Here is a 57,671-nt window from a genome sequence, read left to right on the forward strand (position 1 = left end):
CACCGGTTTCATTATTGGCTGCTTGTACGGCCACTAACGGCAAGCCTTCGTTGCGATCATGAAGTGCCAACAGTTCCCGCAACCGATCACAATTCAACAAACCACTGCCGTCAACGGGGATAATTTCAATCCGTTCCGCTGCAAACCGACCACCAGCAAGTATGCAAGGATGCTCGCTTGCACTGACATATAATTTGGACAGGCGCATTTCTGCACGTCCCATCAAATATTGCGGTGTTAGAAGGGTTGAAGCTGCCTCGGTTGCCCCCGATGTAAAGAATACATGATCAGGTTTGGCGTTTACGAGTCCTGCCACGTCGCGTCGGGCAGCTTGCAGAGTTGCTTTAGCGGCACGGCCCTCCATATGTACCGATGAAGGGTTACCCGGCAATGCCAGCGCATCGACAATTGCATCGCGCGCGGCTGTTATCAGCGGGGCGCTAGCATTGTAGTCGAAATAGGCGCGGTTGCGGGCCATACGCGGTCAAATCCTGTTCTTTTGCGATCAATGTGGTCTTAAAGCGCAATTTTCTTGAAATTGCACCTCAGACCAGCCTATTAAGCCGCTTCGATATAGTTTCTACACCAGTTTTGAACGGTTCTAAACTGGTTTTATGGGCGCTATTGATTGCCGTCAAGCCCGGCTGGTCAAGAAGCACCCGTTGGCGAAGACTGGAGTATACATGCCTGAAGTAATTTTCAATGGACCTGCGGGACGCCTTGAGGGCCGCTATCAGCCTTCTATGGAAAAAAATGCTCCTATAGCCATCATCCTGCATCCGCATCCGCAGTTTGGCGGCACGATGAATAATAAGATCGTCTATGATCTTTTCTACATGTTTCAGCAGCGCGGTTTTACGACACTGCGGTTTAACTTTCGTGGCATTGGGCGCAGCCAAGGTGAATTCGATCATGGTTCTGGCGAACTGTCTGACGCTGCAGGAGCGCTTGATTGGGTGCAATCCCTACATCCGGACTCAAAAACATGCTGGGTTGCGGGTTATTCTTTCGGCGCCTGGATTGGCATGCAGTTACTTATGCGCCGTCCTGAAATCGAAGGTTTTATCTCCGTTGCGCCGCAACCCAATACCTATGACTTCTCGTTCCTGGCGCCCTGCCCCTCATCCGGTCTGATTCTCCATGGCGATCAGGACAAGGTCGCACCACCCAAGGATGTACAAGGGCTGGTTGACAAGCTGAAGACGCAAAAAGGCATAACCATCACTCAGAAAACGATGGTTGGAGCAAACCACTTCTTTTCCGGCATGACTGATGAAGTTATTGCTGAATGCTCTGACTATCTCGACCGTCGCCTCAATGGGGAATTGGTCGAAGCCAAGCCTAAACGTCTACGTTAAGCCACTAGATGACGCGCCCTGAAAATTCGGGCGCGTCACACATTGCCCAAAAAGCACAGACGCCTCGTAGCGCTTCTTTCGCAGCGCCGATCTAATCAGGAATAAATCTATGTCTGCCTTCAAATCCGAATTCTTGCATACGCTTTCCACGCGTGGGTTCATCCATCAGACCTCCGATGATGCGGGTCTGGATGCACTGTTCACCAAGGAAACTGTATCGGCTTATATCGGCTTTGATCCTACAGCTTCCAGCCTGCATGCGGGCGGTTTGATTCAGATCATGATGCTGCATTGGATGCAGAAGACGGGGCACAGACCTGTCGCGCTGATGGGTGGTGGCACAGGTATGGTTGGCGACCCTTCGTTTAAGGATGAAGCGCGCAAACTGATGACGCCTGAAATTATCCAAAACAATATTAACGGCATCAAACAGGTTTTTACCAATTACCTGAATTTTGGCGACGGCCCGCAGGATGCCCTTATGGTCAATAATGCTGAATGGCTGATGCCTCTCAACTACCTTGAGTTCCTGCGTGATGTGGGTCAGCATTTTTCCGTCAACCGCATGTTGTCGTTCGACTCTGTCAAACAGCGGCTTGATCGTGAACAATCGCTTTCATTCCTCGAATTCAACTACATGATTTTGCAAGCCTATGACTTTGTCGAGCTTAACAAGCGGTACGGACTTCGATTACAGATGGGCGGCTCGGATCAGTGGGGAAATATTGTCAATGGCATTGATCTGGGCCATCGCCTTGGCACGCCGCAGCTATATGCCTTGACCTCACCTTTGTTGACCACTTCTTCGGGTGCCAAAATGGGCAAATCGATGAATGGTGCGATCTGGCTGAACGCGGACCTGCTTAGCCCATACGATTTCTGGCAGTATTGGCGTAACACAGAAGACGCCGACGTAACCCGCTTTCTCAAGCTTTACACGACCTTACCACTTGATGAAATTGAACGGCTCGGGGCGTTGGGTGGTGCGGAAATCAACGAAACCAAGAAAGTTCTTGCAACGGAAATTACGGCTTTGTTGCATGGCAGACAAGCAGCCCAAGATGCGGCTGAGACCGCTCGCAAAACTTTCGAAGAAGGTGCGCTGGCAACCAATCTGCCGACTGTCGAAGTCGCTGCCAGCGACTTGGAAACTGGAGTGGGCATTCTCACCCTTCTGGTTAAAGCTGGCCTCGCAGCATCAAACGGTGAAGCGCGCCGCCATGTTCAAGGCGGTGCCGTACGTGTGAATGATGTGAGCGTCTCAGAGGAAAAACTCCAAGTCGGAGCATCCGAAGTGACGACTGATGGCGTAATCAAATTATCGCTCGGCAAGAAGAAGCATATTCTGGTTCGCCCAGCGTAAGTAAAATGCCGATGTTTGTGCGTGTTCAAAGTCACGCACAAACTTCGAGGAAAACTATTGAAACTCGAATATTGAGCGGAAAATACCCGGTGCAATTACCGAAATCGGGTTGACGATGATCTGAGGTTGCTTCAGAGGCCCCACCAATTTGTAGGTGATGCCTATCAAGCCCCGATCACGACCATTCCCTAGAAACAAACCCAATACGGGCAAGTCGCCAAATATACGATTAAGGCCATAGGCTGGCATGAAGGTACCCGTGAGAGCCATATTTCCGCTGGGATCGCTTAATACACCTTGAAAAGTCGTTCCGATAGTGGAGCCGCGGATAACCCCGTTTGCCAAGTTAATATAGTTTTCTCCCTTTTCGATTTGGGAGAAACCGCGCTCGAATGTAACTGTCGAAACATCGATATTCTTTTTCACTGCCTCATTGAGACTTGTTCCATTAGGAGAAGACGACACAAGGCTTGCCAGTCTTGGCTCGTTGACAAGCGTGAAATTTCGCGCATCAATTTGACCGCGCAACGGCCCATCGCCTTTAGAATCCAGCGTTACATTGATATCGCCACCCTGCATCTTGTCGTAAAAGCCAAAGAAACGGAGCACGGCACCGGCATCCTTCGACTGCAGACTTATGGAGCGGGAACCGCTTTCGGAGCTGTCAGCCGCAAATATCTTTCGACCGGCCTTCGTCGATGCGTTGAACGCGAGGCCGGAAACAGCGGTCCCCACCCCCTCATAAGACAGCGACACGTTGCTGAGATCTTCTGAATAAAATCCGGTAACAGAACCTATGTCTGCATTGACCAGAATACGTTGTTTACCGCCCGCATTGGCGCTTTCGCCACGCTGTTTTCGCTCGGTAATCTGATTGAGCAGAGGTCTTGCGTCGAATGTATCGCCTTTCACATCGACACGATAACCATACTGGGTCCGCGTAACTTTCACTGCAACATCATCGCCGCGATTGAGTTTAGCTGTACTGAATTCCGCAGTTGTCAGATCACCATTGACGACGCTCACATCACCTCGGAGGCGGAATGTGTCTCCAGCCACATCGAGATTGCTGATTTCCACATTGTCGCCGTCCTGTTTGATAGCAAACTTTGCACTCGCTTTGACGCCAGCTCCCTTCGTCCAGCCGAGTTGCGCCAATCTGATCTCGGCCTTGCTCAAATCTGCCACCGCGAGCTTTGAGCCATTAGGCGCTTTTTCAATATCTACAGAAATTGGCCCAGACAGAAGCGGGGTGAGCGCCGGGAAAAGAGTGTTGCGGGTTTTATCGTCGAGCTTAAGCGTAACTTTCTGTTCACGTTGGGCGGTGTTATCGCCCAAAGGCTCGAAAAGCTCGATTTCAGCTGGCACACCGTTGAGCTCCGCCTCTGCATCTATACGCGCTTCCGACTGGGTAACAAACAAGCTGCCATTGGCATTATCTACCTTTTGGCCATCGATTTTCTTTCCGATCGAGATATCGGACAGTTGCATATCCGCGGACCATTTAAGACTACCTGGCGGCGAATGCCTGGTGACTGGAAATGTTACCAATACATGTGACTTCACATTGCCTTTGATGTCGTCCGGACCAAAAGGCAGACTTTTCAAACCATTTATTGGCTTGAAACCAATAATTTCGGCAACAGCAGAGGCATCCCCCTCCAGATTAAGATCAAGCTCTGACAATACTGGCCTTTGCGGACCCCACGGAATGATAAGCTTGCCATTAATGATCCGCGCCTCTCGATTATTCGGCGTGAAGGACGATCCCTTTTCAAGCGTGATGGTTGTATAGGCACCACGCACGCTAATCTTTCCATTGGCGTCGCGCACCGGCGGCAAGTCGCCGACAATATCAAACCGCGAATGCTCGACAGCAAAATCAACCTGAACCTCATCTTTGGTTAAAGGTGGAGGTTTTCCAGGACCGTCAAAATGCCCTGCCTGGAATGCGACATCAATACGACCATCTTTCGCTGTGCCGCCGAAAAGGTTGTCGAGAACCCAACGCCGTGCTCCGGTAGCCGCCCAAATCGGCCATAATTGCTTAACCTGCGAAACGGGCATTTGGGGAATTCGCAAATTTAAATTCATGGCAGGCGACCCCTGCCCGAACGTTGCTCCTGCCTGTCCGTAAAGTTCGCTTTCATCATTACTGCGAACAGCAATTTCGGAAACATCCAGCCGTTTCACTGTGGGATCATATCGGCCAGCGACCCTGGCATTGAAGATCAGTGGTTGTTCGGTCGAATCCTGTGGCGCGGATTTGGCCCGTTCTGTTACAAGCTCGAACCGGTAACCGGGGTTCGAGGCGGCACTGCCGTCTATTTTAGCTGGCTCTGGTCCGATCGCTCCTTCGAGCACGCCGTCAAAAGCACCAAAATGAAGTCTCGAAGGTTTTATCTCGATTTTATCCGAACCGGAGACGTGTTCAAACGCAATGACAGAGGCAACGGTCATGTCATCAACATTGCCTATAGTGACAGGTCCTTCTCCAATATTGACAGTTCCCCAGAGTCTTGCTGACCCGGTGGCATTTGCTGCGATACCATCAAGCTTCAGATCGGAAACATTGTCGTAAGAAAGGTAAGCTCCGTCCGGCTTGATCCCATCAATATCCGGGACGGGCGCGGTTCCGAGCTTTGCGGCCAGCGGGATCTTGTTGATTGCCAGTGAGAAAGCCTCGATTTTTCCACCGGTGGCTGACCTCTTCGCCTGCGCAGATACTTCAATCTCTTTGCCTTCCCACTCGACAATTCCCTCGATGGACACAGGGCCACCGGTCTCTGACAGATCAAGCTTTACTATGCGCAAGCGCTTTGATTCACCGGCTAAAGTGAAGTCAAACGCAGTGTCCAAGATGGAAATATCCCGCGTCTCACGTTGATCAAGTAATGATACTGCGCTTTCCAGACCGGTAAAAATCGCCGCCGCTGCTCCGTCCAGATCAATAAGTCCGCGTTCATCCTTGGGAACAAGGCTCATGAAATCGAACGGCGCGTGTGACGTTACCTTTATTTGAGCGCCTTCGAGCTCCAAACGTTGCACGCGCACCTTGCCCTGAAGCAAGGGCAAGGTCGCCAGACCAATACGCACCGCGCGCACATTACTGATCGCGATCCCGCGCTTGTTATCGGTAATATTGACATTGCGAGCTTCCAAAGCCACATGCCGGCGCTGATCAAGTGAGATTTGCGCTGACTGGATTGTCGCATACGCATCGGGACCTGCGACCGATTTCAGAGCTTGTTCGGCACGCTGTGTCAGCGCTTCTCCGCCTATACCGGCAAGCAGCACTGCAAATGCTATCCCAGCAAGCACAGCGAAAAGAATAATAAAGGAAATACAAGCACTTGTGAGCTTGTGCAGAAGCGATCGCCGGCGCAAAGTGGCAACAGGCGCCTGAGCTTGAGTGCTGGCAGACGGGTGCTTGTGCAGCTTAGTGAAATCACGCTTTGTAAAGCGGACTTTTTCCGGTTTCTCTGTCAAATTCCCAAGCCAATTGAGGAATCAATTGGGAAACCGTAGATGATTCCCGTACCTCGCTATAGTTGCGTAATTGAAGACTGCACACAAGAATCAAAGAAAGGCATTCCTATGACAATTCTCGAAATTGGTAACACCCCTCCGGATTTTACGTTGCCGAAAGATGGTGGTGGCGCGATCACATTGTCAGCGCTACGCGGCGGCCCTGTAGTTCTGTACTTTTATCCCAAGGATGATACCAGCGGCTGTACACAAGAAGCCATTGAATTTTCTGGACTGAAAACCGAATTTGAAAAGTTGGGAGCAAAGGTCATCGGCATGTCGCCTGACCCCGTTAAAAAACACGACAAGTTTATCGCCAAGCACGATCTGAAAATCGCTCTGGTCGCGGATGAAGACAAAAAGATTGTTGATGCATATGGCCTCTGGGTTGAGAAAAGCATGTATGGCCGCAAATATATGGGAGTCGAACGTACAACAATTCTCATTGGTGCCGACGGCAAAATCGCAAAAATTTGGAACAAGGTCAAAGTTCCTGGTCACGCAGCCGAAGTATTGCAAGAAACCAAGGCTCTCATTGCCTGACAGCCATCGAAAGCATTGATATCTTGCACTTTATTAGAGTTTATTAACCTTACTGAAGTCTAATAGTTGAAAGATTGAAGCTGCTAACAATGGTGTAGCCAGTGAAGAAACTTCAAAATCAACGTATCTTCAACGGCGCAAATGAGCCCCACACGATTATTGTCGCGCGGGGCGATACCATTCGCCATTTCACTTTGAAACCTTGGATGGCGATTGCGGTGGGGACCCTCGCGATCGGACTGGCTGCTTGCTATCTGTTGGCCACATCCTATCTGGTCTTTCGTGACGACCTGATCCACGGCAGTGTTGCACGCCAAGCACGTCTGCAACAGGCTTATGAGGATCGCATCGCTGCGCTTCGAACGCAGCTGGATCGGGTAACAAGCCGCCAAATGCTCGATCAGAAGCTTATGGAAGGCAAAATAAGCGAACTCATTGATCGCCAGAAAATATTGAGCGAACAGAATAATCGTTTGGCACCTGTGCTCCAACGCGCGAGCGAAAGCCTCCCCTTACAGCTTCGGGCCGACAACACTGTTCCCGGCATTGATTCAGAAGAATCCGATGGATATTATGGAATTGATCCCATTATTACAGGTCCAACGACAACGAGCCGGAAGATCGTCCCGACCCAAGGTAAGCCGTCAAAGCTTGGCGTTGATAAGGCTGAGCTGTTATTCGACCGTGTTGATTATTCACTTGGTAAACTTGAAACACTTCAAGCCAAGCGATTGCAGGCATTATCAATTAAGGCTTATGAACGCGCGAATTCAATTAAAGGCGCACTTGCAAATGCAGGTATAACCTCTCCTGCGCTCGGCGAGCGGGCTGGCACCGGAGGGCCGTTGATCCTGGCAAATGCGAGCCAGGCTACCGATTTTGAGTCAAATATTTCTGATCTTGATGCTGCGCTTGTAGAGCTCGAGCAAGCTAAAACACTGGCGAACTCAACTCCCATCGCTCATCCTGTACCAGGCATGCCGGTTTCCAGCTCATTCGGTATCCGCAGAGACCCCCTGCTCGGGCTATTGGCATTCCATTCCGGCATGGATTTTCGAGCGGCAAGTGGAAGTTCTGTCTATGCCACGGCCAAGGGAACAGTCACTGCTGCCGATTATAATGGCAGTTATGGTAACATGATTGATCTCGACCACGATAATGGTCTTTCGACGCGCTATGGCCACTTGAGCCAGATTCTTGTAGCACCTGGGCAACAAGTCAATATCGGCGATGTCATTGGCAAAGCTGGCAGCACCGGGCGATCGACTGGCCCTCACCTTCACTACGAAGTCCGCAAAAGCGGTAATGCTGTAAACCCAGCCAGCTTTCTCAGCATCGGCCGCCAGATTGCAGCCGAGCTATAGTAATCCTTAGGCGATATCTTCCACTTCGACATCGGTACCATGCACCCGGTGCGCAAGTGCGGCTTCCATGAACATATCGACTTCGCCGTCGAGCACATCCTGAGGACTGGTGCTTTCAACGCCTGTGCGCAGATCCTTCACCAATTGATAAGGCTGAAGAACGTATGAGCGAATTTGATGCCCCCAACCAATATCGGTTTTCGAAGCGGAAATGGCGTCAGCCGCTTGTTCGCGCTTCTCCAATTCAGCTTCATAAAGCCGCGCGCGCAACATTGACCATGCGGTTGCGCGGTTCTTATGCTGCGAACGTTCAGCCTGACACTGCACAACGATTCCAGTGGCAATGTGCGTGATACGCACTGCAGAATCGGTAGTGTTTACGTGCTGGCCTCCGGCACCAGACGCACGATATGTGTCGATACGCACATCTGCTTCCGTAACCGCGATGTCGATATTATCGTCAACAACGGGGTAGACCCAAATGCTGGAGAACGAAGTATGCCGACGTGCATTCGAATCGTAAGGCGAAATACGGACCAGCCGGTGCACACCCGACTCTGTCTTCATGAGACCATAGGCATTGTGTCCCTTAACGAGAATTGTCGCAGATTTAATACCTGCTTCTTCCCCGTAATGAACTTCCAGCAATTCCACCTTATAGCCCTTACGTTCCGCCCAGCGCGTATACATGCGCAAAAGCATATTAGCCCAGTCCTGGCTTTCGGTACCACCGGCACCGGAATGCACTTCGACATAGGTATCGTTGGCATCGGCCTCGCCTGACAGGAGTGTATCAATCTGACGCCTGTCGACTTCGGTTTTAATGTCGCGGATAGCGGCCTCAGCTTCGTCGACAATGGACTTGTCGCCTTCCTCTTCGCCCATGGCGATCAACTCGATGTTGTCTTCGAGTGTTTGCGACAATGTACGAATGGAATTGATGCTGTCTTCGAGCTGTTGACGCTCACGCATCAATTTTTGTGCTTCCTGCGCATCGTTCCATAGCGCAGGATCTTCTGCAAGCTGGTTCAGATAGCCCAAACGTTTGATTGAAGTATCCCAGTCAAAGATGCCTCCTCAGCAGGCTTATGGCCTGCTTGATCTCATCGACCAGCGTCTCGATTTCGGCGCGCATGGGGTATTATTCCTTAAAGTTCATTCAAATTTCGGCGGACCATATTGACTGGTCCGCGCGATGTAAAGTCTTGAAAACTTCGACCAAGACACAAGGATTTGAGGATCAGAAGAGTCCGCCGCCGCCGCCCTGTATTGCGCGGTTGACGTTAGGTGACTGAACTTCAACAGGTGAACCTTCGGAGAAAGTATCCATGCCGATAACTGAATAGCTGCCTGCTGGGCCAGTACCCGGCTTGAAAGCCTCCATTATGACATTGGCACCACCTTCGGACGCCTGCATACCAGTTTTACGATCAATAGGCAGAACCGTCATCCCGTCGGGTACCCGGAAGTCAACTGACCTTTGATCTTTCAAGGCAGCTTCAGCAAAGGCCTTAAATACGGGAGCAGCAAGACCGCTACCTGTAAAACCGTGCCCCATGGGCTGAGGATTGTCGTACCCGAGATAAACGCCGAAAACGAGATCAGGCGTAAAGCCTATGAACCAGGCGTCTTTTTCATCATTCGTCGTTCCGGTCTTTCCAGCAATCGGACGGTTCAGACTCTTAAGAATAGTGGCAGTGCCGCGCTGGACCACGCCCTCCATCATGGAAGTAATCTGATAAGCAGTCATCGGATCGAGCACCTGATCCCGATCATCGATCAGTTCCGGTTCGTCCTGACCATTCCATTGTTCAGCGGAGCACTTTTCGCATTTGCGTTCGTCGTGCTTGAACACAGTCTTGCCGTAGCGGTCCTGAATGCGGTCAACCATGGAAGGCGTGATCTTGCGACCACCATTGGCGATGATTGAATAGCCAGTTACCATACGCAAGACCGTCGTTTCGCCCGATCCAAGTGACATTGCCAGAACTGGCAGCATTTTGTCATAAATGCCAAAGCGTTCGGCGTATTCCGCAACGAGCTTCATGCCCATGTCCTGGGCAAGGCGAACAGTCATCAAATTGCGAGACTGTTCAATGCCGTAGCGCAGAGTCGATGGTCCAGCAAATTTGCCGCTGTAGTTCTTCGGTGCCCAAACGCCGAGGCTTCCACCTTGGTCAACCGAGATTGGTCCGTCGAGAACCACGGACGCCGGTGTATATCCATTATCGAGCGCTGCTGAGTAAACAAACGGCTTGAAGGAAGAACCTGGCTGGCGCATGGCCTGCGTTGCGCGATTGAACTCAGATTGAGCGAAGGAGAAACCGCCAACCATTGCGAGAACACGTCCTGTATGTGGATCCATCGCAACAGCACCACCTTCAATCTTGGGAATTTGGTGCAGATCGAATTCAGCCTCGCTGCCTTCTTTTTTCTGGACAAATACGACATCGCCGACTTTGAACACACCCTCCAGCGATTTGGCAGTGGTGCGCTTGTCACCGTCTATGATGCGGAACGCCCATTTGACATCATCAGCAGCTATTGTGCCCTGTGTGCGTTCCTGCACAACTTTGCCAGATGCATCCAGTTCCGGTCGCAATCCGATTACCGCCTGCTGCGGTGTAACTTCCAGAATAACGGCTAGCTTCCAATCCGGGACGTCCGAAAACTCTTTGATTTCGGAAAGTGGAATACCCCAATCACCTGCTGTCGAAATGGTTTTATATGCGCCACGATAGCCTTTGCCTTCGTCAAACTTGAAGAGGCCATGCTGCAACGCGGCGCGTGCCTGAACCTGCATTTTGGGATCAAGGGTGGTACGGACAGACAGTCCGCCCTCATACAATGCATTCTCGCCATAACGTTGAATGATCTGGCGGCGCACTTCTTCAGTGAAATACTCCGACGCAAAGAGGTAATTGCCCGTGTGACGCGGTGTTACACCCAAAGGCTCAGTCTTTGCTTCCTTAGCTTCTTCCATCGTCACATAGCCATTTTCAGCCATGCGATCGATAACCCAGTTTCGGCGCTCAATTGCGCGATCTGGCTGGCGGAAGGGATGATAATTCGAAGGGCCCTTTGGCAGCGCGGCAAGATAGGCTGCCTGCGCGATAGTCAGTTCATTGACTGACTTGTTGTAGTAGGTGAGCGCCGCTCCGGCGATACCGTATGAGTTCAAGCCGAAGAAAATCTCATTGAGATAAAGCTCAAGAATACGGTCCTTTGAATAGGCTTGCTCAATACGGAACGAAAGAATGGCTTCCTTGACCTTCCGGCCAATGGTCTGATCGTTACTGAGAAGAAAATTCTTGGCGACCTGTTGCGTGATGGTCGAAGCGCCGACAGGACGCCGTGCACCCCAGTTCTGGATATTTACGACAATGGCGCGCGCCAAACCGCTGATGTCGACACCTGGATGCTGATAAAAATTCTTGTCTTCGGCTGAGATAAAGGCGGCCTTCACCCGGTCCGGAACTGCCTGAATTGGCAGATATAGCCGGCGTTCCCGGGCAAACTCCGCCATCAGTTGCCCGTCCGATGAGTGAACCCGCGTCATAACTGGCGGTTCGTATTTCGCCAAAACCTCGTAGTCCGGCAAATCCTTGGAAATACTGACAACGTAAAGTGCCACGCCTGCGGCACCCAGCAGTGCCATCACCGTGCCGATTCCGAAAAAATATCCGATCAAGCGTATCATCTGTATCCGGAATCCATTTTACCCAGTTGGCATTTAACATTGCTGCACTTGAATTTATGCAGGTCGTGTTGCGGAAAACACCAACCCCCGAAGGGTTTTCCATATCCGGTATCACATTGGCGAACGCCGGATGTTGCTGACGCAATTGGGCGACAAATGTGACAAAGGCAAGGACAACCCATCTGCGTTCACAATTTAAATACTAATTGTGGAGTTTCGGCAACGCACGCATGGATGAACTCACACGGCCTAATTCTGCGCGCCAGCAGTCTTTAATCCGGAAAATGCAGCGACTGCCGTTGCAAGTCTAGTTGCTACATGGGCGCGCCATGCCGGATCAAGCATAAGTTTTTCATCTTCAGCGTTCGACAAGTAGCCGATTTCAACCAGCACGGAAGGCACATCGGGGGCGCGCAAGACCTGAAATCCTGCAAATCTGTGCGGATTATTGATCATGTTCACTTCTTTTCTGAGCGAATCCACCACGTTTTTGGCAAACCTCAGTGAAAAATTATGGGTTTCACGCCGCGTCAGATCCATAAGGATATCGGCAATCTCCGGCGCCTCACCGTCAAATGTAATACCTGCCACTGCATCGGCTCGATTTTCTCGATCCGCCATAGCGCGCGATTCGGCGTCAGAAGCCTTGTCGGAAACAGTATAAACCGTGGCACCGCGAATATTGCTCCGATTGATCGTATCCGCATGCAGCGAAATAAACAGATCCGCCTCATATTGGCGCGCAACACGAACCCTCTCGGTAAGCCGCAGGAATGTATCGTCCGTTCTGGTCATTTCGATGCGCATACCGGGTATTTTTGCAAGCTCGTCGCGCAATTGCTGGGCAAACATCAGCGTAACATTCTTTTCCATGATGCCGCCCGCGCTTTCCGCGCCACTATCGATGCCGCCATGCCCCGGATCAATGACCACGGTAAAAGGCTTGGCAGTTTTGTTCGTTTCGTCCGGCGTAGCAGCGACGACCCTATCCCGCGTTGGGGTGCTTTCAGTAGACGCGGTGGTAGCGTTCTGTGTTCTCAGATCTTCAGCAAATTTTCTATCTGAAGACGCGACGAGATCGGCAACCAGCCGGTAGCCAGGACTATTGTCGTTCTTGATGACATCAATACGCTCTACGGCGAAGGGACCCTTGAGGGAAAAAATGAGCCTGGAACGCTCCGAATCGAGCATTCCATAACGCACATCATCTACAAGCCCCCGTGATTCAACGGATTTTTTATCGAAGGCAAAAACGGTCTTTGGCATGTCCACGACAAGCCTGTGCGGATGGTCAAGCAACATGGTTGAGATATCGGGTTCACGGTCAAAATTGATAACAACGCGTGTGCGCAACTCATCACCAGCCGCCTGGTAGGTCAGAGCAGCCAATCCATCGGACGCATAAGAACTTCCAGTCACCGATATAAAAATGAGTAAGCCTGCAAATGCGGCTACAACTATCCGACAGATCACATTCATCTCTTTACCGATCGAGACCAACTGGGGCGAATATCCCCGCGGGCGCCTCTTCTGTATCAGATCAGGCAGGTGCCTGCACCCCGCAGGGGCCATATCCTACAATATTAGGTAGAGAGCTATGGTTAATATTGTCTTATGGGCCGCATCCCGCACATTGAATCCTTCTTTGTTCAAATAGAATTTAAACAGGATCAGTTCCAACTCGCGGATGGCAAGACAGACGACCGTCCATGGTGCGAAGCTAAACCGAACATTCGGTCCAAATTCTCTTCCAAAGAACGATCCTGTTTAAACAAGAAAGACACTAGAATGACACGATTATGAAGAAGCCCTTGTCATAATGCAGCACACCTCCTAAAAGCAAAGGTGGGTTAGTTTCATGCCCCTTGGAATCAGGAACTTTAATGTCACGGCTAAGACCGGATGACAAAAGTACATGATCTGGAGTGGCGAGAGCGATTTCGCTGTGGCTAACCGAAAAAGAATTTGGCGCGAGCGGACAGGGAATGTCTGTAGCGCTTTTTGTGAACGGCAGATCGCCCGGACAAGGCGCATCACGCCAGCCCTATCAAGGGTGTTACCGCATGATTCAGAAATCTACGATTTTTGAATCATGCAGAATCTTAAGTTTGTTACTGCGTCCTTAGTGCGTTTAAGGACGCACGACGCAGTAACGGGTCGGCACAGCGTGAAAAGCGTGCCATTCATGAGGTCGTTTCGTCAGGAACAGGAATGTTTGTAACAGACAGTATCATAACCGGCTTGCAAGCCGCGGTTGCCTCAGGGCAGCTTCGCGCGACGCCAGTTTTGTCTGTTCCTGCGAACTTTAATAAATCCGGCAAATGTGAACTCCCCGCGCCAGGAGCCCCACGGGCATCCTGGCTGTTGAGGGTTGCCAGCGTTTTAGCCGGGGAGAACAGATATAATGTCGGACAAAATGCTAATCGACGCCTCCCACCAGGAGGAAACACGCGTTGTCGTGGTTCGCGGCAATCGAATTGAAGAATTTGATTTCGAATCAGAACACAAGAAACAAATCAAAGGTAATATTTATCTTGCGCGAGTAACGCGCGTAGAGCCGTCTCTTCAGGCAGCTTTTGTGGAATATGGCGGCAACCGCCATGGTTTCCTGGCCTTTAGCGAAATTCACCCGGATTACTATCAGATCCCGGTTGCAGATCGTCAGGCTTTAATCGAAGCGGAAGCGGAAGCAGCCAGCCAAGATGAAGATCATGACGAAAACGCCAGCGAACAACGCACACGTGATCGTAATGATCGTGGCTCGCGTAATCGGCGGCGCGGACGCCGCGGTTCGCGTCAGGGCGACGATGCTGCAAAACTAGAGTCCGGCGATTCGGATGATAACACTGTGGCCGGTGAAGTCAGCGATGTTTCTGAAACATCTGAACAGCCCCACGTCGATCTGGAAGATAGTGATTCATCTGATGACGGCAACGGTCAGACCATGGCTGCAGCCATTGAGACGGACGTTATTTCAGAGGCAATCCAGTCTGATTTGGATGACGTGTCCCACGATGACGACAAGATCGTGGAATCGGAAGGTGGTCAAACACGCTCCAGGCGTTCACGCCACCGTTCGAACGACGATAAAGAGGAAGCACATGATGAGCTCGACGAAGTCGAGTCCGTTGGAGCCGAAGATGCCATGGAAGAGGTTCCAACGCATCAGCGCTTTCAGCGCCGTCAGTATAATATTCAGGACGTTATCAAGCGTCGTCAGATATTGCTGGTTCAGGTCGTTAAGGAGGAGCGCGGCAACAAGGGTGCTGCCCTTACAACCTATCTATCTCTAGCCGGGCGCTATTCTGTGCTTATGCCAAATACTGCCCGCGGCGGTGGTATTTCACGCAAGATTACCAGCATTCAGGACCGCAAGCGCCTCAAGGATATAGTCAAGGATCTTGAAGTACCGAAAGGTATGGGTGTTATCCTACGCACTGCGGGCGCCATGCGCACGAAGCCTGAAGTCAAACGCGATTATGAATATTTGATGCGCCTTTGGGAAAATGTGCGCAGTCTTACTTTAGCATCCAGTGCACCTACCCTCGTTTACGAGGAAGGCAGCTTGATTAAGCGCTCAATCCGGGATCTTTACAATAAAGACATCACCGAGATTCAGGTGGCTGGCGAGAATGGCTATCGCGAAGCCAAGGATTTCATGCGCATGCTTATGCCGAGCCATGCAAAGGTTGTGCAGCCTTATCGTGACATGACGCCAATCTTTGCCCGCAATGGGATTGAGGCGCAACTCGACCGCATGCTGCAGCCGCAAGTTACGCTGAAATCGGGTGGCTATATTATCATCAATCAGACGGAAGCTCTGGTCGCGATTGATGTCAATTCCGGTCGCTCGACCCGAGAACATTCAATTGAAGACACAGCGCTCCAGACAAATCTTGAAGCAGCAGATGAAATAGCGCGCCAATTGCGTCTGCGCGATCTCGCCGGCCTCATCGTTATCGACTTCATCGATATGGAAGAAAACCGCAATAATCGTGCGGTTGAAAAGCGGATGAAGGATTGTCTTAAAGATGATCGCGCCCGCATCCAGGTTGGACGGATCTCGCATTTCGGATTGCTCGAAATGTCTCGCCAGCGCATCCGCGCCAGTGTTCTGGAAAGCACGACACAGGTTTGCGCCATGTGTGGTGGCACGGGCCATGTTCGTTCCGCTTCATCAATAGCGTTACATGTTATGCGTTCAATTGAGGAATACTTGCTGCGTCATTCGCAGAACAACATCATTGTCCGCACAACAGTTGCAACGGCACTTTATGTATTGAATCAGAAGCGTCAAAATCTTGCAGATCTTGAAGCTCGCTTTGGTTTGACTATCAGTATTGAGGCCGATGATAGCGTCGGTGCCCAGCATTTCGCCATCGACAAGGGTTCCTTGGCGGTCGGTCCAATTGTACCCCTCTCGGAAACGCAGGCACTTAATATCGCTGAAGATTTTGATGAGAGTGACCCGGTCATCGAAGAAGTTGACGACGAAACCGAAACCGTTTCGACTGAAACTTCGCGTTCAGACGATGATGCATCGCGTAAGCGTAAGCGTAAGCGGCGGCGGCGCGGCGGTCGTGATCGCCACGAAAACGGCGGTTCTGAACAAAGTGATCAGCCAATCGGCGAAGACGACTCCGATGATGCCGAGCAGCCACCTGTAGAGGGTGAAAACGCTGCTCAGGCAGCAGCCCGTGAAGAAGAAAATGAGCGTCGCAAGAAACGTCGTCGTGGACGTCGCGGCGGGCGCAAGAACAAGCGCTTTGATGAGGGTGACAATGTAAATCGTCCCCTTGTAAATGCGGTGCCGGACGCCGAACCTGTTTTTGTCTCGATCCCTCTTCCAGATTTCTCCAAAGCCAAGCTTGCGGATGTTTCTGTTGTGATCGCAGAAGCGCCGGTAGTTGCCCCCGAAAACTCGGAAACGGTGGCCGCTGAAGCAATTGCTGCTGAAGAAACGCCGGTAAAAGCACCCACCAAGCGTCGTTCGCGTGCCAAAGCGAGCCCTGAAAAGGTTGAGACTGTTACTTCTGAAGTGCCTGCAAACGAAGCGGATGCAGAGACTCCGGCGAAGCCGAAGCGTGCGCCACGCAAACCTAGAAAAAAGGCTGAGACCACTGTTGTCGACGATGCTGTTGTTACGGAACCTATTGCCGCAGCGCCGGAGCCGAAGATCGAGCCGACACCCGAACCCGCAGTTGAGGCTGCACCTGCACCCAAAAAAGTTGAGGACAGCACGCCTGTCGTCACTTCTACTGGAAAAGATAAGAATGCTGATAACGAACCAGCTCCCAAAAAAGGCTGGTGGCAAAAGAAAGGCTTCTTTTAGAAACCCAAAAAATTCTTAGAATGAAGAGAAACCGGCAAATAGCCGGTTTTTCTTTTTGGCAAATATTTCATAAAAAAAATCAAACTTTACCTAAATAAACCTAGTTTTCACATTTCAAGGAGCTTTTGAGAGTGCTCTTTCTTTCAAAGATTGATTTGGGTACGAATAGATATGATCGTATTACAAAAGACAGTTTTGTTTGGGTCCATCGCGAGTTTTATGCGCGGAGCCGTTGCCGTCGTCACAGCCAGTGTGGTTGGTATAATTCAGACTGGCAATGCATTCGCCCAGTCATCCTCTGTACCCATTGTTCGCGACGCTGAAATCGAGGCACTGGTCACAGACTATGCCGCACCGATTATCAAGACGGCTGGCCTCGGCAAACAGTCGATTAAAATCGTTCTGGTCAATAGTCCCAGCTTTAACGCGTTTGTCGATGGCCGACGCATATTTATCAATACCGGTGCGCTTCTTGAAGCCGAAACACCCAATGAAATCATCGGTGTATTGGCCCACGAGACAGGTCATCTGGCCGGAGGTCATCAGTTCAAACTGCGCGAACAGCTTGCAGCAGCAAAGACAATGGCCGTTGTTGCCGGGTTATTAGGCATTGGGGCTGCAATTGCCGGTGCTGCCAGCAAGCAAAGTGGTTTGGCTCAGGCTGGCGGTGGTATTGCCATGGGTGCTCCCGAAGCTGCAATGCGCAATCTTCTAAACTATCAGCGTACTGAAGAAATGGCCGCTGATCGTTCCGCGATTACCTATCTGGCAAATACTGGTCAGTCTGCCAAAGGCATGTTGACGACATTCGAACGTTTCTCGAATGCGTTGTCCCTTACGGGAACGCGGGTTGATCCATACCGTATCAGCCATCCCATGCCGCGTGAACGCATTGCCAATCTAGAGACATTGGCGCGGGGAAGTCCGAATTTCGATAAGAAGGACAGCCCGGCGCTGCAACAGCGGCATGATCTTATGCGGGGCAAAATTGCCGCCTATACCGCCGGAGGAGCCAGAGTCCTTCAAACATTCCGCAAAGACCCAACCAATATTGGCGCGCGTTACGGAGACGCAATTGCGACTTTTCTAAATGGCTCTACAGAGTCGGCGCTCAGCAAGATCAATGCGTTGATTAAACAGCAACCCAAAAACCCCTATTTCGAAGAAATTCGCGGCGAAATATTATTGAAACAGAGCAAGCTTGATCAAGCTGCGAAAGCTTTCCAGAGGGCGAGCGACCTGGATCCGAGAAAGTCGAGTCTGATCAGGATGAATTACGGGCGAACATTGATGCTTACCGGGAAGCCCGATAATTTGAAAATCGCGGTGAGCGAGTTGAAGGCAAGTATTGGCCGCGACCGCGAATCACCCACAGGCTATGCTTATCTGGCGCAAGCTTATGGACAGCTTGGGGATGCGGCACGTTCCGATTTAGCGAGCGCTGAGGAAAAATACTATTCCGGGAAAATTCAAGACGCTCAAATCTTTGCGATCCGCGCCCAACGCGCCTTGCAAAAGGGCTCGCCCGAGTGGATACAAGCGCAAGACATAATCAATGCCAAGCGCGGTAAGAGCAAGTGATCTGCCAAGGGCAGGCAATCTGCCTACGGAATGAAAAGGACGAATAACATGACAAAAGCCCCACTCATCGGCATTGCCGCCGGGCTTATTGGTATCGGCGCTTTGGTATTGGGTTATCAAGCGGGCCGCTCGGAAATCGCGCTTGCTGCGCCTGAACCAGTAGCTATCGCAGCGCCCGCAATCGACCGCGCCGAGGTTGAGGGTATTGTCAGGAACTATCTGATCAACAACCCGGAGGTTATGATCGAAGTTCAAACAGCACTTAATGAAAAACAGGAAGCGGCTCAGCAGGCAGCTTCTACAGAAATAATAAGTGAAAATAACAACAAGATTTTTCAATCGCCGATGGATGCTGTTTTCGGAAATCCGAAGGGCGACGTTACGATAGTGGAGTTTTTCGATTATAATTGCGGCTACTGCAAAAAGGCCCTGCCAGATATGGACGCGCTCCTTAAAAGCGATCCCAATCTCCGATTTGTCATGAAAGAGTTTCCAATTCTTGGTCCGGATTCCACACGCGCTCATCTTGTTGCGAAGTCTTTTAAAACTCTGATGCCTGAAAAATATCTTGAATTTCACCGAGACCTTCTTGGCGCGGAGGGGCGCGCGACAGAAGAATCTGCGATGGCAATCGCCGTTAAACTGGGAGCCGATGAGGCCAAGATGCGCGAAACAATGAAGCAGCCCGAGATTGCCAATGCTTTCCGCACCAATTTCGAATTGGCGCAAAGCCTGAGCATTACCGGCACGCCCTCTTATATTATAGGCAATGAAGTTGTCCCCGGGGCACTGGGAGCAGACGCATTGGCGGAGAAAATCAGCCACATTCGCAACAAATAATTGTTGCTTCTTGCCAAAACGAATTGTGGACAAGCAATAAGGCGTATTTGCAGGCTTTCCGCGTGGCCGTAAGCCGTCTATATGGGACCAGAACCTTTAACCTGCCCGGTAAACATGAAACAGCAAGTCTTCATCCTCAACGGCCCAAATCTCAACATGCTGGGAAAGCGTGAACCCGGGATTTATGGTGCAACGACATTGAGCGATATCGAAGCGATGTGCCGAGCTGAGGGCGAGGTTCTCGGTGTGGACATCGAGTTTCGCCAATCCAATCATGAAGGTGATCTGGTAAACTGGATTCAGGAAGCGGGAGAGCGCCGTGCTCTGGTGCTGATAAATCCCGCGGCCTACACGCATACTTCCATTGCGCTGCATGATGCTATTCGTGCTGCTGGTGTTACCCTAGTGGAAGTTCATATTTCAAACATTCACGCGCGCGAGTCATTCCGCCATCACTCTTACGTTTCCTCTTTGGCCAAAGGGGTGCTATGTGGCTTTGGAGTTGATGGCTATGTCATGGGTTTACGCGCACTCATCAAGCTGGCGCCGCAGTAATCGGCATTCGCCAAACAGTAATAAGGGGCTTGAACAAGCATGGCTACCAAAACCAACGGGATCGATAAGGTCATGATCCGCGATCTTGCGGAAATCCTGAACGAGACAGACCTTACAGATATCGAAATTGAACAGGGCGATCTTCGCATTCGCGTATCGCGGCAAATAACGATGCAGGCGAGTGCTCCTGTTTACGCACAGGCTCAGGCACCGGCGGCGGTTGCGCCCCCGGCTTCCGTGGCTGCGCCTGCTACTCCAGCCAGTGACCCATCGAAGAATGCGGTTCCTTCGCCCATGGTTGGCACAGTGTATTTGTCTCCTGCCCCTGGCGCTCGCGCATTTATCGAGGTTGGCACTCAGGTCAAGGAAGGTCAGACACTCCTGATCATCGAAGCCATGAAGACGATGAACCAGATCGCCTCACCTCGCGCTGGCACGGTTACCTCGATCCTCGTTTCAGACAGCCAACCGGTTGAGTATGGCGAGTTTCTGGTCGTTATCGAATAGACGGAACCGTTATTAGATCGAGAGCGCAATGTTTCAGAAAATACTCATAGCCAATCGCGGTGAAATTGCCCTGCGCGTGCTTCGCGCATGTAAAGAGCTTGGCATTCAAACGGTTGCCGTCCATTCCACCGCCGACGCAGATGCCATGCATGTACGGCTCGCCGACGAAAGCGTCTGTATTGGACCGCCGCCTTCACGTGATAGCTACCTGAATATCCATCAGATCGTTGCTGCATGCGAAATCACCGGGGCAGATGCAATCCATCCCGGTTATGGCTTTCTTTCGGAGAATGCAAAGTTCGCAGAAATTCTTGAAGCGCATAACATTACCTTCATTGGACCGACCGCAGCTCATATCCGTATCATGGGCGATAAAATCGAAGCCAAGCGGACTGCAAAACGTCTTGGTATTCCCGTCGTCCCTGGCTCTGATGGCGGCGTGACGGATGACGCTGAAGCAGCGCGTATTTGCGCCGAGATCGGTTATCCGGTCATCATCAAAGCTTCGGCTGGTGGCGGTGGTCGCGGCATGAAGGTCGCGCTCAACGAGGACGAGCTTTCAGTTGCTCTGTCGACTGCACGTTCTGAAGCTGGCGCAGCTTTTGGCGATGATGCGGTCTATATTGAAAAATACCTACAGAAGCCACGCCACATCGAAGTTCAGATCATGGGCGACGGCTTCGGTAATGCCGTGCATCTCGGTGAACGTGACTGTTCGCTACAGCGCCGCCACCAGAAGGTATGGGAAGAAGCAAACTCTCCTGCCCTGAATTCCGATGCACGCGAAAAGATCGGTATGATCTGCGCCAATGCCATGGCCGATATGGGCTATCGCGGTGCGGGTACGATCGAGTTTCTTTATGAGAATGGCGAGTTCTATTTCATCGAAATGAACACACGCCTTCAGGTTGAGCATCCAGTGACCGAAGCCATAACCGGCATTGATCTTGTTCACGAGCAGATACGTGTTGCCTCTGGCGGCGGCCTTTCAGTCAAGCAGGAAGATATCCGTTTTTCTGGCCATGCGATTGAATGCCGGATCAACGCAGAAGATCCTCGGACGTTCACGCCGTCTCCAGGCAAGATCACGCATTGGCACACGCCGGGCGGGCTTGGTATCCGCGTCGATTCGGGTGTCTATACGGGTTATAAAATCCCGCCATATTATGACAGCCTCATTGGCAAGCTAATCGTGCACGGCCGCAATCGCGTCGAATGTATGATGCGTCTACGCCGTGCGCTCGATGAATTTGTCGTCGATGGGGTTAAGACAACCCTGCCCCTTTTTCAGGATTTGATTAACAACCCTGACATTGCCAATGGCGACTATGATATTCATTGGCTTGAAAAATATTTGGCTGGTGATGCTCCAGTTACGGCCGAAGAATAATTCAAGGCGTAAGCATGGCGGGTAACAACCCGGAAAAATCATTGATACTGGACCCCGAATTGCTGCTTCGTGCATATGCAACCGGGGTCTTTCCTATGGCAGAAGAGGCGGACAATCCGGAAATCTTCTGGGTTCGCCCTGAAAAGCGCGGTATTATCCCGTTTGAAAACTTCCACGTCTCACGTAGTCTGCGCAAAACGGTGCGTAAGGCACTTTTTGATATTCGCTATGATACGGATTTCGCCGGCGTAATCGATGGTTGCGCAAGTGGTAGCGGCGAGCGTGCTCGCACGTGGATAAACCAGCCAATTCGCGAAGCCTATGGCAAGCTGTTCAAGCTTGGCTATTGTCATACGGTCGAAGCCTGGCGCGATGGCCGGCTCGTGGGTGGACTTTACGGAATATCTCTTGGTTCTGCCTTCTTTGGCGAAAGCATGTTTTCACGAGAGCGTGATGCTTCAAAGGTCTGTCTCGTTCATCTGGTTAGCCATTTGATCGAAAAGAACTTCACGCTGCTGGATACACAGTTTACCACCGATCATCTTGAGACGTTTGGCGCTGTTGAGGTACCCCGCCGCCAGTACCAGAAGATGCTGGAGAATGCGCTCACCCAGCCTGCTGAGTTTTGACCTAAAATTATTTTCGTCACGGAGTAAGATTTATAGTTTCTCATTCGTCCTTTGACCGGGAATGAACCCAACAGGAGAACTCTGATGAAAATCAATGCTTATCTCAATTTCGATGGAAAATGCGAAGAGGCTTTCAAGTTTTATGAAAGCGTTCTGGGCGGTAAGATAGAAGCGATTATCCGCTATGATGAAATGCCGGAGGGCGGAGACTTTCCACCTGAATCGGCAAAGAACGTCATGCACGCCTTATTGACGATAGGCGACAATGTATTGATGGGATCGGACGCACCGCCGCCCTATTTCCAAAAAGCACAAGGCATGACGGTCGCGATCAATGTTGACACGCCTGACGAAGCAAAACGTTTGTTTGCAGATCTTTCAAAGGATGCAGAGGGCGTGATGATGCCTCTTGGTGAGACATCATGGGCTCAGCAGTTTGCAATGTTTACAGATCGCTTTGGTACACCGTGGATCGTTAATTGTGCGAAACCAATGCACACAGCATGAAATGAATCTAGCTTTTGTCGGGCGCGGGTATGTCCGACTTTAGCTTACAAGATTTTAGCCAGACGTCATAGACCGGGTGCTCGACAGCGTTCAGCCCCGGGCTATCCGCGAACATCCAACCAGAAAAAATCTTGCGAATTTTCCGGTCTAGCGTGATCTCATCCACTTCCACGAAGGTGTCAGTTTTTGGTGCTTCCGTGTCGGGACGCGTGTAACAAACGCGGGGCGTCAATTGTAATGCGCCAAACTGCACTGTCTCGTTGATGTAGACATCAAAGGTTGTGATCCGCCCGGTGATCTTGTCGAGGCCGGAAAATACGGCAATTGGGTTAGCAATCTTTTCCTGAGCCAACCCCACAGTAGGATAGCTCGCAACCATGGCGATACCCGCAAACAGTACGCTGACAATTTGAGAGAAGGGAAAGAACTGGGTCAGACGGATCATTTCACTTCCGGTTTAGCGGGACGACAAAGGGGGCATTTCCCCCTCGTCGATAAAGATTAATTGTGGCGACAAAAAATCAGCCTAGCTGCCTGGTGTCCAAGCATCGTAATCGCCAGTAACAGTCGGTCGATTATCGCCATGGGCGATCGAACCCTTTGGCCGGTATGCCGCAGAAGAGCCCGTCAAATTCTGCTGATGATTCTTTTCCCACGGATGTGGCTGGTAATCTTCCTGAGAAGGCGCTGTCGCAACGCGGTGATGCATCCATCCATGCCATCCGGCAGGAATAGCAGAGGCTTCCGCATATCCGTTATAAATTACCCAACGGCGCTTACGTCCTTCTGAGTCAAATGTACCTTCGTAATAGACGTTGCCAAACTGGTCCTCACCGACCTTCGTACCCTTGCGCCATGTAAAGAAACGCGTGCCGATAGTCTGACCGTTCCACCATGTGAAGATCTGTGTGATGAGGTTTTTCATGGCAATCCTGCTTGCAACGAAGTCATTTTGTTACCGGGTTTATGGCCGTATCATTGGCTGATAGCAAGGGTCAAGTTGACGCTGGACCTGCTTGTAGATTCAACTTGAAGCCCGCATGAGATTTCTTGAAACCCAGCCGCTCATAAAAACGGTGGGCATCCTGTCTCTGATTGTTCGATGTCAATTGTGCTGAAGCAGCACCCCGTTGACACCCGATCTGAAGACAATGTGTAATTAATAGCGCTCCAATGCCCTTGCCGCGCATATCGGCGCGGGTTTGAACCGCTTCGATGATCATGCGCTTGCTTCCACGCCCAACAAGTGACGTTACGAATGTCACTTGTGCCGTTGCAACAATTTCACCGCTCATGATTCCAACAAAAATCAGATCATTCGGGCTATTTTGAATTGCAGCAAAGGCACTCTCATAGATGGGAAGAGCGGAAATATCCGTGGTGTCATTATGGCCGCCAACAACATCATCTGCAAACAATGCAACAAGCGCAGGCAAATCCTCAATCGTTGCTTCCCGAAAGCTCAAATCACTTTCGATGTTCATGGCGCCAGTTCATACCCAGTCAAAGACTTTTCGAGAACGATTACCGAAATGCCCGAATTGGGTTGGCCCCAATCATCGATCTTAGTGCTGGTTTTCTCAAACCCTCTGCTCTCATAAAACTCAACAGCATTCCGATTCTTGTCGATTACTTCCAGCTGTAAAGCGAATACACCGGGAAATGCACTTTCAACCTCGGCGAGCAACAGAGAGCCGACACCTTTTTTCTGATGCTCGGGATGAACATAAAGCTGATTCAGGATCGAAAGCTTGTGATCTTTTTGCGAAGCATAGGCCATACCGAGAATGTCGGCGCCATCATCCGCAATAATGAATTCCGAGTAAGGCTTGGCCAATTGTTTTTTGAGTGCCTCCAACGAGTGATAGCGAGATGTGATCTCGTTGACCCTTTCAACGCCGTAGACATCGTCATAGGTCGCATGCCAAGTTTCGACCAGCAAGTCGTGAACAGCGTTCAGATCTTCCTTGGTTGCGCTGCGAACCCACATTTATTCTGTTATCCCAAGCTTGGCTTTGACTAGATCGCTGAGAACCTGCGGGTTGGCTTTGCCGCCCGTCGATTTCATCACCTGCCCGACGAACCAGCCTGCAAGGCTGGGCTTAGCCTTTGCCTGTTCGACCTTATCAGGATTTGCAGCGATGATTTCATCAACGGCCCGTTCTATGGCTCCGGTATCCGTGACCTGTTTCATGCCTCGGCTTTCGACCACTTCTCTTGGATCGCCGCCTTCGTTCCAGATAATCTCGAACAGATCCTTGGCAATCTTACCGGAAATCACGCCTTCCTTGATGAGGTCAATTATCGCCCCGAGCTGATCCGGTGAAACTGGCGATTCTTCAATGCCTTTTCCTGCCTTGTTCAAGGCTCCGAGAAGATCATTAATTACCCAGTTGGCTGATAACTTGCCATCACGACCTTTGGCAACCGCTTCATAATAATCGGCAATCGCCTTTTCAGTAACAAGAATAGAAGCGTCGTAAACGGATAGCCCAAGACTGGATACCAGCCGCGCTTTCTTGTCATCAGGTAATTCCGGCAGATCAGCCTTCAACTCGTCAACATAGGCCTGCGTGAATTCGAGCGGCAGCAAATCTGGATCGGGGAAGTAGCGATAATCATGCGCCTCTTCTTTCGAACGCATCGAACGTGTTTCGCCCTTGGACGGATCAAACAGTCGAGTTTCCTGATCGATGGAACCGCCATCTTCGAGAATAGCTATCTGGCGGCGGGCCTCATATTCGATCGCTTGACCGACGAAGCGGATGGAATTCACATTCTTGATCTCGCAGCGCGTGCCAAATTCCCCGCCTGGCTTACGGACAGAAACGTTAACGTCGGCCCGCATGGAACCTTCATCCATGTTTCCATCGCAAGTGCCCAGATATCGCACGATAGTACGCAACTTGGTCAGATAGGCTTTGGCCTCGTCCGACGAGCGCATATCGGGTTTGGATACGATTTCCATCAACGCAACGCCAGAGCGGTTTAGATCCACATAAGACATTGTGGGGTTCTGATCATGGAGCGACTTGCCAGCATCCTGTTCCAAATGCAGGCGCTCAATACCGATTTCTATATCTTCAAACTCGCCTTTCTTATCGGGACCGACTGAAATGATCATCGTGCCTTCGCCGACGATTGGCTGCTTGAACTGTGAAATCTGATAGCCTTGCGGCAAATCAGGATAAAAGTAATTCTTACGGTCGAATACGGATTTCAAGTTGATTTGCGCTTTCAGGCCAAGACCGGTGCGAATAGCCTGGCGCACACACCATTCATTGATGACCGGAAGCATGCCGGGCATAGCAGCATCTACCAGCGATACGTTCTCATTGGGGCCAGCACCGAATGTCGTGGATGCACCGGAAAACAGCTTTGAATTAGACGTTACCTGGGCATGGACTTCCATACCGATGACGATTTCCCAATCGCCTGTGGCACCTGAGACAAAACGCTTGGGTTCGGGCGTGCGGGTATCAACAAGAGTCATGCTGGTCTGTCGTTCCTGGCTGAAAATATCTGAATACTGGCTAGTGCAATCCGGCTTATGAGGCAAGTGATTCTGACGTTTTCGGTCGGGATGTTCGTATCTTCCATCACCCCGCATATAGTTATACGCTCGAAACGTTCAACGACCAGTACCACCACAATCATAGCGACGGGAATTTGGGAGAAGAGATAATGATCATGCTTTTGCCCGTTCTAACGATGCTTGCTGCCTTGGGAAGCGGCATCATGGCTGGCCTTTTCTTCGCATTCTCCAGCTTCATCATGACGGCATTTTCAAAACTTCCGCCCGAACAGGGCATTGCGGCAATGAATTCAATCAACGTGACAATCCTAAATGCTACATTTGGCATGGCCTTCTTCGGTACAGCCCTGCTTTGTATTGTGCTGGGCATTGCCAGCATCGTGTTTTGGTCGCAGCCAGGTTCTGGGTGGTTGCTCATAGGTAGTTTGCTTTACCTGATCGGCGTCATCGCTATTACCGTAGTGTTTAATGTTCCACTCAATGATGCGCTTCAAGCCATCTCACCGGCGAGTCCGGAAGGCACGGCACTGTGGACACGTTATTTTGCAGAGTGGGTGCCATGGAATCATGTACGCACCTTTGCCAGCACAGGATCGTTAATTGCGTTTATTCTGGCCTATGGGAAGCTGAACGCTGTCTAACAAGGTTGCACTCTTTGACAGCCACTCTGCACACCATTATATAAACGCCATCCACGATGGAGTTTTTATGTTCAATCAGTCTGAGTCCCGCTAAAGCCCCGACTTCTTTGAAGTCAGGGGCATGAAAACAGGAGCCCCGAGCCAATTCAAACCGGCTGCGGATGTGTTCTCATGGGCATTTGCCCGTTTTCCAGGACTCAACAAATGGACATTTCGCGCGATGAACAGCGCATTCTTCACTTGCTCGCTCAAGGCGGTAAAATTCTGCTTGAAAAGGACGAGGACAAAACCATTCGGGATATCATCTGCCTTACACGCGATGGTGCCCGCTATACTGCCTGCAATTTAAGGCTGTTTCGCAAACTGAAGCAAAAAAAGGCCATAGCCTCTTCGGGCGGTGGACCTTATCGGGTAACGCGACGGGGCCTGCAACTGGTCCGGTCGGAACTCGACAATCGCTGAAACTGAGGGCTGGTGGCGGAAAACCGCCGCCAGCCCCTCACAGCGTCACGTACCAGGCTTGATCGGGTATTTTTCAGTGGTTCCCTGTTCTTTTTTCTCTCAAACATGGTGTATTCCCATTGCAAATTGCTCTAAGAGAACCGCTTAACACACAACGGAACTGATATTGCTCATGGGTCTTTCCAACACTGTTCAGATCACACCGGAACTAATCGCCTCGCACGGGCTGAAGCCGGATGAATATCAACGCATTCTCGATCTGATCGGACGCGAGCCCAGCTTCACCGAGCTTGGTATTTTCTCCGCCATGTGGAACGAGCATTGTTCCTACAAGTCGTCCAAGAAATGGCTTCGTACATTGCCGACGACCGGTCCCCAGGTTATCCAAGGTCCCGGCGAAAATGCTGGCGTCGTAGACATTGGTGACGGCGATTGCGTGGTTTTCAAAATGGAAAGCCATAACCACCCCTCCTATATTGAACCCTATCAAGGCGCTGCAACAGGCGTTGGCGGTATCTTGCGTGATGTATTCACCATGGGTGCCCGCCCGATTGCTGCCATGAATGCATTGCGCTTCGGCGAACCTGCACATCCCAAGACCCGTCATCTTGTATCGGGCGTGGTTGAAGGCGTTGGCGGATACGGCAATTCCTTCGGAGTGCCGACCGTAGGTGGCGAAGTCAATTTCGACGCGCGCTATAATGGCAATATTCTTGTAAACGCTTTTGCTGCCGGTTTGGCCAAAACCGATGCGATTTTCCTGTCGGAAGCCAAGGGTGTTGGCCTTCCTGTCGTTTATCTCGGAGCAAAAACCGGACGCGACGGCGTTGGCGGCGCAACGATGGCTTCTGCCGAATTTGACGAGTCAATCGAAGAGAAGCGCCCTACCGTTCAGGTTGGTGACCCCTTTACTGAAAAGTGTCTGCTGGAAGCGTCACTTGAATTGATGGCTTCGGGCGCTGTTATCGCTATTCAGGACATGGGCGCTGCGGGCTTGACCTGCTCTGCTGTTGAAATGGGCGCCAAGGGCAACCTCGGTATTGAACTCAATCTGGACAAAGTTCCCGTACGTGAAGAGCGTATGACCGCTTATGAGATGATGCTGTCCGAAAGCCAGGAGCGCATGCTTATGGTTTTGCGCCCGGAAAAAGAAGAAGAAGCCCAGGCCATTTTCAAGAAATGGGGACTGGATTTCGCCATCGTAGGGCATACAACCGACGACCTTCGCTTTCGCGTCATTCATCAGGGCGAGGAAGTTGCCAACCTCCCCATCAAGGATCTCGGCGATCAGGCTCCGGAATATGACCGCCCATGGATGGAACCGGGCAAGCACGCTCCGCTGCCAGCTTCAAACGTTCCACAGGTTGAAGATTATAACGCAGCATTATTGCAGATGCTTAATTCGCCAGATTTGTCATCGCGCCGCTGGGTGTACGAGCAATATGACACGCTCATTCAAGGCAACTCACTACAATTGCCGGGTGGCGATGCAGGCGTGGTTCGCGTCGAAGGTCATCTTACCAAAGCACTCGCATTTTCATCAGACGTCACGCCGCGTTATTGCGAGGCTGATCCATATGAAGGCGGCAAGCAGGCTGTCGCTGAATGCTGGCGCAATCTTACAGCTGTCGGCGCCGAACCTCTCGCCGCCACCGATAATCTCAATTTTGGTAATCCGGAACGACCGGAGATCATGGGCCAGTTGGTTAAAGCTATTGGCGGCATAGGCGACGCTTGCCGTGCGCTCGCCTTCCCGATCGTTTCGGGCAATGTCTCACTCTATAATGAAACAAATGGACAAGCCATTTTGCCAACCCCGACCATTGCTGGCGTCGGACTGATCCCTGATTGGTCCAAGATTGCCAAGATAGGCGGCATGGCAAACGGAAATATCTTGATCCTCATCGGCACAGACGGCAGCCATCTTGGGCAGTCGATTTATTTGCGCGATCTTCATGGTCGCTCAGATGGACCGGCTCCCAATGTCGATCTCGCAGTCGAGAAGAGGAATGGCGATTTCGTCCGCTCCGCAATACGCAATGGCCAGGTTACTGCCTGCCATGACTTATCGGATGGCGGACTTGGCATCGCTCTGGCCGAAATGTGCATGGCGTCTGGCAAAGGTGCATCCGTTTCGGTTGGTGAAGATGCCCCGCATGCCCTGCTCTTTGGTGAGGATCAGGCTCGGTATATTATCGCCGTGCCCGCCGATATGGCAAACTTCGTAACGCTCAATGCTGAGGGCTCGGGCATTCCGTTCCGCAAGCTTGGCGTCGTAGAGGGCAATGCATTGACGATCGGAGAGTTGGTCTCCATATCAGTAGCAGACCTGACAAATGCCCACGAATCGTGGTTCCCTGACTATATGAACGGTCCGGCGAACCAAAAAGATCAGGCCGCCTGAGGAGAACGACACATGGCAATGGACGCGCGTGATATCGAAAAAATGATTCAAGACGCCATTCCCGATGCGAAGATTACCATCCGCGATCTGGCGGGTGACGGAGACCACTATGCTGCTGAGGTTGTCGCTGAGAGCTTTCGGGGCAAGTCACGAGTTCAGCAGCACCAGATGGTCTATGATGCATTGAAGGGCAATATGGGCGGTGTGCTGCATGCCCTCGCCCTGCAGACCAGCGCACCGGAATAAACCAATTCGGGAACACCGAGCCTTGTTTTGCCAGAATTGAAGCGCTATTTGTTAGGAAAGTTCAATTTTGACCAGCGATGACGATTCGTCGTGTTTGGTAGGAAGGTTTGCCGAAATGAGCGGTATTAGCGAATTTATCGATAACGAAGTGAAGAGCAACGATGTTGTTCTGTTCATGAAGGGCACCCCAGGGTTTCCCCAGTGCGGCTTTTCCGGTCAGGTTGTGCAGATACTTGATTATGTTGGCGTGGATTATAAAGGCGTGAATATACTGACCTCCGACGAATTGCGTCAGGGCATCAAGGAATATTCTAATTGGCCGACCATCCCGCAACTTTATGTTAAGGGCGAGTTTGTTGGCGGCTGTGATATTATCCGCGAAATGTTTCAGGCTGGCGAACTACAATCCCTCTTTAGCGAAAAAGGTGTTGCCACCAAGGCAGCCTGATTACGCAAATAAATCAGTCAGTTCCGCGGTTTAGCGGAATTATGTTCTAAAGGCGTCGGATATACCGACGCCTTTGTCGTTGTTTAAGGTTCCGTAGGAACTCAAGAGATGACAGCACGATGGTGTGTTTTGAGCGGTTAATGAAACGAGCGTCAGGCCCGTTAACCGATTGCAAGGGCGACCCGGCGGTCATCGCTCGGGCATTTTATAGATGATGTTTGCAGGTTCGAAAATGAAAACCCCCTCGACAGGATTAACTCCCAAACTTGGCGCAATGACCAAGATTGAGTTTATCGCAATGATGGCAGCGCTCATGGCGCTTAATGCCCTTGCAATTGATATTATGCTGCCAGGATTGCAGGAAATCGGTGCCAGCCTTGGCGTTGCCAGCGAAAATCATCGTCAATATGTAATTTCAGCCTATCTCATGGGCTTCGCGGTTTCGCAATTATTCTATGGTCCAATTTCTGATCGTTTTGGTCGCCGCAAACCTATGTTCGTTGGTTTGGTGATTTACATTCTGTCCGCGCTAGCATGCGTATTTGTGCCGAGTTTCGCCTCCTTGCTATTTTTTCGCTTGCTTCAAGGCATCGGATCGGCAGCCACACGCGTCATCACGATTTCGATCGTTCGTGACGTATATGGCGGCCGGATGATGGCAGAGGTCATGTCTCTCATCATGATGGTATTTATGGTCGTTCCAGTCATCGCCCCGGGCACGGGGCAAGCAGTCATGCTGTTTGGAAACTGGCATCTCATCTTCATTTTCATGGCAATTATCGCAGCTGCCGTGATGTGCTGGTTCTATATCCGTCTCCCAGAAACACTTGATCCAGCCGACGTGCGGCCGTTTACATTGCGATCGGTCAGCCGGGGCTTCATCATCGTTCTAACGAACCGTGTGGCTCTTTGCTATACACTAGCGAGCGCATTCATTTTCGGCGCTCTTTTCGGCTTCATCAATTCTGCCCAGCAAATTTACGTCGGCATTTATGAGCTCGGCGTATGGTTTCCGGTAGCGTTTGCGGGTGTCGCTGTAACTATGGCATTCTCGTCATTCGTCAATTCGCGTTTCGTCGGTCGTTTTGGCATGCGCCGCCTCTCTCACGGGGCGCTCCTGGCCTTTCTGACGGTCAACGGCTTCTGGCTGCTGGTTACATTATTTGGACCACACCCAACGCCGTTTGTGATCTATTTCCTGTTTTTCGCTGTGGCCATGTTCCAGTTCGGCTGGATCGGTTCCAACTTCAATTCGCTTGCCATGGAACCGCTGGGGCATGTAGCGGGCACAGCCTCATCGGTCCTTGGCTTTATGGGAACAGCCGGTGGCGGCGCAATTGGCGCATTGATTGGACAGGCTTTTGATGGCACGACAACGCCGCTGGTAGCAGGCTTCTTCGTGCTTTCATTAATCGGGCTGGTGTTTGTTCTCATTGCCGAGCGGGGCAAATTATTCAAGCCACACAATCAACCCGTTTAAGGTCTTAGCAAACCCGGGCATGTTCATTCGCCGGGGTTTGCCTTCGGTGACAGTCCTGTAAAATCGAAAATCTTGCGGTCCAGCAGATGGCTTGGACGTGTGTTGGCAAGGGCGCGAATCATAATCTCCTTGCGCCCTGGCATGCGTTTTTCAATGTCGGAAAGCATTGCCTTCATCATGTTTCGCTGAAGTCCGTCCTGACTTCCGCACAGGTCGCAAGGTATGATGGGAAATTGCATCGCCTGTGCAAATTTTTCCAGATCGTCCTCAGCACAATAGCTTAAAGGCCGAAGCAGCATCAGATCACCATCATCATTCAATAATTTCGGAGGCATTGCCGCGAGCCTGCCACCGTGGAAGAGATTCATTAAAAACGTTTCGAGAATGTCTTCCCGATGATGCCCGAGAACCAATGCCGAACAACCTTCCTCCCGCGCTACCCGATAAAGATGGCCACGCCGCAACCGTGAACACAGCGAGCAATAGGTCTGGTTTTCGGCAACCTTTTCTGTGACGATTGAATAGGTGTCTTTATATTCAATACGATGTTGAATTCCGTTTCGTGTCAGAAAATCCGGCAAAATATGTTTCGGAAAATTGGGCTGGCCCTGATCCAGATTGCAAGCAACAAGCTCGACCGGCAGCAGTCCGCGCCACTTCAAATCAAGCAACAGTGCTAGAAGCCCATAGGAATCCTTACCGCCCGAAAGCCCAACAAGCCAACGTTCGCCCGGATTGATCATGGCAAAATCTTCAAGTGCCTGTCGTGTAATGCGCAGCAGACGCTTGCGCAATTTGTTGAACTCAACTCCGGGCGGCGCATTCAGAAACATAGGATGGCAGCCGGAATCTTGGGCAATATCCAGATCATGAACAGTCATGGGAACACCTCATTTCACCTTCATTGCCCATAAATGCAGGCGATGCAGACCTTGTTATTGTCCGAATACCGACCAGCCGGTCCGTTGTGCCAAAAGTTCTAGCGCTGCCGAACCCAACTGCGAATTGCCGTTTTCGTTCAACCCCGGAGACCATACTGCTATCGAAGCCTTACCGGGTGCAATGGCCAGAATTCCTCCACCAACGCCGCTCTTGCCGGGAAGACCTACGCGATAAGCAAAATCGCCAGAACCATCATAATGACCACACATGAGCATCAGAGCATTGATCCGGCGTGCGCGGCTGGGGGAAACCACACTTCCACCACTCAAAGGATTGCGACCAGCCGACGCAAGATAGAGTCCGGCATGGGCAAGTTGGTGGCAAGACATCGCCACCGCGCAGTGATGGAAATAAACGCCGAGCACGTGCTCGGCGGGGTGATTGAGATTGCCGAACGATCTCATAAAATTTGCGAGCGCAACATTGCGATACCCGGTATTTGTCTCCGAACGCGCGACATTGTGATCAATCGCTATTGTATCATCGTCGGCCAACTGACGAATAAATTGCACGATCTCGCCGATGGCTTCTTTAGGCACATGCCCCGCCAAAACTACATCTGCCACCGCAATTGCGCCAGCATTGATGAAGGGATTACGCGGCTTTCCCTTTTCTTGCTCAAGCTGCACAATGGAATTAAACGAATTGCCTGATGGCTCACGGCCAACTCTTTTCCACAGCCCATCGCCAATCTTGCCGAGCGCCAAAGTGAGCGTGAAAACCTTTGAGATACTCTGGATCGAAAAGGCTGTAGCCGCATCGCCGGCAGAGTAGAGTTTTCCATCGGTCGTGACCAAAGCTATGCCAAACTGCCTTGGGTCCACTGTCGCCAACTCGGGAATATAATCAGCAAGCTTGCCTTCCCCGATCCTGTCTGAAAGATCGTGATAAACACTATCAACAATGGATTTTAGGTCAGTCATTCCCGCATCCTCTATGATTCTGGCACAAAAAAGCCGCCAGGATTGCTCCAGGCGGCTTCTTCAAAAACTTCAAAACCCGATTAACGCGAATAGAATTCGACGACCAGATTTGGTTCCATCTGTACAGCATATGGCACATCGGAGAAGGCCGGAACGCGATTGTACTTGGCAACCATCTTGGTGTGATCAACTTCGATGTATTCTGGAACATCACGCTCAGCGAGCTGAACGGCTTCCAAAACAATCACAAGCTGCTTTGACTTTTCACGAACTTCAATCACATCACCAGCCTTGCAGATGTAGGACTGGATGTTGGTGCGACGGCCATTAACATTTACGTGGCCGTGGTTGACGAACTGACGCGCTGCGAAGATCGTTGGAACGAACTTTGCGCGGTACACAATCGCATCCAGACGCGACTCAAGCAGACCAATGAGCTGCTCACCAGTATCGCCCTTGCGACGTGATGCTTCTTCATAGGTCTTGCGGAACTGCTTTTCCGAAATGTCGCCGTAGAAGCCTTTGAGCTTCTGCTTTGCGCGCAGCTGAACACCGAAGTCGGACAGCTTGCTCTTGCGGCGCTGACCGTGCTGGCCTGGGCCATATTCACGGCGATTTACAGGGGACTTCGGGCGGCCCCAGATGTTTTCGCCAAGACGGCGGTCAATTTTATACTTGGACGATTCGCGCTTGCTCATCGCATTTCCTTTCAACAAAACCAAACCAAGGCTAATATCCCGGTTCAAGGAAACGCGCCCTCCTCTGCCTTCCGTTTTCGAAGACTGACAGAGCGACCCACGCACGCTTTGCGAGATCACCCACGGGACACGTCAAATGAAACGCAGAGCTGTTAGGCCCTGCGCTGTTGTGGCTTCTAGTGCCAAGGTCTTAACATGTCAAGCGCAGACGATGTTTCAGCGGCTCATATAAATTGAAACCGATATTGGTTTTCGCACGTTAGGGTAGACGCTCAAACAGGAGTAGAGCCGATAATGACCCTATTCTCGCGTCCAACGCGTTTTCATCTATTCATCCTTTTATCTCTTGCAGCATCTGTTTCAAGCCTGACATTGGTGAGTTTCACCAGCGATGCGGATGCGCGATCCCGGCGCAACCACCAAACCAGAATCGCGAAGCCTGCCTTGCCTATTATTCCCCCACTTCCGCTGGATAATCCGCGAGCAACCGTCGCGCCGGAGCAAAAGGCTGAAACGCCCGTACCTGGCCAAAAACCTGCGATGGAAGCTGAACCTGCAGCAAAACCTGATGAAAAGCCAATTATTGCGCCCAAGGCGGAGCAACAAGGTCCTAAACCGGATCAGACAGAAGACAACAAGAAGCCTGACGAAGCCACTGAAACAAATGACGCCGCAACTTCACCGGATCGGATTTACCAAAATGCGTGCCCCGCAATTATGAATGGCGATATCCAAGGCGAATTGATACCTCCCCTTTCGGAGGGGGCTTGCGGCGAGCGTTCGCCATTGAAGGTGACGGCGATTGGCAAAGACAATCCCGTGAAATTTGCCGCGCCAATCATAACGAATTGCGCAATGGCTGGATCGTTGGCCAATTGGGTTGTCGAAATTCAAAAAGAGGCACAGAAAAACTTCGGTGCCGAGATAGAAAGCATTGCGACCGGTTCCGACTATCAGTGCCGAAAGGTCAATAATGGTCATAAGGGACGCGTTTCAGAGCATGCCTTTGCCAATGCGTTGGACATTATCTCGTTCAAGTTCAAGAACGGAAAAACGACAGAACTCGGATCAGGCTGGAAAGGCAAACCGGAAGAGCAGGCGTTCTGGTCATCCCTGCACAAGCTTAGCTGCCAGCGATTCATGACGGTTATAGGCCCGGACGGGGACGCCGCACATCAGGGTAACCTGCATCTTGATCAAGGGTGCCACGGAAAGAGCTGCGAGGCGCGCATCTGCCAGTAATGCGCGCTCGCAGGGATCAATGCTTGGTTTTCTTCTTGGGCAGATCCTTGCGATCAGTTTCAGCGAACTCCTCGAGCTGTTTCTCGCTCATGGACTCATACATGCCCTTTGATGCGCCTTTGAGCTCGCTCTTCTTGGTGTCGCCTCGTTTTGCTGAAAGCGCTGCACCTGCTGCTTTCTGTTGAGCCTGGGATTTTGCCGGCATTTTCGTTCTCCCTTTAAACATTCCTTGAGGTGGAGAAACGCAATGCACTTGGGAGGGTTCCGTTATTCTGACTTTGCCGCATCAAACTCAGCGCGCGCCTTTCGCAGGTGATCGCGATTGGTCACCGCCCATTCACCCAAGGCTCCCACTGGCACCGCTATTGAATGTCCAATATCCGTGAGTGCGTAAGTGACTTCCGGAGGAGATGTCGGCTTTACGGTGCGCAACACAAGTCCGTCGCGTTCCAGCGAACGCAGGGTCACGGTCAGCATACGTTGCGAAATGCCTTGGATCATACGTCGCAATACATTGAAGCGCCGTGGTCCGGACTGCAGATTGATGATCGTCAAAAGACTCCAGGAATCACCGACAAGATCAAGCACCTCACGCATGGGGCACAAACCACCCTCTTCCGCCTTCATAGCGGGCATTGATTCGAGCAAGGGGACGTTTCGACTGGTATTTGCGTGTATCGTCATAGCTTCATCACCAAATTTGGATATCACCCGGGCGGTTACCTAGGTGTGCCTTAAAACGGAAAAAGTGCGTTCTTTTCAGACCCACGCATCTAGCATAGATAGTTATTGTTAGTAACCAGAAAACGATGCGTACCTGCATCAAGGAGCATATGATGAAAATTGCATTGATCGGTGCCACCGGTTTTGTCGGCCAGGAAATTTTGAAAGAGGCTATTTCTCGCGGAGACAGCGTTACTGCTTTGGTGCGTAATCCCGCAAAGGTTGAAAAATTGGATGGCGTGACCGCCATCCAGGCGGATGCCTTGGATACAGCAGCTTTATCGGAGAAGCTCAAAGGGCATGACATCGTGGTTTCTGCTTATAATCCAGGCTGGACAGATCCAAACATTCAGGCTGTCCACATCAAAGCAAGCAAATCAATTACCGAAGCGACCAAATCGGCAGGCATAAAACGTCTGATCGTTATTGGCGGCGCAGGAAGCCTGTATGCTGAGGACGGCACACAATTCGTAGACGGTGAACATTTTCCCGCGGAGTACAAGGAAGGTGCACTGGGCGCACGTCAGGCACTGAATGATCTTCGCACTGAAACCGAACTTGACTGGAGCTTCGTTTCACCCCCGTTCCATCTCGCACCTGGTCCTCGCACCGGACAATACCGCCTGGGTAAGGAAAACCCGGTTTTTGACGCTGAAGGTAAAAGTGCAATCAGCGCAAGCGATCTTGCAGTTGCGATTGTCGATGAAGTTCATAGTCCAAAGCACAAGCAGCAACGTTTTACCGCAGCTTACTAATTTTTTAGCTGCCCCACTTCACCTTGGGGCAGCTAAAAATCTTCGGGTTCAGGAATACGCCCGAATGCAATTTTAGAACCTATATAATCACCGGGGCCCTGAGTGGATCCCAGGCTGAGTGCTTTCGACCCGTGGCGGACACGAATCTTGTCTATCAAATCAGAAACGCTTTCCCACTGAGCCCGTTGTTTCACGCTCTCGCCCGTATCGAACAAATCGTGAGTGCCTTCTTGTTCGGCCGAAAGGTCGTGAAGAACGACAGTGACCGAGCTTATATTTCGCATTTCCCCTGCCTCAACCATTTTTTGGTGCAGATTGTTAAGGCAATCCAAAAAACTGCGATCATCACGCGCGGGTCGAAATTGTCCCTCCAGCGTCACGCGGTTATCGCGTCTGACGCCAACCGTATAGCTCATTGCTGCCGCTCGATAATGGGAACGACGCAAACGCCGCGCAGCGCTCAACGTCAGCAGCCGTGCGCATTGCAGTACCTTTTCAGGCGCCCTCCAATCGGCAGGCAAGTTGCGACCATGTCCGAACATGCGTTTTACGGTCTCCGGCTTTTCAATCGCATAACCGTGCAGCGCTGAAACAAACCGCTCACCTTCAACGCTGTTCCAGATAGCCCGAGCGTGCTTGGGGGCAAGGCTCCACAAACCTTTGATGTCAATGATCCCGGCTTGGTCCAACCTCGCCTCCATACCCTTGGAAATACCAGGCAGGTCGCGCAACTCCAGATCAAACAGCCTGCCTGGCAGGTCTTCGTGATCAAGCAAGACAAATCCATCCGGCTTGTCCATCTCCGCTGCAATCTTTGCCAAAAGCTCGTTGAGAGAGATGCCTATCGAGCAGGTAAGAACTGGCCCAATTTCATCGCGCAGCACGCGTTTTATTCTCACTGCAAGAGCTTGCGCTTGGCGTGCCTCGGACTCCAGCAAATGGCAGGCGACCTCATCAATTGAACGCACCGCAGCAATTGGAACACATCTTTCGATTGTTTCCAGAATGCGGTTATGCAGCTTTACATAGACATCCGGTCTCGCTGACACAAACACGATATCTGGGCATTTCTCGCGTGCTTCCCGCACCGATGTACCCGTCTTGATGCCATAGGGTTTGGCTTGGCGACTAGCAGCAATAACACTTGTGTGCGGGGAGTCTAGCGGCACTACGGCGACGGGCCTGTCCCGCAGCGCAGAATTCAACTGTTGTTCAGCGCTGGCAAAAAAGCTGTCAAAATCCAGATAAAGCTTCTCAGCATGTGTCGGCTTGCGCATTTTCAATGTTCCCACATGAGAACAAAAACAGAACATAGCTACCCTGCAAATGCAAGCACAATATTGACTCAGACAGCCTTTGCCGCATCAAGAATGCGAAATTGTGTCGTCGTTGAGCCGTTCCAATGATTAAGAGCCAGATTGCCTGCGACATGCACAGATTGACCTAATTGCCTGAAAAGGAAGTCGCCGAGGTCACTTCCCACCGCACGAAAGGCAATTGCATTGATACGCTTACCGTCTGCACCAGCAAGCGTCACCTTGATGTGGTTGATGCCGACTGACCGAGCGTCAATCAGCCTGTGGTGGGGAAGGACAAGAACCGGTTGAGGATGACCCGACCCAAACGGACCAGCTTTTTCCATCGTTTCGTAAAGGGGAACGGTCGCACCTGCAGCGCTCAAAGCTCCGTCAATTGCCAGTGAGGCATTTCCACGCAATTGTCCCACCATCTCTGCGGATTGCTCTTCGAAAAATGCGCGCAAAGCACCCATTTTCCCACGTTCAACGGTAATTCCGGCAGCCATTGCATGGCCGCCACCCTTAACCAACAGGCCCTGCTCTACCGCGCCTCTGACAAGCTTCCCCAAATCAAAGCCGTTAATAGACCTCCCGGAGCCGCTGCCGGTTCCGTTTGCATTGAACGCGATGGCAAAAGCAGGCCGACGTGCTCGCTCCTTTAATCGCGCGGCGATCAACCCGACGATACCGGGATGCCAGTCGTCATTGGCTGTAATGAGAATAGCCGGACCAGATGAGGAGGAAAGCTCGGCCATAGCCTCGGCTTCCGCCTGTTCAAGCATGATCGTTTCCATCGCCTGACGCTCTTGATTAAGCCGATCAAGCTCCTGCGCAATGCGCATGGCTTCATCCGGGTCGTCGAGCGTTAAAAGCCGCGCGCCGAGACCCGCATCGCCGATCCGCCCACCGGCATTGATTCGCGGACCGATCAGATAAGCGAAGTGAAACGCATTAAGCGGCTCTCCAATCCGCGAGACGCGCGCCAATGCCGCAAGTCCGACATTCTGCTGGGTGCGCGCGACAAGAAGCCCCTTCACCACAAAAGCACGGTTCAATTCTTTTAATGGGACAACGTCGCAGATCGTGGCCAAAGCAACGAGATCGAGTAAAGACAGCAGATCTGGTGGATTGGTGTTAAGTTTCACCCCCTGCTCCCGCAGGATTCGCGAGGTTTGCACCAACGTCAGAAAAACTACGCCTGCAGCGCAGAGATGTCCCTGGCCGGACAAATCGTCCTCACGGTTGGGATTAACGATAGCGAGTGCGGCCTCGGGCAGATTACCACCCACTTGATGGTGATCCAGAACGACAACGTCGGTACCAGCGACTTTGGCCGCATCAATTGCGGCGGCACTATTTGTTCCGCAATCAACTGTGACTATCAGCGAGGCTTGTTTTGCCAATTCCTGCATAGCAGCGGGGTTTGGGCCATAGCCCTCAAATATCCTGTCTGGAATGTAGATTTGATTTGCGATGCCATAATGGGCGAGAAAGCGCGATAGAATGGCTGAAGAACAAGCGCCATCAACGTCATAATCGCCGAAAATAGCAACTGTCTCACGAGCAATAATAGCTTTGGCGATGCGCGCTGCTGCCGGTGCCATATCCGTCAACGACGTCGGGTCTGGCATCAAACTTTTCAGAGTCGGCTCCATAAAAGCCGCCGCGTCATCCAAACCAACGCCCCTCCCAGCTAGGACGCGAGTGACGATATCGGGGAAGCCATGATTTTGCGCCATGGCCAGCGCAATATTTGCCTCGCGCTGGCCGAGTCGATCGACCCACTTCAGACCGGTTGCCGATTGTCCAACGCCGAGAAAAAGCCGTTCAGATGTCATCTGAGCGTTCAATCACTCGGCGGCCCGGAATGCAATGCCCCGAAAGTTCATTCTATTATTGGAACTTGCTCATATCCTGATGCTTCGCTTTGATTTCGCGAACTGTCTGAGAATGTGAGCGCATCACCACCGTGTGGGTCTGAATATAGTCGCGGGCGAACTTGACGCCGGAAAGCATATTGCCATCGGTCACGCCGGTTGCGGCAAAAAGCACGTCACCTTTGGCCATTTCTTCCATCGTATAGATTTTCTTGGGGTCGCTGATGCCCATTTTGGCTGCCCGGGCGATTTTGTCATCGCTGTTGAGTTGGAGCCGCCCTTGCATCTGCCCGCCAATGCAGCGAAGCGCCGCAGCGGCCAGAACGCCTTCAGGCGCGCCACCAATGCCAATATAAATATCAATGCCAGTTTCGTCGGGGTCAGTTGTATGGATAACGCCGGCGACATCACCATCGCCGATCAAACGGATGGAAGCGCCCGTGGCGCGGACTTCCTCAATCAAACGTGCATGGCGTGGACGGTCCATAATGCAGGCTGTTATCTCACTGACGGGCACGCCCTTCGCTTTGGCAACTGCCATAATATTCTCAATGGCAGGCGCATCGAGATTGATGATTCCGGCTGGATAACCCGGTCCAACGGCAATCTTCTCCATGTACACATCCGGTGCATAGAGCAGGTTGCCTTTTTCGGCGATCGCGATAACTGCCAGGGAATTTGGCAAGTTCTTGGCGCAGATAGTCGTGCCTTCCAGTGGATCGAGCGCAATATCAACCTCAGGCCCACTGCGTGTTCCAACTTCCTCACCAATGTACAGCATTGGTGCTTCATCGCGCTCGCCTTCGCCGATAACAACAGTTCCCGCGATGGGCAGGCGATTCAATTCCTGACGCATTGCATCTACAGCAGCCTGATCGGCTGCCATTTCATCACCGCGCCCGCGCAGGCGAGCGGCGGCAACGGCTGCACGCTCGGTTACACGAACCAGCTCAAGGGTCAAAATACGATCGAGGCCTACATCAGTCTGGTCGGAAGTTTTCGGCATAGTTTTTCCTGCTTTTGTGGATATGGCCGCATTTCAAGATCAGCAATGCGGCTTTAGTAGCATCGCTATGCAAATCTTTTGTCAAAGTCGCAACCACGCGGCAAGGGCTTGAGCCGAAGAAAAGCCACTTGCCGAAAAAGCTAATCGATTAAACGCACTATGCCGGTTTTTAACCCGCTCTTTCAATACGAATCATCTGGGGTTTATCGGTTGCGTGACCATCCTTGACGATTCCTTCGAGAGCTTTTTTAACCGCGGCTTCCGTCGTTTCGTGCGTTACCAGAATGACTGTCTTGGTCGCCTCTGCCTGGCTATTGGCACTTTGCCGCTGCACAATCGATTCAAGCGAAATATCATTATCTGCCATGCGTTTTGCGATCGCAGCGAACACACCTGCCCGGTCATGGACAGTCAGGCGGATAAAATACCCCCCCTCATGGGCACGCATTTTAGCACGCTTATAGGGTGCTAGCGCTTTCGCAGGTGTGCCAAAAACAGGGCCATGCTGAAAACCAGGTCGGCTTTTCGCGATATCAGCTAAATCGCCGATAACCGCAGATGCCGTTGCCGCTCCACCAGCCCCAGGGCCGGATAGCAACAGTTCACCCAGGAGATCTGTTTCGATAGCGACGGCGTTGGTAACGCCGTGGACCTGTGCGATAACCGATTCAACCGGCACCATCGTGGGATGCACACGCTGTTCAATGCCGCTTTCAGTCTTCAACGCAACGCCAAGCAACTTGATGCGATAACCAAGTTCGTCGGCAGCCTTGATATCTGCCAATGATATATTGCTGATACCTTCCAGATAAATGTCATCTGCTGCAATCTGCGTTCCAAACGCGAGGCTCGTCAGGATTGCGAGCTTGTGTGCTGTGTCATTTCCTTCGATGTCGAATGTCGGATCAGCTTCCGCATAGCCAAGGCGTTGTGCATCGGCGAGACAGTCCTCAAAAGAGATACCCTCGTCCCACATCCTTGTAAGGATATAGTTGCAGGTGCCGTTCATGATGCCGTAAACGCGCGAAACCGTATTGCCCGTCAATGATTCGCGAAGCGCTTTAATGACTGGGATACCGCCTGCTACGGCAGCTTCAAAGTTTAACAGCACGCCTTTTTCTTCAGCGATCTTGGCGAGATAGACACCATGCTTTGCTAATAGCGCTTTGTTTGCAGTGACGACGTGCCGTCCCGATTTAAGGGCTGCTTCAACAGCTGCCCGAGCCGGCCCCTCGTCGCCGCCGATCAACTCGATAAAAACATCAATCTCATTCGATTTGGCCAGCTCAACCGGATCATCGAACCAGGTCGCCGCTGAGAAATCCACACCACGATCACGCTTGGCATCACGCGCTGACACTGCCGTGACGATAATCTGCTTCCCGCACTGACGGGTGAGCATTTCACCCTTGTCCTGCAAAATTTTCAGAACCGAGGCACCAACGGTACCCAATCCGGCGATTCCTACGCGCAGTGCTTCACTCATCGTTCACTTCCTTGGATTTTCATTAAAGCGGCGCCAGACAGCGCCGCTGATTCCGCTTCGGTCTACGCCAACTTAACGGCGCGCATTCAGCGGAATAACATTATGTAGTTTTTCGTCAGCGGTGCTGAGGAAACGCTTCAGATTACGGGCAGCCTGACGAATACGATGCTCGTTCTCCACCAGCGCGATGCGGATGTAATCATCCCCGTGTTCGCCAAAGCCGATACCAGGCGCGACGGCGACATCCGCATGCTCAATCAGAAGTTTGGAAAACTCCAACGAACCAAGACTGCGGAACTTCTCCGGTATTGGTGCCCAAGCAAACATTGTCGCTGCAGGAGCTGGTATGGGCCAACCAGCGCGGCCGAAACTTTCCACCAGAACATCGCGGCGATGTTTGTAGATGGCGCGAACCTCAGCAATATCTGAGCCATCACCGTTCAGCGCAGCGGCGGCTGCGACCTGAATAGGGGTGAAAGCACCATAATCGAGATATGATTTGACCCGCGTCAGCGCTGAAATCAGCCGCTCATTACCAACCGCGAATCCCATACGCCAACCGGGCATGGAAAATGTCTTCGACATCGAAGTAAATTCAACGGCGACATCAATAGCGCCTGGAATCTGCAGTACGGATGGCGGTGGCGCATCGTCAAAGTAAATTTCCGAATATGCCAAATCCGAAAGAATGATGATTTCGTTCTTCCGGGCAAAAGCTACCACGTCCTTGTAGAAATCAAGCGAAGCAACGTGAGCCGTAGGATTGGACGGATAGTTCAGGATCAATGCCAGCGGCTTTGGAATGGAATGGCGGATACCGCGTTCCAAAGCCGGGATGAAATGATCGTCCGGCATTGCAGGAATCGAGCGAATAACACCGCCGGACATGATGAAACCGAATGCATGGATTGGATAAGTGGGATCTGGGCAAAGAACGACATCACCGGGCGCAGTAATGGCTTGCGCCATATTTGCGAAACCTTCCTTCGAGCCGAGGGTCGCTACGATCTGCGTGTCCGGATTAAGCTTTACTCCGAAACGGCGCTCATAATAGGCGGCCTGTGCGCGGCGCAAACCTGGAATACCCTTTGATGACGAATATCGATGCGTGCGCGGATCCTGAACAGCCTCGCACAATTTATCTACAACACTCTGAGGAGTTGGAAGATCGGGATTGCCCATACCAAGATCAACAATGTCCGCACCCGCCGCTCGCGCACTGGCCTTCAGGCGATTAACCTGCTCGAAAACATAAGGCGGGAGGCGGCGAACTTTATGAAATTCTTCCATATTTTTGGGTCCGGTTAAAAATAGCTGCAATGGGCGTGCGCTATACACCTAAACGGAACCACGGTCGAGAGATCATTGTGATGAGACGCTCGTTCATCTCATCACGAAACGGGGGATGGCGGTCTATCAAAAAACTTAAAAGCCAGACCACCCGGAGGTGGTCTGGCTCTAACTTAGAACATTTTGGTAAAAGGCGAACTTCAGGCCTTCAGATTATTATGGGGCTTTTACCGGTGCCTTACCCAATTCGTCGCTAACAAAACCAAAGGTTTTTGAAATATTGCCACCCAATGTTGTTGCTGCGCCGATGATGGCGACGGAGATTAGAGCTGCAATAAGACCGTATTCAATTGCAGTCGCGCCGGATTCGTCCTTGAGGAAACGTGTGATGAGAGTTGTCATGTGCCTGTCCTGTTTTAAAATATAATTGGTTTCGTTGAACCGTCGTGAACATAGGGTGACAGGAATTGAGCACGCATTAATGGAGATGGTTACCAAAAACTATCTGATTTTATTGCTTAATCGGCCTTTACTGCGCATGATTAAATATAATTAAAATTCGCTGCTGAAATGGTTGCGCTTGGCAAATCCTCCGGCATCCATCGGATTCCGGAGGAATAATCAGGTCGGCCTGCATACGCCGAAACCAAGCGGGCTTTATTTCGTCGTATAGCCGCCATTTACGAGAATAGTCTGTCCGGTCATCCACCAGCCCTCCGACACCATGAAGCGGATATAGGGCACGATATCTTCAATGTCGGTGAGTCCTGTCTTGGAGAACTTTGAGAGCGCAGCAGCCGTTTTGTGATAAGCGACAGCATCTTCACCTTCAGCGGGATAGAAAAACGGCGTGTCCATTGGGCCTGGACCAATCGCCGTCACCGAAATGCCTCGCTCACCAAATTCCTTCGAGGCTGCCCGCGTGAATTGCTCCACGGGCGCCTTAGTCCCCGCATAGGCTGCGTAAAATGGCGTAAACGCTCCCAGCAGCGAAGTGACAAGCGTACAAATCTTTCCGTTATCGTTGAGATTTTTGCCTGCTTCCTTGAGGAAGAAAAAAGCGGTCTTGGCATTAACTGCGCTCATCTCGTCATATTCAGATTCTGAAATCTCTGCGATAGGCTTCTTCAACACCTTGCCCACGGTGTTAATAGCAATATCTGGACGCCCTATCGCATTGACCACATCATCGAAAAGCTTTTCCATGGCGCCTGCAGTCGTCAAGTCGGCTTGAAACGCCACCCCTGTCGAACCCGCAGCCTTGATTGCAGCCAAGGTTGCCTCCGCATCTGTCTTCGTCGCCAAGCTGTTATAGTGCACAGCGATTGATTTGGCTCCATGTGCAGCCAGATCGCGAGCGATCAACCCACCGAGGTTCTTTGCGCCACCTGCGATGATGATAGTTTTTCCTTTGATCCCGTGATCAGGCATGTGTCGGCTCCTTTTGGTGCGCTCACATCATGCGGGCGCTTTCAGGTAACCAGAATATAGGCTAGGTTTTCTGGATAAAGCTGGAGAATTGGACATCACCTGTCAGAATTTCCGCACAATGGGGCGACAGCAATTTGGATCGTATTGACCTCTTCCGCATCTTCTCTCGGGTCGTAGAGTGCTCAAGCTTCACACGCGCGGCTGACACGCTCGGCGTTCCGCGATCTTCGGTTTCAGCGGCGATCGCAGAACTTGAGGGACGAGTCGGCGCCCGCCTCCTCCATAGGACCACGCGCAAGGTATCCCCTACTCAGGACGGCACTGTTTTCTATGATCGCTGTCAAAGGCTCATTTCCGACGTAGAAGACGCCGAAAACCTTTTCAAGCAAACAGCAGCTCAGCCGTCGGGAAAGCTCAGAATCGATGTGCCAGGTCGGATCGGGCGATTGATTATCGCGCCTGCACTTCCGGACTTTCTTGATCGATATCCACAAATCCACATTGATCTCGGTGTTACGGATCGCGCGGTCAATCTTGTAGAAGATAATATCGATTGTGTGCTCCGCGTTGGACCCCTTTCAGACTCAAGCTTGATAGGCCGGACCATCGGCGCATTGCCGCTGATAAATGTTGCAACCCCGGAATACCTGAAGCGGTTTGGCATTCCTGATTCTCCAGCCGAACTACATTCTCACTGGGCCGTAAATTACGCATCTCCGTCCTCCGGGCGTACGACGGAGTGGGAATGGACTGAAAATGGCGAGCAATTTGCTTTGCAAATGCCCAGCCGCGTCACCGTAAACAGCGCTGAGGCCTACATAGCCTGTTGTTTAGCAAGCCTCGGACTCATTCAGATTCCAGCCTATGATGTCCGTGCCCATATTAATGCTGGTGATCTTGTCGAAGTTTTACCCGAATATCGAGCAGCTCCCATGCCCATGACCTTGCTCTATCCCCATCGCCAACACCTCTCGCGGCGATTAAAGGTTTTTGCGGATTGGCTTGAGGAGCTTCTAAAGCAAGACTGCTTGCGACCCAGCTAAAATATATTGAGCACGAGCGGGAATCGACGCCGGCCACGCGATCAGCCATTTTTCAAATTGGTGTTTTAGAAGTCCGGGAAGTATCGAATGCGGCGGGGCCCGCCACTTTTCCAGTAGTCAAACAATATTTGATTTGTCTAAGGGAAAAGTGGCGCGAGTGACGGGGCTCGAACCCGCGACCTCCGGCGTGACAGGCCGGCACTCTAACCAACTGAGCTACACCCGCGCACTTTCGTACCGAACAATTTGTCCGGCGTGAGCGGTCGTTTAAGGGGTTCGCGGGAGAGTGTCAAGCGCAAGTAGCCATGAAAAATGCGATTGTGAAAAACTCTTCAAACAATTCATAAAAGTGCTACATCCCCTCTTGCCAATGTCGTTCGAAACGCCTAAACGCTCCGGAACACACCCTGTGAGGGGCGATTAGCTCAGTTGGTAGAGCGCTTCGTTTACACCGAAGATGTCGGGAGTTCGAGTCTCTCATCGCCCACCATTCCTTTCCAAGATAAGAAATGTTGCACACGGCCTAGCGGCCTGATCGCATGTGTGTTCTGGCAGTATTCTGCCTTCTTGAAGCAATCATCTACCGGACAGTGCTCTTTAACCGGCGATGCGCACCCCTGTAGCGCTGGTCGGGTATTTTGTGTTGCGATCACCAGAATCATATCACCCTATGACCATCTTTAACGGAATGCGAAGCAAGACCGTCAGCAAGCGTCAAGCTTAGAGAGGGGCTATGGAATCAAAATGGCCGGGTAATCGCTTACCCGGCCATCTTTGAACGTGTCAGATGCTAATGGGCGATCTGCGCAGCGGCGTCATCTTCGACAGCCGGAGTTGGAACATGAGCGGGTTCAGTCCACTCGATAGGTTCCGGCTGGCGAATCAAGGCGTGTTTGAGAACTTCATTGGCATGTGAGACAGGTATGATCTCAAGGCCATTCTTCACATTATCCGGAATCTCTGCCAGATCCTTGGCATTCTCCTCCGGAATCAGAACCGTCTTGATACCACCACGCAGAGCAGCCAACAGTTTCTCTTTCAGCCCACCGATAGGCAGCACCCTGCCCCGCAAGGTAATCTCACCAGTCATAGCGATATCTTTGCGAACCGGAATACCGGTCAATATCGACACAATGGCAGTCACCATCGCAATACCGGCCGATGGTCCATCCTTAGGCGTAGCACCTTCCGGCACATGCACGTGGATATCGCGGCGATCGAATAATGGTGGCTCAACTCCGAAATCAATGGCGCGCGAACGGACATAGGATGCCGCCGCCGAAATTGATTCCTTCATCACATCACGAAGATTACCTGTAACGGTCATGCGGCCCTTGCCGGGCATCATGACACCTTCAATGGTCAGCAATTCGCCGCCCACCTCAGTCCAGGCAAGCCCGGTAACGACACCAACCTGATCTTCACCGTCGATCTGGCCGAAGCGGAACTTCTCGACACCAAGATAATCATCAATGTTGGCTGCCGTCACCTTCACCGATTTCTTCTTGGACTTCAGAATTTCCGTAACCGCCTTACGAGCAAGCTTCATCAACTCGCGCTCAAGACTACGCACGCCCGCTTCCCGCGTATAGCTGCGGATAATGGCGCGGATAGCATCCTCAGAGACCGAGAACTCCTTAGGCTGCAACGCATGATCCCGAATTGCCTTGGGCAACAGGTGCCGTTTGGCGATTTCCAGCTTCTCATCTTCGGTGTAGCCGGCAATACGAATGATTTCCATACGATCCATCAAAGGACCCGGAATGTTCAACGTATTGGCGGTCGTCACAAACATCACGTTCGAGAGATCATATTCGACCTCAAGATAGTGATCCATGAAGGTTGAGTTCTGTTCCGGATCGAGCACCTCGAGCAATGCGGAAGACGGATCGCCGCGGAAATCCTGCCCCATCTTGTCGATTTCGTCGAGCAAGAACAGCGGGTTTGACTTCTTCGCCTTCTTCATCGACTGAATGACCTTGCCGGGCATAGAGCCGATATAAGTGCGGCGATGGCCGCGGATTTCGGCCTCGTCACGCACGCCGCCCAGTGACATACGGACATATTCGCGTCCAGTTGCCTTGGCGATCGAACGAGCCAGTGACGTCTTGCCGACGCCGGGAGGACCAACGAGGCAGAGGATAGGGCCCTTGATCTTGGTCGAACGTGCCTGCACCGCCAAATACTCGACAATTCGGTCCTTGACCTTATCCAAACCATAATGTTCGGCATCCAGCACTTCATCGGCAAGGTTGAGATCGTTCTTGACCTTCGACTTTTTGCCCCACGGAATGGACAGCAACCAGTCGAGATAGTTGCGAACAACCGTCGCCTCAGCGGACATCGGGCTCATCTGACGCAGCTTCTTGAGCTCGGCATTGGCCTTTTCACGGGCCTCCTTCGAAAGCTTCGTCTTTTTGATGCGATCTTCCAGTTCAGCGGCCTCGTCACGGCCATCTTCGCCGTCACCGAGTTCCTTCTGAATGGCCTTCATCTGCTCGTTCAGATAGTATTCGCGCTGGGTCTTTTCCATTTGGCGCTTAACGCGCGAGCGGATACGCTTTTCCACCTGAAGAACCGAAATTTCGGATTCCATGAACGACATCGCCTTTTCCAGCCGTGCACGCACGGACAGAATGGACAACATATCCTGCTTCTCAGGAATCTTGATTGCCAGATGCGATGCAACGGTATCCGCCAGCTTCGAATAGTCCTCGATCTGACCCGCAGCACCAACAACTTCAGGCGAAATCTTCTTATTGAGCTTTACGTAATTCTCAAAATCCGACACCACCGAACGGGCAAGCGCCTCGACCTCAACCGGATCTTCCTCCGGTTCAGCCAGCGTTGTTGCATTGGCTTCGTGATAGTCGGTACGATCGTTGAAACTCGTAATTTCAGCGCGCGCAATGCCTTCGACAAGTACTTTCACCGTTCCGTCTGGCAATTTCAGCAATTGCAAGACGTTAGCGATTGTGCCCACCGTGTAGATTGCGTCGGCTTGGGGATCGTCATCCGCCGCGTTTTTTTGTGTGGCAAGCAGTATCTGCTTGTCGACGCCCATCACTTCTTCAAGGGCGCGAATTGACTTTTCGCGTCCAACGAAGAGCGGGACGATCATGTGAGGGAAGACAACGATATCGCGCAACGGCAAAACGGCATAAAGCCCGTTCTCGCCACCCGCCGGAGTCTTCTTGCTTGCAACCGTCATTTCAATGTCCTTTCTCAGACCATTCGGTCAGATCACCGCGTCCGGGCACCCTTTTGGTTGCATGAATTCCCGAAAATGGATGGGAGAAAACTCCAATCCCGGAGCCATGCTAGAGCGGCGTACTACCAGTTATGCGGCTTACCTATTACTTGGAGTGGCAACCCTCCTGTTTCAAGTCACCGGGCTCCAAGCGTCTTCACAGAATCGTAATCTATCCTGCGCTCCGGATGGGTGGAGCGCAATCTTTTGCGACGCCGTACACAGCTTTGAAAACAGAAAAGCTCCGCACAACGCGGAGCTCCTCGTTATTTTGCGCTATTTCCGAAGGATTACGCGGAAACATTGCCTTTTTCTTCCTTGCGTTCAGCATAGATATAGAGCGGACGTGAATTGCCCTCTACCACATCGCCCGAGATGACGACTTCCTGAACGCCATCCAACGTCGGCAGTTCGTACATCGTATCAAGCAGGATTTTCTCCATGATCGAGCGCAAGCCGCGAGCACCGGTCTTGCGGGCGATCGCGCGCTTTGCAATTGCCTTCAATGCATCCTCATGGAAGGTCAGCTCGACATTCTCCATGTCGAACAGACGCTGATATTGCTTTACCAAGGCGTTCTTTGGTTCGGACAAAATCTGCACCAGAGCGACCTCGTCGAGATCCTCCAACGTTGCGATAACAGGCAGACGACCAACAAATTCGGGGATAAGACCAAATTTCAGCAGATCTTCCGGCTCAAGTTCGCGGAAGATTGCGCCAACACGGCGATCATCCGGTGCCTTGACTGCCGCGCTGAAGCCAATCGACGTCTTTTCACCACGAGCGGAAATGATCTTGTCGAGCCCGGCAAATGCACCACCACAGATGAAGAGGATGTTCGTCGTATCCACCTGCAGGAACTCCTGCTGGGGATGTTTGCGACCACCCTGCGGCGGCACGGAAGCGACAGTGCCTTCCATGATCTTCAACAAAGCTTGTTGAACACCCTCACCCGATACGTCGCGCGTGATCGAAGGATTGTCCGACTTGCGGCTGATCTTGTCGACTTCATCGATGTAAACAATACCGCGCTGCGCCCGTTCGACATTGTAGTCGGCGGACTGAAGCAGCTTCAGGATAATGTTCTCAACATCTTCACCGACATAGCCGGCTTCTGTCAGCGTCGTCGCGTCTGCCATCGTAAACGGCACATCAATGATGCGGGCGAGCGATTGCGCCAGATAGGTTTTGCCGCAACCAGTTGGACCAACCAAAAGAATGTTGGACTTCGCCAATTCGACTTCATTGTTTTTCGATGCGTGGGCCAACCGCTTGTAGTGGTTATGGACCGCGACAGATAGAACACGCTTGGCATGGTTCTGGCCAATGACATAATCATCCAGAACAGCCATGATTTCCTGCGGCGTCGGGACGCCTTCACGAGATTTCACCATCGAGGATTTGTTTTCCTCGCGGATGATGTCCATGCACAATTCGACGCATTCATCACAGATGAAAACAGTCGGGCCCGCAATCAACTTGCGAACTTCGTGCTGGCTCTTCCCGCAAAACGAGCAATAAAGCGTATTCTTTGAATCGCCGCCGCCGTTGCTGACTTTGCTCATTGCAGTTTCCTTTCAGTATCGGCCCCTCCTCTTGCGGGGGCCGCCACTTCCGTTAGTTGGAAGTGATTCGATCAATTATTGGTAGAATAAGCTCTGCAAACTCACCAATAACTTAACGTAGCGTCTGCTCGTCTCTATGCAAGCCGCTTATGTGGCAGAAAGTCCCCACATGGGTCAAAAAAAGTTCATTTTCGACCCATGCGGGCAATTTAGCCGGTTACTTTGCGTCGCCTTCGACCGCAGCACGCGATTCAAACATCTTGTCGACCAATCCGAAATCAAGTGATTCCTGTGCCGTCATAAAGTGATCACGGTCCAGAGTACGCTCGATTGTCTCGTAATCCTGGCCTGTATGTTTAACATAAATCTCGTTGAGGCGGCGCTTCATCTTGATGATATCCTGCGCGTGACGCTCAATATCGGAAGCCTGCCCCTGGAAGCCGCCCGATGGCTGATGAAGCATGATGCGGGCATTTGGGAGGACGAAACGCATATCCTTTTCGCCAGCAGTCAGCAGCAGCGAACCCATCGATGCGGCCTGACCGAAACAAAGGGTTGATACGGCAGGACGAATGAACTGCATCGTATCGTAAATCGCCATGCCCGATGTTACCACACCGCCAGGCGAGTTGATGTACAGGTTAATTTCTTTTTTCGGATTTTCCGACTCAAGGAACAGCAACTGCGCGCAGATCAGCGTCGCCATTCCATCTTCGATTGGTCCGGTAATGAAAATAATGCGTTCTTTCAGCAGGCGCGAAAATATATCATAGGCCCGCTCGCCCCGATTGGTCTGCTCGACGACCATTGGAACAAGATTCATAGCTGTTTCGATTGGATCTCTCATCGGTGGGCCTCAGCTTTTAAGAGAATATGAGGCTGGAAGCGCCTCAGATTCGTGGAACAAGGATTCGTTACATAGGGTGTTGGCACCCGTTTCCGCAAGATGTTCGCGTCAGGATGCCGGTTCAATATGAAGGTGAATGGCCCGAGATTAATAAGTCTCTGCCCTCAGCCAACGCTTTAATAGCGGAACATCACCGTTTTCGACGGTTTGTGCGACACGGCGGCCAACGGCAGCGCCAAATTTATACCCATGGCCCGAACAGGCCGAAACGATGATGCATTTACCCATTTCTGTCGCAAAAAAACGTTCATCGGAGGTGAAAGTATAAGCGCAAGTCACAACATTCGTGACGCGATATTCGTTGATGCGCTTTAAAGGTGGAGCGAAAAGATCGCGGATGGTTTCACCTTCCCCCTCGACCGGGACGCGATCAAGATCGGCACTGGGTGTTTTGCGCTTGTGGAGGCCGGAACCAAACTTCAAACCACCGCCACCGCTAGGCGGGAGAATATAGCCGTCTGTACGCCCACCCACATCAAGAACCACAGGTGACGCATCCCATGCGGCCTTCAAATCTGCCGGTGGATCGAGATAAACAACGGCAGTGCGATAGGTTGTCAAATCTTTAGTGATGTCCGGAAAAAGCTTTGTAACCCAAGCGCCGGCAGTCACGACGACCTTGTCCGCCGTCAACTTTGTGCCATCAGCAATGGTAACCGAACCATTTTCAGTATCGACGGCAATAACTTGGGTATTTTCAAGGACTTCTGCACCATTTTCGCGCAGCCAGCGCAGCATATCGGTCGCAATTTTCTTACAATGCAAAGCACCACCTTCCGGCGAGAAGAACGCATATCGAAAGCTTCCTTCTTCAAGGTATGGATAGCGCTTTAGGGCTTCAATAGAATCATAAATTTCAAGGGGATAGCCACCATTCTCGAGGCCTTCCCTATATTCGTCCGCTTCGTCTCCAGCCTCGCGCGATACAGCGATAAAACCACGCGAATCCAGATGAACAGCCCCAATGTCCGCCCAAAGCTCCCCCCATGCCTCATAAGCTTCGGAGATAGCATTGGCATATCCGCCCGCAGCACCGTAGGCGCGTCTTATGATACGGTGATGATCGCCTGAAGCTGCCAGTGGATTGGGAATGGCTCCCTGTTCGATAAGCGTGACGGAATGCCCCGCCTTCGTCAACGACCAAGCTGAAGACAGGCCACCAATACCAGCCCCAACAATAATGATTTTCATGATAAGACTCTGTTTTTACTGACCTTCTGCAAGGCTAACGAACATGTCATCATTCGTCAAAGTCTTATCACATATTCTTTTCTTGTGGTTTCGATCACTTCCCATGTTCCGCGAAAACCCGGGCGCAACACGAAACTGTCACCGGCCTGGATATGATGCTCGCCCCCACCATCCTCGGTAATAATCGAGCGGCCCGAAAGGATGTGGCAATACTCCCATTCATCATAAGCAATGCGCCATTTACCGGGCGTTGCTTCCCAGATTCCGGCATAGATGCCGCCATCAGATTCGTCACAGTTCCAAGTCCGGAATTGCGGGTCTCCGGCAATAATGCGGTCTGGCTTGGGTGCTCCATGTTCCGGATCAATATCGCCAAAGTCTATTTTCACTAGGTTTGTCATAGGCTTACACTTTCGCCAAGGCCTGATCGAGGTCAGCAATAATATCGGTGACGTTCTCAATGCCAATAGACAGGCGCACAACATCAGGGCCCGCACCGGCAGCAATCTTCTGCGCATCACCCAACTGACGGTGGGTGGTTGAAGCCGGGTGAATAACCAGTGACTTGGTATCGCCGATATTTGCCAGATGGGAAAAAAGCTCAAGGTTTTCAACGAGCTTCACTCCGGCATCATAGCCGCCCTTCAGACCGAATGTAAAAACAGCACCACCGCCATGAGGGGAGTATTTCTTCTGAAGCGCATTATAGGGATCGTCCGGGAGACCGGCATAGCTGACCCAGCTGACTTTCGCGTGAGATTTCAACCACTTAGCGACTTCGAGCGTATTGTCTACATGACGCTGCATACGCAGCGGCAAGGTCTCGATACCGGTGGCAATCAGGAATGCATTGAAGGGTGAAAGAGCCGGGCCAAGATCGCGAAGACCAAGAACGCGCGCAGCAATGGCAAAGGCAAAATTGCCAAAAGTTTCGTGGAGAACAATGCCGTTATATTCCGAACGAGGCTCGGAAAGCAGCGGGTAATTACCGGATTTCGACCAGTCAAACGTGCCGCCATCGACAATGATCCCGCCCATGGAATTGCCATGGCCGCCCAGAAACTTCGTAGCAGAATGTATAACAATATCAGCACCATGCTCGATTGGCCGGATGAGATAGGGTGATGCCAAAGTGTTATCCACAATGAGCGGAATTCCATGCCTATGGGCAATTTCCGCAATGGCAGAGATATCAGAAATGATACCGCCGGGGTTGGCAATGCTCTCGATGAAAATGGCTCTGGTGCGTTCATCGATCTGCGCTTCAAAAGCCGTGGGATCAGTGCCGTCAGCCCAGCGAACACGCCAGTCAAAAGATTTGAACGACTGGCCGAATTGATTGATCGAACCGCCATAAAGCTTGTTGGAAGCGACAAAATTATCGCCAGGCTGCATCAACGTATGAAACACCAGAAGCTGTGCAGCATGACCCGATGCAACCGCCAATGCGGCCGTACCACCTTCAAGCGCTGCAACACGTTCTTCCAGTACGGCATTGGTTGGATTGGTAATTCTCGTATAAATGTTGCCGAAAGCCTTGAGACCAAAAAGAGAAGCGGCATGGTCAGCATCGTCGAAGACGAACGCGGTCGTCTGGTAGATTGGAGTTGCCCGCGCCCCGGTCGCCGGGTCTGGCTGTGCTCCGGCGTGAACTGCCAATGTTTCAATTCCGGGTGCACGATTTGCCATATTCCAATTCCTCCAAAGCAAGTGATGGAGGCAAGCTAGGGGATAGTCGAGCCCCCGCCAAGGAAAGATTTTTCAATCGGCAAAGTTTGCCAGACTCAACCGGCCACAACTAAATTGCATCTCCAGATTTCAAATTTTGAGCAATTTTCGGCAGTTTTTGGGTAAGATTGCTGTGCTTTGCAGGAAATTGGTGTGGTTTCGTTGAAATGCGGTCCGAATATCGATGAATTTGATTCAAGCCTCGGCTTACTTCAGACGGTTCAATCCGAAACTCTGAAAGCCTTTTCCAAGAATTGGCTTTTTGGAAGAAAGAACCCGCGAGTTCACTCCGCTCCATCCGATTTCGCCACAAAGACGCGCATATTCAATTTTCGGGCAGCGGTTCATGACCACCTGAATTCCCGCCGCCTCCGCTTTTCGCGCAGCCTCGTCATTGCGTACCGTAAGTTGTGTCCAGATGACTTTCGGCAAAGGGTTGAGCGCCAGAACTTCATCGACAATGGCAGGGACAGCATCGGAAGCGCGAAACACATCGACCATATCAATGGGCTCCGGAATATCCGCCAAACGTGCATAAGTCAGTTGCCCGAGAATGTTTTTCCCGGCTTGTCCCGGATTGACGGGGATAACCTGATAGCCTTTTGCAAGGAGATATTTCATCACAAAGAAACTCGGCCTCACCTCATTGGCCGAAGCGCCAACCATGGCGATAATTTTAACAGACGAGAGAATGCCGCGAATATAATCGTCGGGGTAGTGGTCGTGATCCATGCCGCTCACTCGCCCGTCCATTCGGGTTTGCGTTTTTCCATAAAGGCACCGATGCCCTCTTCGGCATCCCGGGCCAGCATATTTTCAACCATAACCTGCGCCGTGTAATCATAGGCGCTGGCAAGGTCCATTTCTGCCTGTTTGTAGAATGCTTCCTTGCCGATTTTCAGTACCAAAGGTGATTTGGCTGCAATGGCTTGAGCATATTTCCTGACAATCTGATTCAGATACTCCTGTGGCACAACCCGGTTTACCAGTCCAAACTCGCGCGCAGTTGAAGCATCAATGGTTTCGCCGGTCAGCAGCATTTCCATAGCCTGTTTGCGCGACACATTGCGCGACAGCGCGACCATCGGCGTCGAGCAAAAAAGACCGATATTTACGCCCGGCGTGCAGAAGGTGGATTTGTCTGAACAAACTGCCAGATCGCAAGAGGCAACCAGTTGACATCCGGCGGCGGTTGCAAGCCCGTCAACGCCAGCAATCACAGGTTTTGGATGGCTGACGATAGCCTGCATCAATTCCGCGCATAAGCGCATGGTTTGTTCGAAAAAGGCACGGCCACGATCTTCGTCGGAGCGATGGCTCGACAATTCCTTGAGGTCGTGGCCTGCCGAAAACAATTTCAGCGATGAATCGATAACGATAACGCGAACTGCCTTGTCTTCTCTTGCCGATCGAAGGTGTTCCAATAGCAATTGCATCATCGCAATCGACAAAGCGTTGGCCGGAGCGTTTTGCAATGTCAGACGCAATATGCCGTCCAACAGCTCATGACCGACAATAGGGCTAACCTGCCCTTCCTTGCGGATGGCGTGAACTTCTCCCATGGCATTCCTCGTACTTATGTGGCCTCGTTGCTTATTGCTGCCGTACCCACTGATTATAGAATGGCTTCAATGAGCGCAAATGACGCTCTACGATTACGATATTTTCCAGCGACGGTCTGGCATTTTGAATCTGGGCCAGACCGCTTTTCAAGCCGTTGATTGCTTCTGCTTTTTGCTCGGGTGAGAGAGCAACCATTGTGGGAACCGAGGCGATGGCCTTTTCCACTTCCTGTTGGGGTTGTGGATGGGTGGCCCAATGATAGGTGACCATGATCGTGTTGTTTGTATCGAGCCAATCGGCATAGCTGGCAAAGCCGAATTCCCGCGCCTTCGCGTCAAGT

Annotated in this window: 52 protein-coding genes and 2 tRNA genes (2 of these 54 cut by a window edge); 22 read left to right on the plus strand and 32 right to left on the minus strand. The window is 51.6% G+C overall.

Annotation, left to right across the window (positions count from 1 at the left end; all coding sequences use genetic code 11):
* Nucleotides 1-478: the 5' end (the start) of a cysteine desulfurase family protein gene (locus ACTJI9_RS04655; protein ID WP_440806352.1), read on the minus strand. The gene continues 698 nt to the left of window position 1, outside the view; 478 of the gene's 1,176 nt are visible here — the first part of the coding sequence; its start codon is at nucleotides 476-478; the stop codon falls past the left edge of the window.
* 205 nt (nucleotides 479-683) lie between these two features.
* On the opposite strand from ACTJI9_RS04655, the gene ACTJI9_RS04660 reads away from it, so the two are divergent.
* Nucleotides 684-1,358, plus strand: coding sequence for an alpha/beta hydrolase (locus tag ACTJI9_RS04660; RefSeq protein ID WP_008120868.1), 675 nt, complete (start codon nucleotides 684-686; stop codon nucleotides 1,356-1,358).
* 109 nt (nucleotides 1,359-1,467) lie between these two features.
* Complete coding sequence (tyrS, locus tag ACTJI9_RS04665) at nucleotides 1,468-2,721, plus strand: tyrosine--tRNA ligase (RefSeq protein ID WP_440806354.1); 1,254 nt, start codon at nucleotides 1,468-1,470, stop codon at nucleotides 2,719-2,721.
* A 54-nt stretch (nucleotides 2,722-2,775) separates the two neighbouring features.
* Here the strand turns inward: tyrS and ACTJI9_RS04670 are convergent, their stop codons facing one another.
* Nucleotides 2,776-6,210 carry a YhdP family protein gene (locus ACTJI9_RS04670; RefSeq protein WP_354344646.1) on the minus strand — a complete coding sequence of 1,145 codons (3,435 nt, stop codon included), beginning with the start codon at nucleotides 6,208-6,210 and terminating at the stop codon, nucleotides 2,776-2,778.
* Between the two features lie 108 nt (nucleotides 6,211-6,318).
* On the opposite strand from ACTJI9_RS04670, the gene ACTJI9_RS04675 reads away from it, so the two are divergent.
* Nucleotides 6,319-6,792 carry a peroxiredoxin gene (locus ACTJI9_RS04675; RefSeq protein ID WP_115052174.1) on the plus strand — a complete coding sequence of 158 codons (474 nt, stop codon included), beginning with the start codon at nucleotides 6,319-6,321 and terminating at the stop codon, nucleotides 6,790-6,792.
* A 101-nt stretch (nucleotides 6,793-6,893) separates the two neighbouring features.
* Nucleotides 6,894-8,156 carry a M23 family metallopeptidase gene (locus ACTJI9_RS04680; protein ID WP_440806357.1) on the plus strand — a complete coding sequence of 421 codons (1,263 nt, stop codon included), beginning with the start codon at nucleotides 6,894-6,896 and terminating at the stop codon, nucleotides 8,154-8,156.
* A gap of 6 nt (nucleotides 8,157-8,162) precedes the next feature.
* Here ACTJI9_RS04680 and prfB read toward each other — a convergent pair.
* The 3 genes from prfB to ACTJI9_RS04695 all read right to left on the minus strand — a co-directional run bounded on the left by prfB (nucleotide 8,163) and on the right by ACTJI9_RS04695 (nucleotide 13,335).
* A protein-coding gene (gene prfB / locus ACTJI9_RS04685) for a peptide chain release factor 2 (RefSeq protein ID WP_115051651.1) occupies nucleotides 8,163-9,291 on the minus strand; the annotation gives its coding sequence in 2 pieces (ribosomal slippage) (nucleotides 8,163-9,221 and nucleotides 9,223-9,291; 1,128 coding nt in all).
* Between the two features lie 105 nt (nucleotides 9,292-9,396).
* Nucleotides 9,397-11,856, minus strand: coding sequence for a penicillin-binding protein 1A (locus tag ACTJI9_RS04690; RefSeq protein ID WP_115051652.1), 2,460 nt, complete (start codon nucleotides 11,854-11,856; stop codon nucleotides 9,397-9,399).
* Nucleotides 11,857-12,105: 249 nt separating this feature from the next.
* Entirely contained in the window at nucleotides 12,106-13,335 is a 1,230-nt protein-coding gene (locus tag ACTJI9_RS04695; protein ID WP_440806361.1) for an N-acetylmuramoyl-L-alanine amidase, read from the minus strand.
* Between the two features lie 925 nt (nucleotides 13,336-14,260).
* Between ACTJI9_RS04695 and ACTJI9_RS04700 the strand changes: the two genes are divergently transcribed.
* From ACTJI9_RS04700 to ACTJI9_RS04735, 8 genes are all read left to right on the plus strand, one after another.
* Complete coding sequence (locus tag ACTJI9_RS04700) at nucleotides 14,261-17,188, plus strand: Rne/Rng family ribonuclease (protein WP_440806364.1); 2,928 nt, start codon at nucleotides 14,261-14,263, stop codon at nucleotides 17,186-17,188.
* Nucleotides 17,189-17,359: 171 nt separating this feature from the next.
* Nucleotides 17,360-18,769, plus strand: coding sequence for a M48 family metalloprotease (locus ACTJI9_RS04705; RefSeq protein WP_307284380.1), 1,410 nt, complete (start codon nucleotides 17,360-17,362; stop codon nucleotides 18,767-18,769).
* 48 nt (nucleotides 18,770-18,817) lie between these two features.
* Nucleotides 18,818-19,609 (plus strand): DsbA family protein, encoded by a 792-nt coding sequence (locus ACTJI9_RS04710; protein WP_115052176.1) that lies wholly within the window; start codon nucleotides 18,818-18,820, stop codon nucleotides 19,607-19,609.
* 114 nt (nucleotides 19,610-19,723) lie between these two features.
* The gene (aroQ, locus tag ACTJI9_RS04715; protein WP_115051656.1) at nucleotides 19,724-20,164 is read left to right on the plus strand and encodes a type II 3-dehydroquinate dehydratase; all 441 of its coding nucleotides are present in this window, start codon (nucleotides 19,724-19,726) and stop codon (nucleotides 20,162-20,164) included.
* 39 nt (nucleotides 20,165-20,203) lie between these two features.
* The gene (accB, locus tag ACTJI9_RS04720; protein WP_115051657.1) at nucleotides 20,204-20,671 is read left to right on the plus strand and encodes an acetyl-CoA carboxylase biotin carboxyl carrier protein; all 468 of its coding nucleotides are present in this window, start codon (nucleotides 20,204-20,206) and stop codon (nucleotides 20,669-20,671) included.
* Between the two features lie 28 nt (nucleotides 20,672-20,699).
* A complete protein-coding gene (gene accC / locus ACTJI9_RS04725; RefSeq protein ID WP_115051658.1) occupies nucleotides 20,700-22,061 on the plus strand; it encodes an acetyl-CoA carboxylase biotin carboxylase subunit in 1,362 nt (453 codons plus the stop codon).
* Between the two features lie 14 nt (nucleotides 22,062-22,075).
* Nucleotides 22,076-22,690: a leucyl/phenylalanyl-tRNA--protein transferase gene (aat, locus tag ACTJI9_RS04730; protein WP_307284371.1), complete on the plus strand. Its 615-nt coding sequence runs from the start codon at nucleotides 22,076-22,078 to the stop codon at nucleotides 22,688-22,690.
* Nucleotides 22,691-22,774: 84 nt separating this feature from the next.
* A complete protein-coding gene (locus ACTJI9_RS04735; RefSeq protein WP_115051659.1) occupies nucleotides 22,775-23,197 on the plus strand; it encodes a VOC family protein in 423 nt (140 codons plus the stop codon).
* Nucleotides 23,198-23,204: 7 nt separating this feature from the next.
* On the opposite strand, the gene ACTJI9_RS04740 is transcribed toward ACTJI9_RS04735, so the two are convergent.
* From ACTJI9_RS04740 to gatB, 5 genes are all read right to left on the minus strand, one after another.
* The gene (locus ACTJI9_RS04740) at nucleotides 23,205-23,576 is read right to left on the minus strand and encodes a DUF2155 domain-containing protein (RefSeq protein ID WP_307286496.1); all 372 of its coding nucleotides are present in this window, start codon (nucleotides 23,574-23,576) and stop codon (nucleotides 23,205-23,207) included.
* Between the two features lie 147 nt (nucleotides 23,577-23,723).
* The gene (locus tag ACTJI9_RS04745) at nucleotides 23,724-24,122 is read right to left on the minus strand and encodes an NADH:ubiquinone oxidoreductase subunit NDUFA12 (protein ID WP_337353865.1); all 399 of its coding nucleotides are present in this window, start codon (nucleotides 24,120-24,122) and stop codon (nucleotides 23,724-23,726) included.
* A gap of 70 nt (nucleotides 24,123-24,192) precedes the next feature.
* On the minus strand, nucleotides 24,193-24,681 hold the full coding sequence (locus ACTJI9_RS04750; protein WP_440806369.1) for an N-acetyltransferase family protein: 489 nt from the start codon (nucleotides 24,679-24,681) through the stop codon (nucleotides 24,193-24,195).
* Nucleotides 24,678-25,187: a GNAT family N-acetyltransferase gene (locus ACTJI9_RS04755; protein ID WP_115051663.1), complete on the minus strand. Its 510-nt coding sequence runs from the start codon at nucleotides 25,185-25,187 to the stop codon at nucleotides 24,678-24,680. Before ACTJI9_RS04755 ends, ACTJI9_RS04750 begins: the two co-directional genes overlap by 4 nt.
* Nucleotides 25,188-26,690, minus strand: a complete 1,503-nt coding sequence (gene gatB, locus ACTJI9_RS04760; protein ID WP_115051664.1) for an Asp-tRNA(Asn)/Glu-tRNA(Gln) amidotransferase subunit GatB — start codon at nucleotides 26,688-26,690, stop codon at nucleotides 25,188-25,190. It abuts the gene before it with no gap.
* A gap of 191 nt (nucleotides 26,691-26,881) precedes the next feature.
* Between gatB and ACTJI9_RS04765 the strand changes: the two genes are divergently transcribed.
* From ACTJI9_RS04765 to ACTJI9_RS04790, 6 genes are all read left to right on the plus strand, one after another.
* Nucleotides 26,882-27,373, plus strand: a complete 492-nt coding sequence (locus tag ACTJI9_RS04765) for an anthrone oxygenase family protein (RefSeq protein ID WP_440806371.1) — start codon at nucleotides 26,882-26,884, stop codon at nucleotides 27,371-27,373.
* A 204-nt stretch (nucleotides 27,374-27,577) separates the two neighbouring features.
* On the plus strand, nucleotides 27,578-27,835 hold the full coding sequence (locus ACTJI9_RS04770; RefSeq protein ID WP_115051666.1) for a YjhX family toxin: 258 nt from the start codon (nucleotides 27,578-27,580) through the stop codon (nucleotides 27,833-27,835).
* Between the two features lie 172 nt (nucleotides 27,836-28,007).
* On the plus strand, nucleotides 28,008-30,239 hold the full coding sequence (purL, locus tag ACTJI9_RS04775) for a phosphoribosylformylglycinamidine synthase subunit PurL (RefSeq protein ID WP_440806373.1): 2,232 nt from the start codon (nucleotides 28,008-28,010) through the stop codon (nucleotides 30,237-30,239).
* 12 nt (nucleotides 30,240-30,251) lie between these two features.
* Nucleotides 30,252-30,485: a BolA/IbaG family iron-sulfur metabolism protein gene (locus tag ACTJI9_RS04780; protein WP_008120822.1), complete on the plus strand. Its 234-nt coding sequence runs from the start codon at nucleotides 30,252-30,254 to the stop codon at nucleotides 30,483-30,485.
* Between the two features lie 115 nt (nucleotides 30,486-30,600).
* A complete protein-coding gene (gene grxD, locus ACTJI9_RS04785) occupies nucleotides 30,601-30,933 on the plus strand; it encodes a Grx4 family monothiol glutaredoxin (RefSeq protein WP_115051668.1) in 333 nt (110 codons plus the stop codon).
* 274 nt (nucleotides 30,934-31,207) lie between these two features.
* On the plus strand, nucleotides 31,208-32,413 hold the full coding sequence (locus tag ACTJI9_RS04790) for a multidrug effflux MFS transporter (RefSeq protein WP_440806922.1): 1,206 nt from the start codon (nucleotides 31,208-31,210) through the stop codon (nucleotides 32,411-32,413).
* A 23-nt stretch (nucleotides 32,414-32,436) separates the two neighbouring features.
* Here ACTJI9_RS04790 and ttcA read toward each other — a convergent pair whose 3' ends face one another.
* The 3 genes from ttcA to rpsD all read right to left on the minus strand — a co-directional run bounded on the left by ttcA (nucleotide 32,437) and on the right by rpsD (nucleotide 34,976).
* The gene (ttcA, locus tag ACTJI9_RS04795; protein WP_440806376.1) at nucleotides 32,437-33,294 is read right to left on the minus strand and encodes a tRNA 2-thiocytidine(32) synthetase TtcA; all 858 of its coding nucleotides are present in this window, start codon (nucleotides 33,292-33,294) and stop codon (nucleotides 32,437-32,439) included.
* 54 nt (nucleotides 33,295-33,348) lie between these two features.
* Nucleotides 33,349-34,278 carry a glutaminase gene (locus tag ACTJI9_RS04800; RefSeq protein WP_115051670.1) on the minus strand — a complete coding sequence of 310 codons (930 nt, stop codon included), beginning with the start codon at nucleotides 34,276-34,278 and terminating at the stop codon, nucleotides 33,349-33,351.
* Between the two features lie 80 nt (nucleotides 34,279-34,358).
* On the minus strand, nucleotides 34,359-34,976 hold the full coding sequence (gene rpsD / locus ACTJI9_RS04805; protein ID WP_008120815.1) for a 30S ribosomal protein S4: 618 nt from the start codon (nucleotides 34,974-34,976) through the stop codon (nucleotides 34,359-34,361).
* A 294-nt stretch (nucleotides 34,977-35,270) separates the two neighbouring features.
* Here rpsD and ACTJI9_RS04810 point away from each other — a divergent pair, with 294 nt between their 5' ends.
* Nucleotides 35,271-36,218 carry an extensin family protein gene (locus tag ACTJI9_RS04810; RefSeq protein WP_440806378.1) on the plus strand — a complete coding sequence of 316 codons (948 nt, stop codon included), beginning with the start codon at nucleotides 35,271-35,273 and terminating at the stop codon, nucleotides 36,216-36,218.
* Nucleotides 36,219-36,234: 16 nt separating this feature from the next.
* On the opposite strand, the gene ACTJI9_RS04815 is transcribed toward ACTJI9_RS04810, so the two are convergent.
* Both ACTJI9_RS04815 and ACTJI9_RS04820 read right to left on the minus strand, forming a co-directional pair.
* Nucleotides 36,235-36,423, minus strand: coding sequence for a DUF3008 family protein (locus ACTJI9_RS04815; protein ID WP_115051672.1), 189 nt, complete (start codon nucleotides 36,421-36,423; stop codon nucleotides 36,235-36,237).
* Between the two features lie 62 nt (nucleotides 36,424-36,485).
* Nucleotides 36,486-36,902, minus strand: a complete 417-nt coding sequence (locus ACTJI9_RS04820) for a winged helix-turn-helix transcriptional regulator (protein ID WP_115051673.1) — start codon at nucleotides 36,900-36,902, stop codon at nucleotides 36,486-36,488.
* A gap of 149 nt (nucleotides 36,903-37,051) precedes the next feature.
* Here ACTJI9_RS04820 and ACTJI9_RS04825 point away from each other — a divergent pair, with 149 nt between their 5' ends.
* Entirely contained in the window at nucleotides 37,052-37,696 is a 645-nt protein-coding gene (locus ACTJI9_RS04825) for an NAD(P)-dependent oxidoreductase (RefSeq protein ID WP_440806383.1), read from the plus strand.
* Between the two features lie 32 nt (nucleotides 37,697-37,728).
* On the opposite strand, the gene ACTJI9_RS04830 is transcribed toward ACTJI9_RS04825, so the two are convergent.
* The 7 genes from ACTJI9_RS04830 to ACTJI9_RS04860 all read right to left on the minus strand — a co-directional run bounded on the left by ACTJI9_RS04830 (nucleotide 37,729) and on the right by ACTJI9_RS04860 (nucleotide 46,084).
* Complete coding sequence (locus ACTJI9_RS04830) at nucleotides 37,729-38,973, minus strand: Y-family DNA polymerase (RefSeq protein WP_337353857.1); 1,245 nt, start codon at nucleotides 38,971-38,973, stop codon at nucleotides 37,729-37,731.
* Nucleotides 38,974-39,041: 68 nt separating this feature from the next.
* On the minus strand, nucleotides 39,042-40,832 hold the full coding sequence (gene recJ, locus ACTJI9_RS04835; protein WP_440806386.1) for a single-stranded-DNA-specific exonuclease RecJ: 1,791 nt from the start codon (nucleotides 40,830-40,832) through the stop codon (nucleotides 39,042-39,044).
* A gap of 55 nt (nucleotides 40,833-40,887) precedes the next feature.
* Nucleotides 40,888-41,877, minus strand: coding sequence for a class II fructose-bisphosphatase (gene glpX / locus ACTJI9_RS04840; protein ID WP_115051677.1), 990 nt, complete (start codon nucleotides 41,875-41,877; stop codon nucleotides 40,888-40,890).
* 169 nt (nucleotides 41,878-42,046) lie between these two features.
* Entirely contained in the window at nucleotides 42,047-43,363 is a 1,317-nt protein-coding gene (locus ACTJI9_RS04845) for a homoserine dehydrogenase (RefSeq protein ID WP_336441865.1), read from the minus strand.
* A 72-nt stretch (nucleotides 43,364-43,435) separates the two neighbouring features.
* Complete coding sequence (locus ACTJI9_RS04850) at nucleotides 43,436-44,653, minus strand: LL-diaminopimelate aminotransferase (protein ID WP_115051679.1); 1,218 nt, start codon at nucleotides 44,651-44,653, stop codon at nucleotides 43,436-43,438.
* A 216-nt stretch (nucleotides 44,654-44,869) separates the two neighbouring features.
* On the minus strand, nucleotides 44,870-45,055 hold the full coding sequence (locus tag ACTJI9_RS04855; protein WP_115051680.1) for a Flp family type IVb pilin: 186 nt from the start codon (nucleotides 45,053-45,055) through the stop codon (nucleotides 44,870-44,872).
* Between the two features lie 255 nt (nucleotides 45,056-45,310).
* Complete coding sequence (locus tag ACTJI9_RS04860; protein ID WP_115051681.1) at nucleotides 45,311-46,084, minus strand: SDR family oxidoreductase; 774 nt, start codon at nucleotides 46,082-46,084, stop codon at nucleotides 45,311-45,313.
* Nucleotides 46,085-46,218: 134 nt separating this feature from the next.
* Between ACTJI9_RS04860 and ACTJI9_RS04865 the strand changes: the two genes are divergently transcribed.
* The gene (locus ACTJI9_RS04865) at nucleotides 46,219-47,127 is read left to right on the plus strand and encodes a LysR family transcriptional regulator (RefSeq protein ID WP_307284302.1); all 909 of its coding nucleotides are present in this window, start codon (nucleotides 46,219-46,221) and stop codon (nucleotides 47,125-47,127) included.
* Nucleotides 47,128-47,276: 149 nt separating this feature from the next.
* On the opposite strand, the gene ACTJI9_RS04870 is transcribed toward ACTJI9_RS04865, so the two are convergent.
* Nucleotides 47,277-47,353: transfer RNA gene (locus ACTJI9_RS04870), tRNA-Asp, on the minus strand.
* Nucleotides 47,354-47,541: 188 nt separating this feature from the next.
* On the opposite strand from ACTJI9_RS04870, the gene ACTJI9_RS04875 reads away from it, so the two are divergent.
* A tRNA-Val gene (locus ACTJI9_RS04875) sits at nucleotides 47,542-47,617 on the plus strand.
* Between the two features lie 300 nt (nucleotides 47,618-47,917).
* Here the strand turns inward: ACTJI9_RS04875 and lon are convergent.
* From lon to ACTJI9_RS04920, 9 genes are all read right to left on the minus strand, one after another.
* A complete protein-coding gene (gene lon, locus ACTJI9_RS04880) occupies nucleotides 47,918-50,338 on the minus strand; it encodes an endopeptidase La (protein WP_115051683.1) in 2,421 nt (806 codons plus the stop codon).
* Nucleotides 50,339-50,667: 329 nt separating this feature from the next.
* The gene (gene clpX / locus ACTJI9_RS04885) at nucleotides 50,668-51,942 is read right to left on the minus strand and encodes an ATP-dependent Clp protease ATP-binding subunit ClpX (protein ID WP_008120789.1); all 1,275 of its coding nucleotides are present in this window, start codon (nucleotides 51,940-51,942) and stop codon (nucleotides 50,668-50,670) included.
* 217 nt (nucleotides 51,943-52,159) lie between these two features.
* On the minus strand, nucleotides 52,160-52,789 hold the full coding sequence (locus tag ACTJI9_RS04890; protein ID WP_115051684.1) for an ATP-dependent Clp protease proteolytic subunit: 630 nt from the start codon (nucleotides 52,787-52,789) through the stop codon (nucleotides 52,160-52,162).
* A 147-nt stretch (nucleotides 52,790-52,936) separates the two neighbouring features.
* A complete protein-coding gene (locus tag ACTJI9_RS04895; protein WP_440806396.1) occupies nucleotides 52,937-54,040 on the minus strand; it encodes an NAD(P)/FAD-dependent oxidoreductase in 1,104 nt (367 codons plus the stop codon).
* Nucleotides 54,041-54,096: 56 nt separating this feature from the next.
* On the minus strand, nucleotides 54,097-54,441 hold the full coding sequence (locus ACTJI9_RS04900; RefSeq protein WP_440806399.1) for a cupin domain-containing protein: 345 nt from the start codon (nucleotides 54,439-54,441) through the stop codon (nucleotides 54,097-54,099).
* A 4-nt stretch (nucleotides 54,442-54,445) separates the two neighbouring features.
* Nucleotides 54,446-55,729, minus strand: a complete 1,284-nt coding sequence (locus ACTJI9_RS04905; RefSeq protein ID WP_115051687.1) for an O-acetylhomoserine aminocarboxypropyltransferase — start codon at nucleotides 55,727-55,729, stop codon at nucleotides 54,446-54,448.
* A gap of 246 nt (nucleotides 55,730-55,975) precedes the next feature.
* Nucleotides 55,976-56,500 carry a CoA-binding protein gene (locus ACTJI9_RS04910; protein ID WP_336441925.1) on the minus strand — a complete coding sequence of 175 codons (525 nt, stop codon included), beginning with the start codon at nucleotides 56,498-56,500 and terminating at the stop codon, nucleotides 55,976-55,978.
* Nucleotides 56,501-56,505: 5 nt separating this feature from the next.
* Entirely contained in the window at nucleotides 56,506-57,330 is an 825-nt protein-coding gene (locus ACTJI9_RS04915; protein WP_440806402.1) for an enoyl-CoA hydratase, read from the minus strand.
* Nucleotides 57,331-57,361: 31 nt separating this feature from the next.
* Nucleotides 57,362-57,671: the 3' portion of a hypothetical protein gene (locus tag ACTJI9_RS04920; protein WP_307284270.1), read on the minus strand. It continues 236 nt past the right edge of the window; only the last 310 of its 546 coding nucleotides appear in the window; its start codon lies beyond the right edge, outside the window; it ends in the stop codon at nucleotides 57,362-57,364.

Origin of the sequence: Phyllobacterium sp. 22552, from assembly GCF_052044585.1 — a bacterium.
Classification (GTDB): Bacteria; Pseudomonadota; Alphaproteobacteria; order Rhizobiales; family Rhizobiaceae; genus Phyllobacterium; species Phyllobacterium ifriqiyense.

Coding starts and splice junctions, on each gene's coding strand:
- ACTJI9_RS04755 (WP_115051663.1), bottom strand. CDS start 25,187: ATGTGGGTTCGCAGCGCAACCAAGGAAGATCTGAACGCTGTTCACGAC.
- accC (WP_115051658.1), top strand. CDS start 20,700: ATGTTTCAGAAAATACTCATAGCCAATCGCGGTGAAATTGCCCTGCGC.
- ACTJI9_RS04750 (WP_440806369.1), bottom strand. CDS start 24,681: ATGAACATCGAAAGTGATTTGAGCTTTCGGGAAGCAACGATTGAGGAT.
- ACTJI9_RS04830 (WP_337353857.1), bottom strand. CDS start 38,973: ATGCGCAAGCCGACACATGCTGAGAAGCTTTATCTGGATTTTGACAGC.
- ACTJI9_RS04695 (WP_440806361.1), bottom strand. CDS start 13,335: ATGAATGTGATCTGTCGGATAGTTGTAGCCGCATTTGCAGGCTTACTC.
- ACTJI9_RS04860 (WP_115051681.1), bottom strand. CDS start 46,084: ATGCCTGATCACGGGATCAAAGGAAAAACTATCATCATCGCAGGTGGC.
- ACTJI9_RS04660 (WP_008120868.1), top strand. CDS start 684: ATGCCTGAAGTAATTTTCAATGGACCTGCGGGACGCCTTGAGGGCCGC.
- ACTJI9_RS04915 (WP_440806402.1), bottom strand. CDS start 57,330: ATGGGAGAAGTTCACGCCATCCGCAAGGAAGGGCAGGTTAGCCCTATT.
- ACTJI9_RS04735 (WP_115051659.1), top strand. CDS start 22,775: ATGAAAATCAATGCTTATCTCAATTTCGATGGAAAATGCGAAGAGGCT.
- lon (WP_115051683.1), bottom strand. CDS start 50,338: ATGACGGTTGCAAGCAAGAAGACTCCGGCGGGTGGCGAGAACGGGCTT.
- ACTJI9_RS04845 (WP_336441865.1), bottom strand. CDS start 43,363: ATGAGTGAAGCACTGCGCGTAGGAATCGCCGGATTGGGTACCGTTGGT.
- glpX (WP_115051677.1), bottom strand. CDS start 41,877: ATGCCGAAAACTTCCGACCAGACTGATGTAGGCCTCGATCGTATTTTG.
- ACTJI9_RS04905 (WP_115051687.1), bottom strand. CDS start 55,729: ATGGCAAATCGTGCACCCGGAATTGAAACATTGGCAGTTCACGCCGGA.
- ACTJI9_RS04690 (WP_115051652.1), bottom strand. CDS start 11,856: ATGATACGCTTGATCGGATATTTTTTCGGAATCGGCACGGTGATGGCA.
- ACTJI9_RS04810 (WP_440806378.1), top strand. CDS start 35,271: ATGACCCTATTCTCGCGTCCAACGCGTTTTCATCTATTCATCCTTTTA.
- ACTJI9_RS04745 (WP_337353865.1), bottom strand. CDS start 24,122: ATGAAAAACCTCATCACACAGATCTTCACATGGTGGAACGGTCAGACT.
- clpX (WP_008120789.1), bottom strand. CDS start 51,942: ATGAGCAAAGTCAGCAACGGCGGCGGCGATTCAAAGAATACGCTTTAT.
- gatB (WP_115051664.1), bottom strand. CDS start 26,690: ATGACTCTTGTTGATACCCGCACGCCCGAACCCAAGCGTTTTGTCTCA.
- ACTJI9_RS04820 (WP_115051673.1), bottom strand. CDS start 36,902: ATGACGATACACGCAAATACCAGTCGAAACGTCCCCTTGCTCGAATCA.
- tyrS (WP_440806354.1), top strand. CDS start 1,468: ATGTCTGCCTTCAAATCCGAATTCTTGCATACGCTTTCCACGCGTGGG.
- ACTJI9_RS04765 (WP_440806371.1), top strand. CDS start 26,882: ATGATCATGCTTTTGCCCGTTCTAACGATGCTTGCTGCCTTGGGAAGC.
- ACTJI9_RS04800 (WP_115051670.1), bottom strand. CDS start 34,278: ATGACTGACCTAAAATCCATTGTTGATAGTGTTTATCACGATCTTTCA.
- ACTJI9_RS04825 (WP_440806383.1), top strand. CDS start 37,052: ATGATGAAAATTGCATTGATCGGTGCCACCGGTTTTGTCGGCCAGGAA.
- ACTJI9_RS04675 (WP_115052174.1), top strand. CDS start 6,319: ATGACAATTCTCGAAATTGGTAACACCCCTCCGGATTTTACGTTGCCG.
- grxD (WP_115051668.1), top strand. CDS start 30,601: ATGAGCGGTATTAGCGAATTTATCGATAACGAAGTGAAGAGCAACGAT.
- aat (WP_307284371.1), top strand. CDS start 22,076: ATGGCGGGTAACAACCCGGAAAAATCATTGATACTGGACCCCGAATTG.
- ACTJI9_RS04850 (WP_115051679.1), bottom strand. CDS start 44,653: ATGGAAGAATTTCATAAAGTTCGCCGCCTCCCGCCTTATGTTTTCGAG.
- recJ (WP_440806386.1), bottom strand. CDS start 40,832: ATGACATCTGAACGGCTTTTTCTCGGCGTTGGACAATCGGCAACCGGT.
- ACTJI9_RS04780 (WP_008120822.1), top strand. CDS start 30,252: ATGGCAATGGACGCGCGTGATATCGAAAAAATGATTCAAGACGCCATT.
- ACTJI9_RS04815 (WP_115051672.1), bottom strand. CDS start 36,423: ATGCCGGCAAAATCCCAGGCTCAACAGAAAGCAGCAGGTGCAGCGCTT.
- ACTJI9_RS04895 (WP_440806396.1), bottom strand. CDS start 54,040: ATGAAAATCATTATTGTTGGGGCTGGTATTGGTGGCCTGTCTTCAGCT.
- accB (WP_115051657.1), top strand. CDS start 20,204: ATGGCTACCAAAACCAACGGGATCGATAAGGTCATGATCCGCGATCTT.
- ACTJI9_RS04855 (WP_115051680.1), bottom strand. CDS start 45,055: ATGACAACTCTCATCACACGTTTCCTCAAGGACGAATCCGGCGCGACT.
- ACTJI9_RS04740 (WP_307286496.1), bottom strand. CDS start 23,576: ATGGTTGCGAGCTATCCTACTGTGGGGTTGGCTCAGGAAAAGATTGCT.
- ACTJI9_RS04770 (WP_115051666.1), top strand. CDS start 27,578: ATGGACATTTCGCGCGATGAACAGCGCATTCTTCACTTGCTCGCTCAA.
- ACTJI9_RS04890 (WP_115051684.1), bottom strand. CDS start 52,789: ATGAGAGATCCAATCGAAACAGCTATGAATCTTGTTCCAATGGTCGTC.
- rpsD (WP_008120815.1), bottom strand. CDS start 34,976: ATGAGCAAGCGCGAATCGTCCAAGTATAAAATTGACCGCCGTCTTGGC.
- aroQ (WP_115051656.1), top strand. CDS start 19,724: ATGAAACAGCAAGTCTTCATCCTCAACGGCCCAAATCTCAACATGCTG.
- purL (WP_440806373.1), top strand. CDS start 28,008: ATGGGTCTTTCCAACACTGTTCAGATCACACCGGAACTAATCGCCTCG.
- ACTJI9_RS04900 (WP_440806399.1), bottom strand. CDS start 54,441: ATGACAAACCTAGTGAAAATAGACTTTGGCGATATTGATCCGGAACAT.
- ACTJI9_RS04705 (WP_307284380.1), top strand. CDS start 17,360: ATGATCGTATTACAAAAGACAGTTTTGTTTGGGTCCATCGCGAGTTTT.
- ACTJI9_RS04910 (WP_336441925.1), bottom strand. CDS start 56,500: ATGGATCACGACCACTACCCCGACGATTATATTCGCGGCATTCTCTCG.
- ACTJI9_RS04700 (WP_440806364.1), top strand. CDS start 14,261: ATGTCGGACAAAATGCTAATCGACGCCTCCCACCAGGAGGAAACACGC.
- ACTJI9_RS04710 (WP_115052176.1), top strand. CDS start 18,818: ATGACAAAAGCCCCACTCATCGGCATTGCCGCCGGGCTTATTGGTATC.
- ttcA (WP_440806376.1), bottom strand. CDS start 33,294: ATGACTGTTCATGATCTGGATATTGCCCAAGATTCCGGCTGCCATCCT.
- ACTJI9_RS04790 (WP_440806922.1), top strand. CDS start 31,208: ATGACCAAGATTGAGTTTATCGCAATGATGGCAGCGCTCATGGCGCTT.